Annotated in this window: 51 protein-coding genes and 1 riboswitch (2 of these 52 only partly in view); of the genes, 23 read left to right on the forward strand and 28 right to left on the reverse strand. The window is 66.9% G+C overall.

Annotated elements, in window-relative coordinates; genetic code table 11:
• The 4 genes from OVY01_RS20295 to OVY01_RS20310 all read right to left on the reverse strand — a co-directional run.
• On the reverse strand, positions 1-324 hold the 5' portion of the coding sequence (locus tag OVY01_RS20295) for a type II and III secretion system protein family protein (RefSeq protein WP_267849387.1). 1,224 nt of this gene lie to the left of the window's left edge; only the first 324 of its 1,548 coding nucleotides appear in the window; it begins with the start codon at positions 322-324; its stop codon lies beyond the left edge, outside the window.
• The gene (gene cpaB / locus OVY01_RS20300; protein WP_267849388.1) at positions 324-1,331 is read right to left on the reverse strand and encodes a Flp pilus assembly protein CpaB; all 1,008 of its coding nucleotides are present in this window, start codon (positions 1,329-1,331) and stop codon (positions 324-326) included. Before cpaB ends, OVY01_RS20295 begins: the two co-directional genes overlap by 1 nt.
• Before the next feature lie 13 nt (positions 1,332-1,344).
• A complete protein-coding gene (locus OVY01_RS20305) occupies positions 1,345-1,815 on the reverse strand; it encodes an A24 family peptidase (RefSeq protein WP_267849389.1) in 471 nt (156 codons plus the stop codon).
• A gap of 109 nt (positions 1,816-1,924) precedes the next feature.
• A complete protein-coding gene (locus tag OVY01_RS20310) occupies positions 1,925-2,122 on the reverse strand; it encodes a Flp family type IVb pilin (protein WP_267849390.1) in 198 nt (65 codons plus the stop codon).
• A 332-nt stretch (positions 2,123-2,454) separates the two neighbouring features.
• Here OVY01_RS20310 and OVY01_RS20315 point away from each other — a divergent pair, with 332 nt between their 5' ends.
• A complete protein-coding gene (locus OVY01_RS20315; protein WP_267849391.1) occupies positions 2,455-2,898 on the forward strand; it encodes a CHRD domain-containing protein in 444 nt (147 codons plus the stop codon).
• Between the two features lie 70 nt (positions 2,899-2,968).
• Here OVY01_RS20315 and OVY01_RS20320 read toward each other — a convergent pair whose 3' ends face one another.
• The 8 genes from OVY01_RS20320 to OVY01_RS20355 form a co-directional block, all read right to left on the reverse strand.
• The gene (locus OVY01_RS20320; RefSeq protein ID WP_267849392.1) at positions 2,969-3,718 is read right to left on the reverse strand and encodes an urea carboxylase-associated family protein; all 750 of its coding nucleotides are present in this window, start codon (positions 3,716-3,718) and stop codon (positions 2,969-2,971) included.
• Positions 3,715-4,530 (reverse strand): amino acid ABC transporter ATP-binding protein, encoded by an 816-nt coding sequence (locus tag OVY01_RS20325; RefSeq protein ID WP_267849549.1) that lies wholly within the window; start codon positions 4,528-4,530, stop codon positions 3,715-3,717. The genes OVY01_RS20320 and OVY01_RS20325 overlap by 4 nt, the downstream gene beginning before the upstream one ends.
• A 67-nt stretch (positions 4,531-4,597) precedes the next feature.
• Positions 4,598-5,278 carry an amino acid ABC transporter permease gene (locus OVY01_RS20330; protein WP_267849393.1) on the reverse strand — a complete coding sequence of 227 codons (681 nt, stop codon included), beginning with the start codon at positions 5,276-5,278 and terminating at the stop codon, positions 4,598-4,600.
• Positions 5,278-5,961 (reverse strand): amino acid ABC transporter permease, encoded by a 684-nt coding sequence (locus OVY01_RS20335; RefSeq protein ID WP_267849394.1) that lies wholly within the window; start codon positions 5,959-5,961, stop codon positions 5,278-5,280. Before OVY01_RS20335 ends, OVY01_RS20330 begins: the two co-directional genes overlap by 1 nt.
• Positions 5,962-5,967: 6 nt before the next feature.
• Positions 5,968-6,603 carry an urea carboxylase-associated family protein gene (locus OVY01_RS20340; protein WP_267849395.1) on the reverse strand — a complete coding sequence of 212 codons (636 nt, stop codon included), beginning with the start codon at positions 6,601-6,603 and terminating at the stop codon, positions 5,968-5,970.
• A 12-nt stretch (positions 6,604-6,615) separates the two neighbouring features.
• Positions 6,616-7,233 (reverse strand): urea carboxylase-associated family protein, encoded by a 618-nt coding sequence (locus OVY01_RS20345; RefSeq protein WP_267849396.1) that lies wholly within the window; start codon positions 7,231-7,233, stop codon positions 6,616-6,618.
• Between the two features lie 29 nt (positions 7,234-7,262).
• On the reverse strand, positions 7,263-8,123 hold the full coding sequence (locus OVY01_RS20350) for a transporter substrate-binding domain-containing protein (protein WP_267849397.1): 861 nt from the start codon (positions 8,121-8,123) through the stop codon (positions 7,263-7,265).
• A 205-nt stretch (positions 8,124-8,328) separates the two neighbouring features.
• The gene (locus OVY01_RS20355) at positions 8,329-8,487 is read right to left on the reverse strand and encodes a hypothetical protein (RefSeq protein WP_267849398.1); all 159 of its coding nucleotides are present in this window, start codon (positions 8,485-8,487) and stop codon (positions 8,329-8,331) included.
• 31 nt (positions 8,488-8,518) lie between these two features.
• Between OVY01_RS20355 and OVY01_RS20360 the strand changes: the two genes are divergently transcribed.
• Positions 8,519-9,337: a MurR/RpiR family transcriptional regulator gene (locus OVY01_RS20360; protein ID WP_267849399.1), complete on the forward strand. Its 819-nt coding sequence runs from the start codon at positions 8,519-8,521 to the stop codon at positions 9,335-9,337.
• A gap of 52 nt (positions 9,338-9,389) precedes the next feature.
• On the opposite strand, the gene OVY01_RS20365 is transcribed toward OVY01_RS20360, so the two are convergent.
• From OVY01_RS20365 to OVY01_RS20380, 4 genes are all read right to left on the reverse strand, one after another.
• Complete coding sequence (locus tag OVY01_RS20365) at positions 9,390-11,231, reverse strand: ABC transporter ATP-binding protein (protein ID WP_267849400.1); 1,842 nt, start codon at positions 11,229-11,231, stop codon at positions 9,390-9,392.
• Positions 11,221-12,963 (reverse strand): ABC transporter ATP-binding protein, encoded by a 1,743-nt coding sequence (locus OVY01_RS20370; RefSeq protein WP_267849401.1) that lies wholly within the window; start codon positions 12,961-12,963, stop codon positions 11,221-11,223. Before OVY01_RS20370 ends, OVY01_RS20365 begins: the two co-directional genes overlap by 11 nt.
• A gap of 174 nt (positions 12,964-13,137) precedes the next feature.
• A complete protein-coding gene (locus OVY01_RS20375; RefSeq protein ID WP_267849402.1) occupies positions 13,138-15,129 on the reverse strand; it encodes a bifunctional diguanylate cyclase/phosphodiesterase in 1,992 nt (663 codons plus the stop codon).
• A 208-nt stretch (positions 15,130-15,337) separates the two neighbouring features.
• Complete coding sequence (locus tag OVY01_RS20380; RefSeq protein WP_267849403.1) at positions 15,338-15,832, reverse strand: lysozyme inhibitor LprI family protein; 495 nt, start codon at positions 15,830-15,832, stop codon at positions 15,338-15,340.
• Between the two features lie 282 nt (positions 15,833-16,114).
• Here OVY01_RS20380 and ugpB point away from each other — a divergent pair, with 282 nt between their 5' ends.
• The 6 genes from ugpB to OVY01_RS20410 all read left to right on the forward strand — a co-directional run bounded on the left by ugpB (position 16,115) and on the right by OVY01_RS20410 (position 22,180).
• Positions 16,115-17,434 (forward strand): sn-glycerol-3-phosphate ABC transporter substrate-binding protein UgpB, encoded by a 1,320-nt coding sequence (ugpB, locus tag OVY01_RS20385; RefSeq protein WP_267849404.1) that lies wholly within the window; start codon positions 16,115-16,117, stop codon positions 17,432-17,434.
• Positions 17,434-18,327, forward strand: coding sequence for a sn-glycerol-3-phosphate ABC transporter permease UgpA (ugpA, locus tag OVY01_RS20390; RefSeq protein WP_267849405.1), 894 nt, complete (start codon positions 17,434-17,436; stop codon positions 18,325-18,327). The genes ugpB and ugpA overlap by 1 nt, the downstream gene beginning before the upstream one ends.
• On the forward strand, positions 18,324-19,169 hold the full coding sequence (gene ugpE, locus OVY01_RS20395; protein WP_267849406.1) for a sn-glycerol-3-phosphate ABC transporter permease UgpE: 846 nt from the start codon (positions 18,324-18,326) through the stop codon (positions 19,167-19,169). Before ugpA ends, ugpE begins: the two co-directional genes overlap by 4 nt.
• Positions 19,170-19,179: 10 nt before the next feature.
• Positions 19,180-20,364, forward strand: a complete 1,185-nt coding sequence (locus tag OVY01_RS20400) for a sn-glycerol-3-phosphate import ATP-binding protein UgpC (RefSeq protein WP_267849407.1) — start codon at positions 19,180-19,182, stop codon at positions 20,362-20,364.
• A gap of 43 nt (positions 20,365-20,407) precedes the next feature.
• Positions 20,408-21,190, forward strand: a complete 783-nt coding sequence (gene ugpQ, locus OVY01_RS20405; RefSeq protein ID WP_432422284.1) for a glycerophosphodiester phosphodiesterase — start codon at positions 20,408-20,410, stop codon at positions 21,188-21,190.
• 66 nt (positions 21,191-21,256) lie between these two features.
• Entirely contained in the window at positions 21,257-22,180 is a 924-nt protein-coding gene (locus OVY01_RS20410; RefSeq protein WP_267849408.1) for a 2-deoxy-5-keto-D-gluconate 6-phosphate aldolase domain-containing protein, read from the forward strand.
• A gap of 69 nt (positions 22,181-22,249) precedes the next feature.
• On the opposite strand, the gene OVY01_RS20415 is transcribed toward OVY01_RS20410, so the two are convergent.
• The 3 genes from OVY01_RS20415 to OVY01_RS20425 form a co-directional block, all read right to left on the reverse strand.
• Positions 22,250-24,478, reverse strand: a complete 2,229-nt coding sequence (locus OVY01_RS20415; protein WP_267849409.1) for a prolyl oligopeptidase family serine peptidase — start codon at positions 24,476-24,478, stop codon at positions 22,250-22,252.
• 224 nt (positions 24,479-24,702) lie between these two features.
• Positions 24,703-26,478, reverse strand: a complete 1,776-nt coding sequence (locus OVY01_RS20420; protein WP_267849410.1) for a histidine kinase dimerization/phosphoacceptor domain -containing protein — start codon at positions 26,476-26,478, stop codon at positions 24,703-24,705.
• 146 nt (positions 26,479-26,624) lie between these two features.
• Positions 26,625-27,791: a sugar transporter gene (locus OVY01_RS20425; protein WP_267849411.1), complete on the reverse strand. Its 1,167-nt coding sequence runs from the start codon at positions 27,789-27,791 to the stop codon at positions 26,625-26,627.
• A gap of 351 nt (positions 27,792-28,142) precedes the next feature.
• Positions 28,143-28,221: riboswitch (Fluoride riboswitch) on the forward strand.
• A 119-nt stretch (positions 28,222-28,340) separates the two neighbouring features.
• Between OVY01_RS20425 and OVY01_RS20430 the strand changes: the two genes are divergently transcribed.
• From OVY01_RS20430 to pcaF, 5 genes are all read left to right on the forward strand, one after another.
• On the forward strand, positions 28,341-29,621 hold the full coding sequence (locus tag OVY01_RS20430) for a voltage-gated chloride channel family protein (RefSeq protein WP_267849412.1): 1,281 nt from the start codon (positions 28,341-28,343) through the stop codon (positions 29,619-29,621).
• A gap of 87 nt (positions 29,622-29,708) precedes the next feature.
• Complete coding sequence (locus OVY01_RS20435; protein ID WP_267849413.1) at positions 29,709-30,788, forward strand: sulfite oxidase; 1,080 nt, start codon at positions 29,709-29,711, stop codon at positions 30,786-30,788.
• 141 nt (positions 30,789-30,929) lie between these two features.
• Complete coding sequence (locus OVY01_RS20440) at positions 30,930-31,673, forward strand: 3-oxoacid CoA-transferase subunit A (protein ID WP_267849414.1); 744 nt, start codon at positions 30,930-30,932, stop codon at positions 31,671-31,673.
• The gene (locus OVY01_RS20445) at positions 31,661-32,332 is read left to right on the forward strand and encodes a 3-oxoacid CoA-transferase subunit B (RefSeq protein WP_267849415.1); all 672 of its coding nucleotides are present in this window, start codon (positions 31,661-31,663) and stop codon (positions 32,330-32,332) included. The genes OVY01_RS20440 and OVY01_RS20445 overlap by 13 nt, the downstream gene beginning before the upstream one ends.
• A complete protein-coding gene (gene pcaF / locus OVY01_RS20450; RefSeq protein ID WP_267849416.1) occupies positions 32,332-33,534 on the forward strand; it encodes a 3-oxoadipyl-CoA thiolase in 1,203 nt (400 codons plus the stop codon). The genes OVY01_RS20445 and pcaF overlap by 1 nt, the downstream gene beginning before the upstream one ends.
• A gap of 95 nt (positions 33,535-33,629) precedes the next feature.
• Here pcaF and OVY01_RS20455 read toward each other — a convergent pair whose 3' ends face one another.
• A complete protein-coding gene (locus tag OVY01_RS20455; RefSeq protein WP_267849417.1) occupies positions 33,630-33,983 on the reverse strand; it encodes a hypothetical protein in 354 nt (117 codons plus the stop codon).
• Positions 33,984-34,469: 486 nt separating this feature from the next.
• On the opposite strand from OVY01_RS20455, the gene OVY01_RS20460 reads away from it, so the two are divergent.
• Positions 34,470-34,808, forward strand: coding sequence for a hypothetical protein (locus OVY01_RS20460; protein ID WP_267849418.1), 339 nt, complete (start codon positions 34,470-34,472; stop codon positions 34,806-34,808).
• Between the two features lie 15 nt (positions 34,809-34,823).
• On the opposite strand, the gene OVY01_RS20465 is transcribed toward OVY01_RS20460, so the two are convergent.
• On the reverse strand, positions 34,824-35,990 hold the full coding sequence (locus OVY01_RS20465; RefSeq protein ID WP_267849419.1) for a metallophosphoesterase: 1,167 nt from the start codon (positions 35,988-35,990) through the stop codon (positions 34,824-34,826).
• A gap of 171 nt (positions 35,991-36,161) precedes the next feature.
• On the opposite strand from OVY01_RS20465, the gene OVY01_RS20470 reads away from it, so the two are divergent.
• From OVY01_RS20470 to OVY01_RS20510, 9 genes are all read left to right on the forward strand, one after another.
• Positions 36,162-36,389: an RNA-binding S4 domain-containing protein gene (locus OVY01_RS20470; protein ID WP_267849420.1), complete on the forward strand. Its 228-nt coding sequence runs from the start codon at positions 36,162-36,164 to the stop codon at positions 36,387-36,389.
• Between the two features lie 317 nt (positions 36,390-36,706).
• Positions 36,707-37,873 carry a porin gene (locus tag OVY01_RS20475; protein WP_267849421.1) on the forward strand — a complete coding sequence of 389 codons (1,167 nt, stop codon included), beginning with the start codon at positions 36,707-36,709 and terminating at the stop codon, positions 37,871-37,873.
• A 27-nt stretch (positions 37,874-37,900) separates the two neighbouring features.
• Entirely contained in the window at positions 37,901-42,202 is a 4,302-nt protein-coding gene (locus OVY01_RS20480) for a hypothetical protein (protein ID WP_267849422.1), read from the forward strand.
• A gap of 176 nt (positions 42,203-42,378) precedes the next feature.
• Positions 42,379-43,017: a cupin domain-containing protein gene (locus tag OVY01_RS20485; RefSeq protein ID WP_267849423.1), complete on the forward strand. Its 639-nt coding sequence runs from the start codon at positions 42,379-42,381 to the stop codon at positions 43,015-43,017.
• Positions 43,018-43,031: 14 nt separating this feature from the next.
• Complete coding sequence (locus OVY01_RS20490; protein ID WP_267849424.1) at positions 43,032-44,273, forward strand: aspartate aminotransferase family protein; 1,242 nt, start codon at positions 43,032-43,034, stop codon at positions 44,271-44,273.
• A gap of 285 nt (positions 44,274-44,558) precedes the next feature.
• Positions 44,559-45,596: an ABC transporter substrate-binding protein gene (locus OVY01_RS20495; protein WP_267849425.1), complete on the forward strand. Its 1,038-nt coding sequence runs from the start codon at positions 44,559-44,561 to the stop codon at positions 45,594-45,596.
• A 130-nt stretch (positions 45,597-45,726) separates the two neighbouring features.
• Complete coding sequence (locus OVY01_RS20500; protein WP_267849426.1) at positions 45,727-46,791, forward strand: ABC transporter ATP-binding protein; 1,065 nt, start codon at positions 45,727-45,729, stop codon at positions 46,789-46,791.
• Entirely contained in the window at positions 46,788-47,987 is a 1,200-nt protein-coding gene (locus OVY01_RS20505; protein ID WP_267849427.1) for an ABC transporter permease, read from the forward strand. Before OVY01_RS20500 ends, OVY01_RS20505 begins: the two co-directional genes overlap by 4 nt.
• A 5-nt stretch (positions 47,988-47,992) precedes the next feature.
• Positions 47,993-48,793, forward strand: coding sequence for an ABC transporter permease (locus OVY01_RS20510; protein WP_267849428.1), 801 nt, complete (start codon positions 47,993-47,995; stop codon positions 48,791-48,793).
• Between the two features lie 39 nt (positions 48,794-48,832).
• On the opposite strand, the gene OVY01_RS20515 is transcribed toward OVY01_RS20510, so the two are convergent.
• The 7 genes from OVY01_RS20515 to OVY01_RS20545 all read right to left on the reverse strand — a co-directional run.
• Positions 48,833-50,110 (reverse strand): DUF445 domain-containing protein, encoded by a 1,278-nt coding sequence (locus OVY01_RS20515; protein WP_267849429.1) that lies wholly within the window; start codon positions 50,108-50,110, stop codon positions 48,833-48,835.
• Between the two features lie 90 nt (positions 50,111-50,200).
• Positions 50,201-51,406, reverse strand: a complete 1,206-nt coding sequence (locus OVY01_RS20520; RefSeq protein ID WP_267849551.1) for a LacI family DNA-binding transcriptional regulator — start codon at positions 51,404-51,406, stop codon at positions 50,201-50,203.
• 5 nt (positions 51,407-51,411) lie between these two features.
• Positions 51,412-52,443, reverse strand: a complete 1,032-nt coding sequence (locus tag OVY01_RS20525; protein ID WP_267849430.1) for a 2-hydroxyacid dehydrogenase — start codon at positions 52,441-52,443, stop codon at positions 51,412-51,414.
• 62 nt (positions 52,444-52,505) lie between these two features.
• Positions 52,506-53,759, reverse strand: coding sequence for an MFS transporter (locus OVY01_RS20530; protein WP_267849552.1), 1,254 nt, complete (start codon positions 53,757-53,759; stop codon positions 52,506-52,508).
• A gap of 142 nt (positions 53,760-53,901) precedes the next feature.
• Positions 53,902-54,951: a sugar kinase gene (locus OVY01_RS20535; RefSeq protein WP_267849431.1), complete on the reverse strand. Its 1,050-nt coding sequence runs from the start codon at positions 54,949-54,951 to the stop codon at positions 53,902-53,904.
• A 191-nt stretch (positions 54,952-55,142) separates the two neighbouring features.
• Entirely contained in the window at positions 55,143-56,591 is a 1,449-nt protein-coding gene (locus OVY01_RS20540; protein WP_267849432.1) for a carboxylesterase/lipase family protein, read from the reverse strand.
• A 103-nt stretch (positions 56,592-56,694) separates the two neighbouring features.
• On the reverse strand, positions 56,695-57,031 hold the 3' end of the coding sequence (locus OVY01_RS20545) for an amidohydrolase family protein (protein WP_267849433.1). Its footprint extends 734 nt past the window's final position; only the last 337 of its 1,071 coding nucleotides appear in the window; its start codon lies off the right edge, out of view — the gene reads right to left on this strand; it ends in the stop codon at positions 56,695-56,697.

Here is a 57,031-nt window from a genome sequence, read left to right on the forward strand (position 1 = left end):
GGGATCGACGACGAAGACCGAGGCGGCGTCCTCGTTCAGCCTCAGCAGCGTGCCCTTGCCGGCGTCGAGCAGCAACCGGTCATTGCGATGCGCTTGTTCGTCGAGCGTTGCTGGCGGCGTCGCCGGGACCGTCACCGCGCGGTGCGCGTGCGAGCCGGCGGCGTACGCGAATCCCGGAAGCGCGAGACCGGCGCAGCTGGCGGCGGCGCAAAAAGCCCGGAACGCGCGCGTGGGTAGAAAAGACAGACTGTTCATGACGTCCTGTTTTGGCAGGTGACGGTGGTGAAAGCCGAGCGCGGCGGCGAGGGGGATGATGTATCGCATCAGCGGGCCATCGCCACGGCGGGGGGCAGGGGCGGGACGCCACCGGTGATGCTGCCGCTGCCGCTGCCGCTGCCGTTGCCGCTGCCGTTGCCGCTCTGGCTGCCGCTGCCGGCCGTCGTATCGCTTTTTTCGGAGCCGCGGTAAATGGTTACCGTGCGCGGCGCGGGCGGCGCGACGGCGGCCGTGATGTGCACGGCGCGCGGTGCCGGCATGTCGTTCAGGGCTCGGGAAATATCCTTCGACCAAACCGGCGGCGGCAAGGTCGCCGATGCGGCGTTGCCGCTCGCGGCGCCAGCGAGCGCGTACGGATCGCGGGACGCGGTGGCGAAACTGCGCAGCGCGAGCGACAGGCTGCCGAGACGGGCCGCCACCGCGATGACCTCGCTCATGCGCGGGGTGACTTCCAGCGTCACCGTGCGGGCACGCTGACGCGTGTCGCTCGCGTCCCCGGTCTTCGGACGCAGTATCTCGGAACCGGACGCCAGTACGCGCACGTGCTCGACGACGGTTTCGCTCGCGACCGAGTGGCCGGATGTGTCGTTCTGGTGCTCGAGCATCTGCGTGAGCAGCAGGTCCACGTAGTCGCCCGGTTCGATCAAACCGGCATTGCCCGATACGTCGTCGACGGCGACCGAGACCGCCCGCATGTCCGGCTTGAGCGTGGCGGCGAGAAAGCCCGGCGCGCTGGGCAGAATGACGTCGTCCGCCAGAAAGACCGTGCCCGCGGTCACCGGGTGACGCAGCAGCGCGCCTTTGATCTCGACCGCGTTCGGCGTGTTGGCGACGATCGCGCCGGCCGGCACCTTGCCGGTCGGCACCGCTTGCCAACGGAGGTCGTCGTCGCGCAGCAGCAGGCCCTGCGGCAGATCGGCCGCGCTGATGCGCACCTTGACGGTGTCGACGGGGCGCGCGGTCGACTCGGTCGTTTTCGAGACGACGGTGCGAACGATCAACGCGAGCAGGATTGCGCCGACGATCAGAAAAGCGAATTTGATGATGTTGGACATGGAAAGCGTCGACCTATCGCGTCAGGAGCGGAAGCAAGGCGGGGAGAACGATCGTGGTGCCGCCGCCGAGGGCAAGCGCCACGCCGTAGGGCACTCCACGTCGGCTGGAGAACAGTGCCAGGACGCGGCGCGTCGCGGAACGCTGTGTCGCATCCAGACGACGCGTGGCCAGACTGACGCAGGACACCAGCGTGCCGATCACGGAGATCAGGCAGAGCGTGGGCAGGGACAAGGCCGGTCCGGTCCACAAAAATATGATGGCGGCGAGTTTCGCGTCGCCGCCGCCCAGCATGCGCGCGGCGAACAGCAGCGCGCAGATGGCGAAAACGCCGCAGGCCAGCAGGGTATGCGCCAACAGGCTGGCACCGGGCATTCGCACGATCGCGGCGTCGACGAGAAACAGCGCGCCGATGGCGAGCACGATGCGCGTCGGCAGGCGCCGCTCGCGCACGTCGATGACCGCGAGCCAAAGCAGGGCGCACAAGACGAGGAGACGAAGGGCGAGGGATGACCAGTGCACGGCGACGACACCTGGAAAAAGGGAAAGGAGTTCGGCGTGACGCCACCGAACCCGGGATACGGCGGTTGCTGACTTATTTACCCGCGGTGGAGGCGGTGCCTTGTGCGGTCGTGACGTTGGTGAACATCGTGCTGAACATGGTTTTCACGCTGGTACTGAACGTGGCGCCCGCGGCCGCCAGAGCGACCACCACGATTCCGGCGAGAACCGCGTATTCCATGGCGCTGACACCGCGCTCGTCGCGAATGAAGGCTTTCAAGAGCTTCGACATATGTTTTCCGTTGAGGGTAGTAAACCGATTGCAGTTTCGAAAGTGAACTGGCAATGCAGATAGCGGCCGGTGGAGAAATTACTTTAATAAAACGTCTGATTCGTTTTCGCCGAGATGTGAGTGGATTGATTCCAGACGCGAAATCGGGCCGGCAAGGCCGATAGCGGCCGAGTCATGGGAATCTTTAATAAGGCGTTCGCTTCAATCGGATGTTCCGACAGTGTTGCGCGGGGTGGATTGGGTTAGGATGGTTTGGGAGAGGCGCGGAAAATACGTCGTCCGGACGGTTGTCCTCTTGCCATTCCGCATCCATCCACCCCGGAGAACCCCGCATGTCACCAAAAATCCTAGCGTCGATCCTCGCCGTCAGCGCCAGCCTCGCTGTCGTCCCCCTGGCCGCCTCCGCCAAGACCGTCCATTTCGGTTCGACCCTGAACACCGCCCAGGAAGTCCCGCCGCACGGCACCGAGGGCACCGGCACGCTGAAGGCGACCTACAACACGGTGTCGAAGGCGCTCGATTACAAAGTCAGTTACGACAAGCTGACCGGCCCGGCGACGGCCGCGCACTTCCACGGCCCCGCCGCGCCGGGCGAGAACGCCAAGCCGGTGGTGCCGGTGCCGGCCGACGCGCTGGCGAGCCCGATCAGGGGACACGCGGTGCTGACGGCCGAGCAGGCGAGCGATTTGATGGCGGGGAAGTGGTACTTCAACGTGCACACGGCCGCGAATCCGGGTGGCGAGATCCGCGGTCAGGTCGAACAGACGAAGAAGTAAACGCCGCGGAGGGGCGGGCGGCGGGAGGGCACGCGGAGGAGGCGCCGGTCTGGCGGCCGGCGCGGGCGTGCTACGCCCGAGACGGTACCCATGAGCAGGTGCCCGGCAAGTCCGGGAAACCGTCGTCGAGCACCGCCAGCGCCACCGGCTTCGGCGTGTTGTCGCCCTGTCCCTGAATCTTGACGATGTCCTGCGGACACGCGGAAAACGCGACGAAACAGTCCATATCGGCGCGCAGCGTGATGGCATCGCCCGCGCGCGTGACGGTGGGCAGCGTATGCAGCGTGATGCCGTCGGGCTGCACGCGGATATTCATGAAAATATTGAACGACGCCAGATTGGCGCGCGGCGGAGTCACGCCCAGCGCGAACATGCCTTCGAACATATTGTCGCAGCAGTTCCGGTGATAGCCGCGCACGCCCAGCAGTTCGTAGCGCTTGCGGTCGCAGGCGGCCATGAAGGTGTCGTGGACGCCGGGCGTGGTGTCCTCGACGACGGTCAGTATCGGATGCCGCGCGTTGGTGACGAAGCTGTCGCCCACGACCGGGTTGAGCCGCTGGTTCCAGACCCGGGTGGTTTCCATGCACATGTATTCGTGAAGATCGTAGGCGTTCCACGCCCAGCAATCCACCACCTGCGTGCCATGGGTGTTGATGACGCGCACGGCCTGACCGGCCCGCAGCCGCAGGGCCTTGCCGTGGCCGGCGGGGACGATGTGAAGATTGCCGATGTGAAGGTTGCCGCCATCGGCGTGCGGGGCGTCGGGAGCCGTGCCGGCGTCGGCGAGGGGGGAAGGCGAGGCGCGATCGGTGGGGGTCATGGGTGAGCCGGTTGGGAGTTGAATCGATGCAGGAACTGGCCTAGCCGTTCCGATGCGGGATGGTCCAGGACGTTCCGCGGCGCGCCCTGTTCGACGATGCGTCCGCCGTCCATGAAGATCACGCGGTCGCCGACGTCGCGCGCGAAACCGATTTCGTGGGTCACGACGATCATGGTGGTCGAGGTTGCCGCGAGCCCGCGCATCACGGTCAGTACTTCACCGACCAGTTCCGGATCGAGCGCGCTGGTGGGTTCGTCGAACAGGATGATCTCGGGCGCCATGGCCAGCGTGCGGGCGATGCCGACGCGTTGCTGCTGTCCGCCCGACAGGCTCGCCGGATAGGCGCCGTGCTTGTGGCCGAGTCCCACCTGTCGCAGGGCCTCCACGGCGCGGGCACCGGCGTCCAGGCGCGAGCGCCGCTGCACGGACAGCAGACCTTCCATGACGTTTTGCAGCACGGTGAGATGCGGCCAGAGATTGAAGCTCTGAAACACCATGCCGATGCGGCTGCGCTGGCGCCGGATGTCCTTCTCCGGTCGCGGCGCGGCGCGGCCGTCCGGAAGGTCGCGCATGCCGATGCGTTCGCCCCCGATGCGGACGATGCCGGCATCCGGCGGTGAAAGCCAGTTCAGACAACGCAGCAGCGTCGACTTGCCGGACCCGGACGGCCCGAGCACGCAGACCACTTCGCCGCGCTGCACCGTGAAGCTGACGTCGTCGAGGATCCGCTGCGCACCGAAGGATTTGACGAGGTTCGTCACCTGCAGGGCGGGGAGCAGGGGCGAGGCATCGGTGCCCGGCGGTGTCGTCATGGCGTTCTCGGACATGAGGGTCTGCGTCGAATCCGCGGCATTGACGGGATGCATGGGGCGCGTTCCTTCAACGGGACAGGGCGGGAAGCGGCGCCGCGGTGCGGCCCAGCCGTTTTTCCCAATGGCGGCTTGCCGCATGGAGGGTCGCGGTCGCGGCCCAATAGACGAGCGCCACCACCAGATAGACTTCGAGCGGCGCGTAGGTTTCGGATACGGCCTCCTTCGCGGCGAACATGAATTCGTGAACCGAAATGATCGACAGCAGGGCCGAATCCTTGAGGAGGCCGATCGCCAGACCGGTCAGGGTGGGCAGCAGCAGGGGCAGGGCTTGCGGCGTGACGATGCGCCAGCCGATCGCCCAGGGCGACATGCCGATCGCGGTACCGGCCTCGACGGTGCCGGCCGGTACCGCCGCCACCGCGGCCCGAATCACTTCGGCGATATACGGTGCGTAGTACACGGCGAGCGTCAGCGTGCCGACCAGCCGGGCGGGCAGCAATACGCCGAATGCCGGCAGCACGAAAAACGCGACATACAGCACGACCAGGAGCGGCAGCGCCAGCGTGATGTCGGTGTACAGGCGCAGCAGGCGGGCGAGGAATGTTCCGCCGCGGCGCTGTCCGGCCAGCAGGACGATGCCGAGCACGCCGGCCATCGTGCCGCCGAGAAGACAGAGCCACAGCGTGTCGACGAAGCCGCGTGCGAGGCCGCCCCACTGGCCGTCCAGGGCATGAATGTCGAAATGCATCATGCGGCTCCGCCGGTGGTGCGTTGCGCCCGCAGGGCGCGTTCGGCGCGCCGGGCGAGATGGATGACGGGCAGGGCGAGCGCCAGGTAACCGACGCCGACCAACAGCATCACCTGCGTCGAAAGATAGGTGCGGGCGATGATCATCTGTCCGGCGTAGGTCAGTTCGGTGACGGCGACGACCGAGGCCAGGGGCGTGGTTTTGAGCAGGATCGTGAATTCGTTGATCAGCGCGGGCAGGCTCGCGGTGAGCATCTGCGGCAGGGCGATCCGCCACCAGATGCGCCAGGGCGCCATGCCGAGTGCGACACCTGCCTCGAACTGGCCCGCGCCGACGACGCGCAGGTTGCCGCGCAGGATCTCCGCGGTGTAGGCGCCGCTGTTGAGCGCCAGCGCCAGCGCGGCCGCCAGCACCGGCCGCCCGCCCAGTCCGACGAGCGGCAGCGCGAAAAAGAGCACGAACAATTGCACGAGGGCGGGCGTGCCCCGCATGAAGCTGATATGGAGGCGCGCGAGCCCGCGCAGTGCCGGATAGGGGCCGAGTTGCAGGGCGAGCGCGAGATGCCCGAAAAGCAGGCTGCCGAGCGCGCCCAGCACGCTCAGTTCGACGGTCAGCAGCCAGCCGTCGAGCAAGGCGGGCAGGCTGTGCAGGATGCGTGGATCGAATCCCGGAGCGGCGTGCATGGGGAGCTAGAACGCGTCCAGGTCTTCGGCCGCGGACAGCGCGAGCGCGCCGGGCCGATCGTTGCCGGCGATGCCGGTACAGCAGGCGGAGACGACGAAGACCATGTCGCTTACCACGCGGCACGCGATGAAATCGCCCGCGCGCGTCACGTTCGGCAACGGTTCGATCCGGCCGTCCTGGTGCAGCGCGACGTTCATGAACAGATTGATGGGGTCGGGCAGCTTGGGCGGGGTGAGACCGCACCCGGCCACGATTTGCCGCACGGATTCCACGCAGCCGGTCTGATCCGCGTACCCTTTCGCGGCGAGAAACGCGGTGGTGGAGGCAGGCAGCAGCAGATCATGCCGGCCGCTGCTGTCCTTGCCCAGCACCATGAGCGCGCGCCGCCGGTTGCTGACCATGCGCATACCCGCCTGGAGCAGGTAGGAGTTGCTGAACACGCGGGTGTGATGCACCGAGAGGAAAACGTCGGGCTGGGCGCGGCTGAAGCCGAACAGCGCGGCGACCGCGCCTGCCTCCCGTGCCGCGATGCGCAGGATCTGTCCGCGACGGACCTCGATCGCGCGGCTTTCTCCCGCGGGCACGTGCACGTTCGAGCGCGCCAGCGGCGCGTGGACCGGGGGATCTTTCAGCAGCAGCATGGCAGGCTCGGCTCAGGCGGAAACAAGGGAAATGGCGATGTCGGTCACTTTCAGGCCATTGCCGGGGATGATGTCCTGCGGGCAGGACGACACCGCGCAGACGAGGTCCTCCAGGACCTCGAACGTGATGTGGTCGCCCGGCCGGCTGGTGGGGTCGGTGACGCGCATCCGGCCATCCGCCGTCACCGGACCGTTCTGGAAAAGATTGAACGGCTCGGGCACGTCGGCGGGCGAAATGCCGTACAGCGCGAGCCCCGCGTGCAGGTTGTCGAGACAGTTGCGGTGGCCTTCGACATTGAAATCGACGGTGAAGCGGGTGTCGTCGCAAGCCGGTACATTGGCGTCGTGCACGCCGACCGTGTCTTCGAGCACGCGCAGCAAAGGCCGGCCCAGCGATGAATAAAGACAGTCGCCGATCTCGAAAAACAGGCTGCCGAGCTGCCTGCGGGTATGCGTGGGAGACAGCTGTTCGGTCGGGTCGGCGTGGACGACGGCGACGAAATCCGCCGCCTGCTGGCCCGCCACATCGATGATCGACAGACGCTGTCCGCGTTTCGCTTCGAACGTGCGGCCGTGACCGGCCGGCACCAGCAGCGGCTCGGCGGCGTCGTGGGCCGCGGGGTTCGCCATGCAGGGTACTTCTCTGCGCATTGCCGTCCTCATTTCGTCGGGACGAAGTCGGCGGTCGGCGTGTCGAAGGTCACCCCCAGATGCGCCGCTTGCAGCTTCGCCAGTTCCCCGGACTTCTTCATGGCCAGGATCTGCTCGCTGATGGCCCGGTTCAGCCGCGCGTCGTCCTTGCGGGTCGCCCAGGCGATCCATTGCGACGGCCCCAGTTCGCCGCCGGTCCGTACCTTGCCCGCATTCTGCTTGACGACGCCCGCCAGCACCGTCATGTCGTCGAAGACGAAGTCGGCCCGGCGGGTCATCAGGGCGGACACCGTCTGGTCGACGCTGTCGACGCTCAGGATGGTGATGGGGGGCAGACCGCGTGCCGACAGCGTCTCGTTGAACTGCTTGAGGATCTGCTCCGGCGCGCTCGCGGCCTTGACCGCGCCGGTCAGGCCGGAGAGGGATTCGACGGTGGCGTGCGCGGGGACTTTCCGGAAATCGCTGCGCAGCAGCACGCCATTGACGGTCTTGCTGGTGGGCACGGTGAAGTCGAGGCGCTTCGCGCGCTCCGCCGTGACGTTCAGTGCGGAGCCTTCCATATCGAACGAGTGCGCGAGCAGACCCGGAATGATGCCGCTGAATGCCATGCGCTGATATTCGATCTTCACGCCCAGGTGTCGGGCGATCGCTTCGAGAATGGCCGGATCGTACCCGACGATGTGGTCGTTGTCGTCGGTGTACTCATACGGCGCGAAGGTCGGATCGATCGCCACCACGATCTTGCCCCGGCTTTTGATGTCGTCCAGGGTATCGGCGGCCGCGAGCGTCGCGTGGCCCACCGCCACGGCCGCCAGCAGCGCGGTCAGGGAGAAGGCAAGGGCGGATGAAACAGAACGGCGCGTGAGCATCGGTGCGGACTCCGGATGGATGGACGGTGTGCATGGCAATTGCAGGATCCATACCAAGGGCCCCGGCGGAAACGTCGATTTCGCATCTGTTTTTCAGAAACGTCTGTTTCTTATGAATTTAATTTGAAACGGAAGTTTCTCGAACGCCCGCGCCGGCAGGGCGTCGCGCCGGCGTTCGGCACCGTCCCGGTGCAGCCCTATCGCCTCATGTGGCAGGGCCGCCCGAAAGCGGTGCCTGCGCGGTTTCGCCGCCGTGCTCGGGTACGATGTCGTCCACCCCCGAACGGAATGTTTTTCCCATGCGAACCCGCCCCATGAAAAACCCGGCGAAGCCATCCACGAAAATCCCGACGAAAAACGTCAAGCGCGCGGCGCCGTCGATCGAAAGCCGGATCATGGAATGCTACGACGCTCTCCCGGCCATCCATCAACGTCTGGCCGACGTCATCCTGAGCGCGCCGGGTCAGCTGGCGATGCAGACCGCCACCGAACTCGCCGCAGGCGCACAGGTGTCGAAAGCCACCGCGACGCGCTTCTTCCAGAAATTGGGATATGCGTCCTACGAGGATGCCAAGAAGATCGCGCGTGCCGCGCAACTGGGTGGCTCGCCGCTGTATCTGCAGGAACGCGGCAGACGGAACAGCCGGCTCGACGACATCGTGCGCTCGCACCTCGAACACGAGATGGCGAATCTCTCGAACACGTATCGTTCCCTGGACGCGGCGGTTCTCGACGCGGTGGTCGAACGCCTGGCGTGGGCGCGGCGCGTGGTGATCCTGGGCTACCGGCACAGCCATACCATCGCGGCGATGTTCCGCCGCGAGCTGGTCCAGGTGCGCGGCGACGTGCTGGTATTGCCGGTGCCGGGCGACACGCTGGCCGAATACCTGGCCGAGTTGGGGGAGGGGGACATGGCCGTCGTGATCGGCCTGCGGCGCCGGGTTCCCGCGACCGGATTGGCCGCCGCGGCGCTGGCCGAAGCGGGCGTGCCGATGCTGTATCTATCCGACGTCATCGCGGGCAGACCCGCGCGTCTTGCGAATTGGGTGCTGCGCTGTCATACCGACGGTTTCATGCTGTTCGACAGCACGGTCGCCGTGGCCGCCCTGGTGAACCTGCTGTGCTCGCTGGTCGCGGAACGGCTGGCCGGCGACGGCAACCGGCATCTGCAGCGCGTCGAGGTCCTGCACGACCGGCTGCGGGAACTCGAATAGATCAAAAACCGCAGGCTGCGGACACGTTCCGCAGCGTGAGCACGGCGCGGCATCACCCCTGCAACTGCTGCAACAAATACAGCCGCTGATAGATCCCCCCCGCGATCAGCATCAGTTCGTCGTGCGAGCCCGTTTCGGCGATCCGTCCGTGATTGAGCACGACGATCCGGTCCGCCGAACGGATCGTCGAGAGCCGGTGCGCGATCGAGATCAGCGTGATCTTGCCGTGCAGCGCTTCCAGCGCGCGCTGCACGATCTGCTCGGTCTCGCTGTCGATATGCGAGGTGGCCTCGTCGAGCAGCAGGATGCGCGGCTGGCCGGCGAGTGCGCGGGCGATGGCGATCAGCTGTTTCTGGCCGCTCGAGAGGCGCGTGCCGTTTTCGCCCATGTCGGTGTCGTAACCCTGCTCCAGCGAGCGCAACAGGTCGTGAACGCTCGCGGCCCGCGCGGCGGTTTCGATCTGCGCCTGCGTCAGCCCCCGGCCCATGTCGATATTCTCGCGCGCGCTGGCGGCCAGTAGGAAAGGGTCCTGCGGCACCACGCCGACGCCGGCATGAAAGGCGGCGTCGCCCAGGCGCGCGAGGTCGATACCGTCGACGGTGATCGTGCCGTGCTGTGGCGCGTAGTACCGCAGCAGCAGCGACAGCAGGGTCGATTTGCCGCTGCCGGTATGCCCGACGATGCCGACGAAGCTGCCGGCGGGAATGTCGAGCGTCAGGTCCGCGAGCACCGGACGCGCCGGGTCGTAACCAAACCGCACCGCGTCGAAACGGACCGCGCCGGCGCGGATCGTCTCCCCGCTCGCCCCCGCCGTCACCGGGCTGAGGGGTTCGGCGAGCAGCGCGTTGACGCGCGAGGCGGCCACCACCGCCTGCTGCAACTGGCTGAACTGCATGGTGATCTGGATCAGCGGTTCGACCACATGCGCGATGTAGCTGACGAAGGCGTACAGTACGCCGATCTCCAGCCCGGCGAAGCGCTGCATGCCGAAACCATAGATCACCACCGCGAGGATCACGACATTGAGCAGGTCGAGCGCGGGCCGCAGCAACCAGGCGTTCGCGGCCAGTTCGGCGCGGCGGGCGTGGTAGTGGCGCTGGTTGGTGTCGGCAAAGCGTTGCGTGAAACGCGTCGCGGCGTTGCTGGCCTGCAGCACGCTCATGCCGGCGATCGATTCCGAGACCTGTGCGTTGATGTCGCTGCGCAATTGCCGCGCGCGCGCGACCGACGGCGCACTCCAGCGCTGGTATGCCCAGACGATCAGTATCATTGCCGGGAACAGCATCAGCACGATCAGCATCAGCCGCCAGTCGAGCCAGGCCATCGCCAGCAGCGCGCCGACCACGACGATGCAGCTGTCGAGCATGACGAACAGCACCTGGACGTACAGCGCCTTGACCGATTCGGTGTCGTTGGTCACACGGCTGACCAGCTGGCCGGTGATCGCGGTGTCGAAAAACGCCATCGGCAGGCGGATCACATGGCCGTAGACCTGTTCGCGCAGACGCCGTACCGAGCGCATCGCGACACCCGCGAGGCGCGTGAGTTGCAGGTAGCGCACGACGCCCGCCAAAGCGCCCACGAACAGGGCCCCGGCCAGCAGCGCGACGATCGGCGCCCATGCGAGCCGGTGGGGCAGCAGGTAATTATCGATATACGTTTTGCCCAGCAGCGGCGCGAGTGCCTCGAACAGCGCGGCCACCACCAGCCAGCCGGCGCCGGTGATGACGTGCCGCTTTTCCGGGGCGGCGGCGGCGCGCAACAGCGCGACCGCGGCGCGGCGTTCGTCGCGGGCGGTCGCGTTCGCGGCGGTGCCGGCAGACCGTGCGCGGGACTGGCGACGTTTGCCGGGCTCGCCGGGCTTGTGTTCGAGAGGCAGCGGGTCAGAGCGCATCGAGACTGGCCTCCAGTTGCTGGTAGCGCCATTGCCGCGCATACCAGCCGTCGTGTTCGAGCAGCGCGTCGTGCGTGCCGCGTTCGGTGATGCGGCCGTCGCGCAGCACCGCGATCTGGTCCGCGTCGGCGACCGCCGACAGCCGGTGACTGACAATGATGACCGTGCGCCCGCGCCGTGCCTCGCGCAGGTGCGCGAGAATCTGCGCCTCGGTGCCGGTATCGACGGCCGAAAGCGCGTCGTCGAGGAGCAGCAGCGGCGCGTCGGCGAGCAGCGCGCGGGCGATCGCGAGGCGCTGCCGCTGACCGCCGGAGAGGGCGACGCCTTTTTCGCCGACGGGCGTGTCATAGCCCAGCGGCAGGCGCCGGATGTCGTCGTCGACCGCGGCCAGCCGCGCTACCCGCGCGATGTCGGCCCGGCTCGCGTCGGGTCGCACCAGCGCAATGTTCTCCGCGACCGACGCCGAGAACAGAAACGGTTCCTGCGCCACCCAGCCGACGATGCCGCGCAAGGCGTCCAGCTGGTATTCCTCGATCGGAACGTCGTTCCAGGTGATCCGTCCTTCCTGCAGCGGGTACTGGCGCAGCAGCAGGCGCAGCAGCGTCGATTTGCCCGCGCCGGTGGGTCCCACCAGGCCGATCGTCTGGCCGGCCAGCAGTTCCAGCGACACATCGTCGAGCGCGGGCGTCTGCTGCTGCGGATAGACGAAGCGCAGGTTTTCGAAGGCGAGCGTGTCGGGCGCGATGCGCGTGAGCGTGCCGTCGTCGGGCACCGAGGGGCGTTGCGCGAGAAGGGGGCCGAGCCGCGTCCAGGCGGCCTTGCCGCGTTCGAGCAGCGACAGCACCCAGCCGGCCGCGTACATCGGCCATACCAACTGGCCGAGATACATGCTGAAGCTGGTGAGCTGGCCGATCGTCAAGCGCTGATGCCAGACCAGATAGCCGCCCAGGCCCAGCGTGACGACGGTCGACACGGTCAGGGCGATGCCGACCAGGGGAGAGAACGCCGCCTCCCAGCGCTGCGCTTCCATGCTGCTGTCGGCGGCGCCCGCGGCGCGGCGGGCGAATTCCTGGCCGTTGCGCGCCTGCAGACCCAGTGCCCGCACCGTGCGGATGCCGCTCAGCGTCTCCTGCACATGGTCGTTCAGACTGCCGAAACGTTCGAGCGAATCGCGCGACGCATGATGGATGCGTTCCGAGATGCGCCAGAAACCGAAGGCCATGAAGGGAAAGGGCAGCAGCGCCGCGAGGCCGAGCCGCCAGTCGATGCCGATCGTCATCATGGCAACCACCAGCACGAGCGTCGTACTGCCGTCGAAGCCGGCGAGCAGGGCTTCGCCGGCGGCCATTTCGACCGCGTCGATGTCGTTGGTGGCGCGCGCCATCAGGTCGCCGGTGCGCCGGCCGTGAAAGAACCCCGGACCCTGCGCGGCGAGCGCGCGGTAAAGTCGGGTGCGCAGCGTCGCGCCGAGCTGATAGGCGGCGGCGTAGAGCTGCAGCCGCCAGCCGACGCGCAGGAAATAGATCGCCCCGCCCATCGCGAGCAGGATCGCGAGTTGGCGCAGCAGGCCGCGCGTGTCGAGGCGGTGCGCGAGCAGCGCGTCGATGATGCGGCCGACCGTGCGGGGAATCAGCACGCTGAGGATCGCGACACCGAGCAGCATCGTCGCAGCCAGCAGGTACGACCGCCAATGCGCGCGGACGAAACCGGTCAGCAGGCGAAACAGGCTCATGGGGGGCTCGGCTTTTGGCAAGGGAAACGGCGTCGGGCAGGCGCGGCCTTGCCGCCCCAGGGGCGGTCCGGCGCGCGCCGTTCGTCATGATAAAGCAGAGTGGGAAGTCGCACGGGGCGCCTGGCCGGGCCGGCGCCCTACCGCGCGCGGTGAAATCCGGCGTCGAGGTCCTGGTCAGTGCATCGCATGGCTATCGGGTAACGGTATCGCGTGGGTGTCGATCGCGTGATAGGTGTTCTTGCCCTGGGCCTTCGCCACGTACATCGCGCGGTCGGCGATGGCGAGCAGCCCGTTCGCGCTCGGTGCGCTGGCGTGCCATTGCGCGTGATACGACGCGATGCCGATACTGATGCCCAGCTTGAAGTGCAGCGCCCCCGAAATGGCGATCGGCAGCCCGAACGCGGCGACGATGTCCCCGGCAAGCCGTTCCGCGTCGCCGGGCATGCAATGCGATCCGCGCAGCACCACGACGAATTCGTCGCCCGCCAGACGCGCCACCATATCCTGGTCGTCCACCGCCATGCGCAGGCGGTGCGCGACTTCCTTCAATACGCTGTCGCCGACTTCATGCCCCGCATGATCGTTGATCTGCTTGAACTCGTCGAGGTCGAGGAACAGCACCGCCAGCGCGGCTTCCTGCGTCAGGGCTTGCGTCAATTGCAGCCCCAGCGCGCGCCGGTTCGGCAGGCCGGTCAGGGCATCCTGCAGCGCCTGTTCCCGCAGCGACGTCTCCAGCCGCTTGCGCTCGGTGACGTCGTGGCTGACCACATAGAAACCGTCGACGCGTCCTGCGGTGAAGTGCGGGATATAGGTGGCGCTCCAGATGCGCTGCGACGTGGCGTCGTAGACGACATCGTCGTTGGTGACGCGCTCGCCCGCCAGCGCGCGCCGGAACCACGGCAGCAGCGCGGCCATGGTTCCGGGAGTGAGTACGTCGGATACGTGCCTGCCCGTCCGGCTCTCGGCGTGGTCACCGAATACGTGTCCATAGGTCGCATTGGTGAACCGGTAACGCAGATCCGCATCGATATAAGCGATCAGGACCGGCAGGTTGTCGGTAATGGTCTGCAGCGTTTCCCGGCTGGCGCGCAGCGCCGCTTCCGCGCGGTCACGTTCGGCGATCGTGCGGTCGCGCTCTTCCAGCGCGTTGGCCAGACGCAGGTTGACGCCGCGCAGTTCCGCGGTGCGTAGCAGCACCCGCGCTTCCAGTTCGTGTTGCAGTTCCGCCAGATTCGCATCGGCCGCCTTGCGGGCGCTGATGTCCTCGGCCACGGCGACGTAGTGCAGGGGTTGGCCCTCGGCCGTGCGGGCGAGCGCCACCGTGACGTTGGCCCACACCGGCTGGCCGTCGCGCCGACGATACTGGCGCTCGGACGAGTAGAAAGCAAGCTCGCCATTCAGCATTCGCGTGGCATCGCGCTGGACGCCGATGCAATCCTCGGAAAACAACAGATCCTGGTAGGGAAGCTGCGACAGCGCCGATTTTTCATAGTCGAGCAGGGCGGCAAAGCGCGAGTTGACCTGCACGCAGCGGCCCTGCAGGTCGATGATCACGAAGCCGATCGCCGCCTCCTGGAACGCGGCCTGGAAGACCGCCTTGCTTTCTTCCAGCGCGCGCAGGTCGGCGCGGTGCACACGGCGTTGCCGCGCCGCGATTTCTCGTTGCGATATCTCGTTCTGCGCCATCGCGCAGAGGTCTTCGAACGCGGCGATTTGCGCTGCGTCAAGCGTGCGCACGCGGGTATCGGTCACGCACAGCGTGCCCAGGGCCCAGCCTTTCAGCGAGCGCAGCGGCAGGCCCGCGTAGAAGCGCAGAAAAGGGGCATCGACGACCGCGGGATGATTCTGGAAACGCGGGTCGGCCCGCAGATCGGACACGACCGTGAGCGCATCGTCGCGCAGCGTATCGTTGCAGAAGGACAAATGGCGCGGCATTTCCTGGACCGTGACGCCGACGCGCGACTTGAGCCACTGGCGTTCTCCGTCGAACACCGAGATCACCGCGATCGGCACGTCGAGCAGGCGCGCGGCCAGACGCGTGATCCGGTCGAAGCTTTCTTCGGCCGGCGCATCGAGCATTCCGAGCCGCCGCAATAGCGCGGCCGGGCTCCGGGTAACGCCCGAGGCGACGTCGTGGCCGGGTACGGAAGCAGATCGCCTGTCCATGAAAAAGAGAATGGAAAAAAGGGAGGGAAAGGCGATGAACGGGGGAGGCCATGCCGCATCTTTCCCGAGACTATACGCCCGTGTCGGCGTCGGGGCAGGAATCTCGCCCCGCGCGTTCGCGCCACGCGTGCCCGCGTGCCACGTGTTCTCGGCAACGCGTTCGTGCGTGAATGCCGCCGCGCCCGCCCGGCGGCGACCGCCCGAAGCGCTATTTCGCGGCCGTTTCCAGACCGCCGGTCTTCATCGAGCGGACCGCGGCTTCGGCGTCCGGCGCGAGATTCTGGTGGTCCAGATCGAGTTCGAACGCGACGCGCTGCGATTTCTTGCCGGACGCGTAGTCGGCGTCCAGCTCGCTGAGGCGGCGCTCGTACCAGTTCTGCACGCACGCCTCGTCGTGGCAGTTCTTCTGGCGCCACTGCCACTGATGATCGCGTGCGGCGGCAAGCGACTGCTTGTCGGGCGCAACGTCCTGCGCATGCCTGTAGGCGAGCGCGAGCTGATCGTCGAGCTTGGACAGATACGGGTTGTGACACACCTGCAGTTCCGAGTACGACGCGTTCTTGCCGCATTGAAAACTGGCGGCGTGGGCGCTCAGGCCCAGGCCCCCTGCGGCGCTCAGCAGCAGCGCCGCGGCGGCGCGGCCGAGCCACCGGGCGTGCGCGGAGGGCCGGTCCTGGCGATATGGGGTAGTAGAAAGATGCACTTCGAGTCCTTTTACGAATAATTATTGCACTCGACAGGGTCGCTCACACCTGCCGTCCCGGGGTTCACATGGAGCCGCAGGGAAATGATGGCGGCAAGTCGAAGCTGACGAAACGTCGAATACGGACCGGGGCGGCCAATTCCTTACGAAATCTTTCTTCTCGGTAAGACGGTTTCCTCAGGGAAACCGCCATTGCGGCGCGGTGCCGTTCGCGCATAACATCGCCCTGTCACAAATCGTCCCCACAATCGCGCCACAATGTTGACCGACGGAGATTCCTGCATGACGCGATTCGCATTTCCCGGCGTGATTTGCGCCATCCTTCTTGCCCTGGGTTGCGCGCCGGCCCGCGCCGCGACGGAGATTCCGCTCTGGCATGCGATGGAAGCGGCGCTGGGCGAGCGGCTGAACGATATCGCGAAAGATTTCAACGCCTCGCAGGCCGATTACAGGATCGTGCCGGTTTTCAAGGGAACGTACGACGAAACGCTCGCGGCCGGTGTCGCCGCATATCGCAGCGGCACCGCGCCCGCGATCCTGCAGGTCTACGAAGTGGGCACCGCCACGATGATCGCCGCCCGGAAGGCGGTGATCCCGGTGTCCGAGGTTTTCCGTCAGGCGGGCCTGCCGCTGGACGAGAAAGCCTTCGTTCCCGGCATCGCGAGCTATTACAGCGATGCGAAGACCGGCCATCTGGTGGCGATGCCGTTCAACAGCTCGACCCCGGTCCTGTATTACAACAAGGATGCCTTCAAGAAGGCGGGTCTCGATCCCGAGCAACCGCCGCGCACCTGGGCCGACGTCGAACGGGACGCGCTGCGGCTGAAGGCGGCGGGGATGTCCTGCGGCTATTCTTCCGGGTGGCAAAGCTGGATCCAGCTGGAAAACTACAGCGCCTGGCAGGCGGTGCCCTTCGCGTCGCGCAACAATGGCTTCGACGGCAACGATGCCGTCCTGGAATTCAACCGGCCCTTGCAGGTCGCGCATATCGCCTTCCTGCAAAAGATGCTGAAGGAAGGCGGTTTTTCGTACGTGGGGCGCAAGGACGAACCGGTGTCGAAGTTCTACAGCGGCGATTGCGGGATCATCACGAATTCGTCGGGCTCGCTCGCAACCATCCGCAAATACGCGAAGTTCGCTATCGGCACCGGCATGATGCCGTACGATGCGAACGTCAAGGGCGCGCCGCAGAACGCCATCATCGGGGGCGCGAGTCTTTGGGTGCTGGCCGGGAAGGACCCCGCCGTCTACAAGGGCGTCGCGCGTTTCTTTGCCTATCTCGCCTCTCCCGCGGTCGCCGCGAAATGGCATCAGGACACCGGCTATCTGCCGGTCACGCAGGCCGCCTACGATCTGACGCGGCAATCGGGTTTCTATGCCCGCAACCCCGGTAGCGAGACGGCGATCCGGCAGATGCTGAACCGGCCCCCCTTGCCGTTCACCAAGGGGCTGCGCCTGGGCAACATGCCGCAGATCCGTACCGTCATCGATGAGGAACTCGAACAGGTCTGGTCCGGCAAGAAGACGCCGCAGGAGGCGCTGGACGCGGCGGTCGCGCGTGGCAACGACCTGTTGCGGCGTTTCGAAAAAGCGGGGGGGTGATGGACACGCGGTCGCGCAATTCGGTGTTTCGCGCGGGATTCCTGCCCTATCTTCTGGTGACGCCGCAGTTGGCGATCACCGCGGTGTTCTTCCTGTGGCCCGCGGCCGAGGCACTGTGGCAGGCGCTGCAAACGCAGGACGCGTTCGGCACCAGCAGCGAATTCGTCGGTCTGGCGAATTTCGCACGGTTGTTCCGTGACCCCCTCTATCTGGCCTCGTTCAATACGACGCTGATCTTCTGCACGCTGGTCAGCGTCGCGGCGCTGGCGATCGGGCTTCTGCTCGCGGCCTGTGCCGAACGGGTCAGCCGCGGCGTGCGCGCCTACCGCACGCTGCTGATCTGGCCCTACGCGGTGGCGCCGGCCATCGCCGCGGTGCTCTGGATGTTCCTGTTCAATCCGAGCATCGGGCTGGTCACCTACGCGCTGGCGCGTTACGGCATCGCGTGGAACCACGCGTTGAACGGCCATCAGGCGATGTTCCTGGTGGTGCTCGCCTCGGTCTGGAAGCAGGTCAGCTACAACTTCCTGTTCTTCTATGCCGGCCTGCAGGCGATTCCCCGTTCGCTGATCGAGGCCGCGGCGCTCGACGGCGCGGGGCCGGTGCGGCGCTTTTTCGGTATTGCGCTGCCGCTGCTGTCGCCCACGAGTTTCTTTCTGCTCACCGTCAACCTCGTCTATGCGTTTTTCGATACGTTCCCGGTCATCGACGCCGCCACCGGCGGCGGCCCCGCGCAGTCGACCAAGACCCTGATCTACAAGATCTACATCGAGGGATTCCAGGGCCTGGACATCGGCACGTCCGGCGCGCAGTCGGTGGTGCTGATGGTGATCGTCGTCGCGCTGACCGTCGTGCAGTTCCGTTGGGTCGAACGCCGGGTGCAGTACGGATGATAGAAAACCGCCGGGGTTTCGATCTTTTCTGTCATGCGGTGCTGTTGATCGGCGTGGGCCTCGTCATCTTTCCCGTGTACGTCGCATTTTGCGCGGCGACCATGGACGAGCACCAGGTCTTCACGGTGCCGCTGTCGCTGCTGCCCGGGCGTCATCTGCTGGACAATATCGCCACGGTCTGGACGCATGGCAGCGGCGGCGCCGCGAGTCCCTTCGGACGGATGCTGCTCAACAGTCTGGTGATGGCGCTCGTCATCGCCTTCGGCAAGATCGCCGTGTCGATCCTCTCCGCCTATGCCATCGTGTTCTTCCGCTTCCGCTTCCGCATGACGGCGTTCTGGCTGATCTTCATCACGCTGATGCTGCCTGTCGAAGTACGGATCTTCCCCACGGTGCAGGTCGTGTCGTCGCTGCACCTCGCGAACACCTACGCGGGGTTGACCCTGCCGCTGCTGGCATCGGCCACCGCGACGTTCCTGTTCCGGCAGTTTTTCATGACGCTGCCCGACGAATTGATCGAGGCCGCGCGGATCGACGGCGCGGGCGCCTGGCGCTTTTTCTGGGATATTTTGCTGCCGCTCACGCGTACGCCGATCGCCGCGCTCTTCGTCATCACCTTCATCTACGGCTGGAACCAGTATCTCTGGCCGATCCTGATCACGAACCAGCCTTCGCTGCAGACGGCGGTAGTGGGCATCAAGAGCATGATCGCCTCGGGCGACACGGCGACCGAATGGCATCTGGTCATGACGGCCACGCTGCTGGCGATGCTGCCGCCGCTCGCCGTGGTGTTGCTGATGCAGCGCTGGTTCGTCCGGGGTCTGGTCGACACCGAAAAATAACGAGGCATGCATGGCGGCACTGACCCTGAAGGGCATCAAGAAATCGTACGACGGGGGCCGGCAGTTCGTGCTGCATGGCATCGACCTCGACGTGGCCGACGGTGAATTTGTGGTGATGGTCGGCCCCTCGGGGTGCGGTAAATCCACGCTGCTACGCATGGTGGCAGGCCTGGAAACCGTCACGGACGGCACGATCGAAATCGGCACGCGCGTGGTCAACACGCTGGAGCCCAAGGCCCGCGACATCGCCATGGTGTTTCAGAATTACGCTTTGTATCCGCATATGAGCGTCGCGCAGAACATGGCTTATGCGCTGAAGATCGCCGGCGTCGCGCGTGCCGAGATCGACGAGCGGGTGGCGAACGCCGCCCGCATACTCGAACTCGAACCGCTGTTGCAGCGCAAGCCCCGCGAATTGTCCGGCGGCCAGCGGCAACGCGTGGCGATGGGGCGCGCCATCGTGCGGGAGCCGGCGGTGTTTCTCTTCGACGAACCGCTTTCGAATCTGGACGCGAAGCTGCGCGTGCAGATGCGTCTGGAGATCCAGCGCCTGCATGCGCGGCTTGGCACCACCAGCCTCTACGTGACGCACGATCAGATCGAAGCAATGACGCTGGCGCAGCGCGTCGTCGTCATGAATCGCGGGCGTGCCGAGCAGATCGGCAAGCCGACCGAGGTATATGAAAAACCGGCAAGCGTGTTCGTCGCGGGTTTCATGGGGTCGCCGGCGATGAACCTGTTCGAAGGGCGCGTATCGGATGGCGGCGACGCATTCATGGTGGCGGGAAACGGTCCGACGCTCCCGCTGGCAGCGGAATTTACCGCGCTGTGTCGGGAGCGGCCTGCCGCCGGCATTGCCGCGCACCAGCGGATCGCCGGCCGCGAATGCATCCTCGGGATTCGTCCCGAGCATTTGTCGCCCGCGGCCGGGGCCGACGGTGACGGTGGCGACGGCAGCGCCGGTGGTTTCGCCGCGACGCGTGCCGGCGCCTGTCCGACGGCGACGCTGGTCGTGGATTCCTGCGAGTTGCTGGGCGCCGACACGATCGCGCATGGTCGTTGGGGCCGGCATGACGTTGCCTGCCGCCTGCCGCACGAACATCGGCCGGCGCCCGGCGAGCGCTTGCGCGTGGCGTTGCCGCCGGCGCGGCTGCACCTGTTCGACGCCGCCACCGGTGTCCGTTTGAACGGATGATTTTTCACACGGTATGATGGCGCACCCCTTCCAGGAGATGCCGATGCAGGACTGGCCCTACCCACGCATCGTCGCGCATCGCGGCGGCGGATCGCTCGCGCCCGAGAACACGCTCGAAGCGATCGACGCCGGACGTGCGCTCGGCCTGCGCATGATCGAATTCGACGCCAAGCTCGCGGCGGACGACACCGTCTTCCTGCTGCATGACGACCGCGTCGACCGCACGTCCGACGGTCGGGGCGAGGCCGGGGCGATGTCCTACGCGCAGTTGCGCGCGCTCGACGCCGGGCACTGGTTCGACGCGCGTTTCGCCGGCGCGCGCATGCCCACGCTCGCGGAGGTCGCGCAACGCTGCGCGAGCGGACGCATCGCGGCGAATATCGAAATCAAGCCCTCGGCGGGGCGCGATGCCGACACCGGCACGCGGGTAGCGCGCACCGCCGCGCGGGAGTGGGCGGCATGCCGGGGCGACGCGGCGTTGACGCCGCTGCTGTCGTCCTTCTCGTTCGTCGCACTGGAGGCGGCCGCGCATGCCGCCCCCGACCTGCCCCGTGGACTGCTGTACCGCGAGGTGCCGGACGACTGGCGGGTGCAGGCCGCCGCCTTGTCCTGCAAATCGCTGCATGCCCGTCACACCGCACTGACCGAAAGGCGCGTCGCCGATATCAAGGCAGCGGGATTGTGGATCCTCGCCTATACGGTCAATGACCCGGAAGTGGCCCGCAGGCTCGGTGCCTGGGGCGTCGACGCGATCTGTACCGATCGCATCGACCTGATCGGCGCCGATTTCTTCGCGGCGGCCGGTGCTGCAGGACCCGAATCATAGGGTCATAATGGGTCATCGACAGCGCGCCGGATGGTGCGCGCACGACCCCGTTCAGGAGATCCCGACATGACCCCGGGTTACACCAAGCCTCTCTATATTCTGCCGTTCGATCATCGCGCTTCCTATGTGAAAGGCATGTTCGATCTGAAGGCCCCGCTGAGCGCGGCCGACCACGCGCGCGTGTCCGACAGCAAGCGTCTCATCTATGAAGGCTTCCAGGCGGCGCTCGCCGACCCCGACGACGCGGTGTCGCGCGACGCGGCCGGTATTCTCGTGGACGAGGAATTCGGTGCCGATATCCTCGCGGAGGCGAACGCGAAAGGCTATCTGACCGCCGTATCGACCGAGAAAAGCGGTTCCGACGAATTCGATTTCGAGTATGGCGACGCGTTCGGTCAGCACCTCGACGACGTGCGGCCGACCTTCGCGAAAGCCCTGGTGCGCTACAACCCGGCAGGCGATGCGGCGTTGAACGCCCGCCAGACCGCGCGCCTGAAGCGCCTGTCCGATTTTTGCCTGGAAAGAAAGTTGCCCTTCATGTTCGAGCTGCTGGTGCCGGCCACCGAGGCGCAGCTTCAGCAGGCGGGCGGCGACAAGGATGCCTATGACCGCACGCAGCGCGCCGAATTGATGCGCGCGGCAATCCTCGCCTTGCAGGATGCGGGCGTCGAACCGGCGATCTGGAAAATCGAGGGCCTGGACACGCGCGAGGATGCCGCACGAATCGTCGCGGCCGCGCGGCGCGATGGCCGCGACGAAGTGGGCTGCATCATTCTGGGACGGGGTGCCGACGACGCCAAGGTGGGCGACTGGCTGCGTATCGCCGCCAGCGTCCCGGGCTTCATCGGTTTCGCCGTGGGGCGGACGAGTTTCTGGGACCCGGTCGCGGCGTTCGAAGCGAAGAAAATCGGACGCAACGAGGCGGCGCGGCAGATCGGCGCGCGCTACCGGCAATGGGCCGACACCTTCGAGGCCGCGCGCGTGGCCTGAGGCCGACCTGCGCGGGCGGCAGACGGCTGGACGCGATGCCCCGGGCCGGGGGCGGGTCCTGGCCTGGGTCTACTGCGCTGGCGCGGCCAGGGCTTTCCGGTGAACGGTGTCAGCCTTCGGCAACTTGCCCATGAGGCCCATCTGCCACAGCGCGAAGGCCCATTCGTCGGCCTGCTTGCCGACGTACTGCGACAGGCTCGACCCCATGCCGTGTCCCGCGTCGTAGTCAATGCGAAGCAGCACGGGCCGGCCACTGCTCGTCGCCGCCTGCACCCGCGCGGCCATTTTCAGCATGTGCCATGACGAGACGCGCGGATCGTTCGCACCGGTCGTGAACATCACCGCGGGGTAGGGCGTACCGTCGTGCACGTGCGCGTAGGCGCTCATCGCGTACAGGCCATGGAAGCCTTCTTCCGTCGAGGTCGAACCGAATTCCGGCACGTTCGGCGGGCCGTTCGGCTCGGTTTCGGAGCGCAGCGTATCGGAGATGCCCACGTCGTCGAGGATCACGCGGAAGAGCGCCGGATCGACTGTAAGGGCACCGCCCATCACGATGCCGCCCGCGCTCGCGCTGTTCGCCGCGAGGAATTTCGACTGCGTGTAGCGCTGGTCGATCATGTACTGCGCCGACGCCAGAAAATCCATGATCGTATTGATCTTCTTCAGCTTCTGGCCCGCGCGATGCCAGGCATCGCCATACTCGCCGCCGCCGCGCATGTGCGATACCGCGATGATGCCGCCGTGATCGACCCATGCCTGCCAGGCGGGACGATAGACCGGATCCATCGATATCCCGTAACTGGCGTAACCGAAAACGATCGTCGGATGCGAGCCATCCTGCTTCACGCCCCTGCGCGCGATGATCGAGACGGGGATACGTGTGCCGTCGTAGCTCGTCGCGAATTCGTCGCGCACTTCCATGTCGTCCGATTCGCTGGTCGCGGGCGGCACCAGACCGGTATCCTTCGCCGCGCCGGTTTGCGGATCGTAGACCAGCTCGCGCGGCGCCTTGATCCAGCTTTGGAGCGCGAACATCACGCCCGGCGAACGCGGGTCCGTGCTCAGGTCCCGCACCGAGCCCGAGAAGGGCAGCGCGATCGTCTGACCGTCCTTGCCGTCGAGCGACACCCGGCGCAATGCGAAGCTCGCGCCGGCGCGTTCGCTGAGATAAATCGCGTCCTGCGCGAACCGGAAGCTGTCCAGCACGTTCGGGCCTTCCGGCACGACCACGTCGGCATGCGCGACGTCCGGTTGCGCGAACGGCGTGGACAGCAGCTGGAAGCGCGATGCGCCCTTCTCGGAGAGGAAGTAGAGACGGTCGCCGTGCAGGCGCACCTCGGTCACGCCGTCTTCCGGGGTCGCGATCTTGCGCCATGGCGTGTTCGCGCCATGGATCTGATCGAGCGGCGCGACATAGAAGGTATTGGGCGTCTCGTCCATATTGCGGTTCGCGACCGCCACCGCGTACGGGGAATCCGGCGACAGCAGCACGTAGCTGCCCTGGCCTTCCGGTACGTCGACATGGGCCGACACCCCGCGCCCGAACACCGCCTCGTCGCCTTCGCCGTCGGTGTGCTGCCCGAGCGTGTGCAGGAAGGTCACGGCGTTGTATTCGCTTTGCGACGGCGGCGTATCCGGTCCCGCTTTCGGATAGCGTAGATAGAAGAAGGACTGGTTGTCGTTGCGCCAGGACACCACGCAGTCGCTCGTACGGTCGATGGTCTCCGCGAGGTCGCGGCCGCTCGTCAGGTCGAAGATGTGCAGGACGCTTTTCTCGGAACCCCCTTCGGAGATGCCGTAGGCCACGTAGCGGCCATCCCAGGAAGGCGAGAACCAGTCGAGCGCGACATGGTGCGCGCTGTCCTTGGCGAGCTTGGCCGGGTCGACGAGGATATGCTCCTCGCCCTGGACGCCGTCCCGGTAGGCGAGCTTGGGCAGATTGGCGCCCGGCTCCATGACCTGATAGAACAGCCGGTTGCCGCGCCGCGTGAAGTGGTCGCGCCGCAGGTCCTTGCCCATCAGGCCCTGGATCTGTTTGGCCAGCGCATCACGGCCGGGAATGCGGTCGACGACCTGGCGCGTGTAGTCCGCCTGCGCCTTCATCCAGCGCTGGACTTCCGGATCCTTCAGGTTTTCCATGTAGCGGTAGTTGTCGACCACGGCCGTACCGAAGTAGGTATCGGTGACCGGGCGTATCGGCGCGACGGGTGGCGCCTCGATGGCGGCCCAGGCGGCTTGCGTGCCAGCGAACAAGGCGGCCGCGAGGGCCGTGGCGATAAGCGATTTTTCTGTTTTCAATTGGCGTCCCGACCGTGATGAATGCCGCGAGAGGATGGCATTTAAAAATTGGACGCGCAAGTTTTTGAAAGATCCCGGCATGGGGCGGTCGCGGCTCGCCGAGCTTGTACCGGGCGGTACGCCTTGCCGTCCAGCCTGCCGGTTGCCCCACCCGTGACTCGCCGCTCGCCGCCACTTCCCGGTTCGACGGAAGCGATGAAGTGGTAGTGTTTTTCGACGTCGTGCTAGAGCCGCCGCAGCGTGCCAACATCGACATTGCCTTCGCGGCTGCTGAACATCACCGAGCCGCCGTTTTGCTGCGCGACGCCCTGGATATGGTGGTCGCCGCTGTCGTAGGTCTCCACCTTGCCCCCGCGCTCGATCAGCAGTCGGCGACTTTGCGGGAAAAAGGCATAGCGCAGATCGTTTTGACCGCCGCTCGTCGCCGGTGCGCCCAGGTCGTGCGGCCACCAGGCCTCGCCGCCCGACATCGGCTTCATGGGTTCCATCGGTTTCATGGGTTCCATCGGCTGCATGGGTTCCATCGGCTGCATGGGTTCCATCGGCTGCATGGGTTCCATCGGTTTCATCGGTTCCATCGGTTTCATCGGTTCCATGGGTTTCATTGGTTTCATCGGTGCCATCGGCCGCACCGGTGCAGCCTTCGCGGCAGTGTCGTCCGTCTCCTGCGCCTCGGCCTGCCGTGCCTGCCCCTGTGACAGTGGCTGCTCGGCGGGCACCGGCGGCGCGTCGCGCTTCTCGTCGTGCTTCTCGTCGCGCTTCTCGTCGCGCTTCTCGTCGCGCTTCTCGTCGCCCTCCACTCCGGGGCAAGAAACGATCCACGCCGTGCCTTTTCCGTCCGACGTCTCGCGCACGAGACTGCCGCCGATGCTGGCGATCAGCCTGTGCGCGCTATGCAGACCGATGTTCTCCGTGGAAGAATCGACGAAGCCGCGCCCGTCGTCCGCGATCCGGACCGTGTAGCGGTGCCCGGTCTGCCGCAGCGAAACGGTGATCGCGCCGCCGGATTCGTCGAACGCATGCTCGACGGCATTGGCGATCAATTCGTTGACGACCGTTCCCACCTTCATGCAGACATCGATGCCGACCATCACGCCGAACTCCCGATCGCATTGCAGGCGGATGTGCTGGCCGCTCAGATCGAAGAAGCTGTGCAACTCGTCGCACAGCGAGCTCAGATAGCGGCTCAGATCGATCTCCTCGCTCTGCTCGCCCACGCCCAGCAGATGATCGTAGATCGACGCCATCGCGAACACCCGGCGCTCGATATCCTTGAAACTGCCACGCGTTTCCGGGTCTTTGAGCCGCATTCCATAGCGCTGGACCAGCGTCACGATCTGCTGGAAATTATTGCGGATGCGGTGTTGCTGCTCGCGCAGCAGGACGACGGTTTCGTCGCGCTGCGCGGCCAGCGAGGCGCGCTCCTGCAGATGCTCGACGTTCGCGGCGATCACGCTGGCGATGGCCGCGAGAAACGACAAGTCGAGCGCGCTGACCTCGCGGGGCTCCCGGTAATCGATCTCCAGGATGCCATAGGGCCCTTCGCGGCCGATCAACGGAACGTTGACCGAGGCCACCACGTGGAATTTCTTGAACAAGTCGGGAATGGGGCCGGGCGGATAGGCGCGCACGTCGGGCACGACCACCGGCTGCATGGCGAGCAGCGATTCGCCGGGTGGATTGCCCTGTTCGACCTTGCCGACTTCGGTGCCCAATACGTCGTCGCGCATCCCGCAATGCGCCTTCAATATCAGGACGCCATCGCGGCGACGTACTTCGAGCACCTTGGCCATCGGCGCATCGCAGCCTTGCGCGGCGCAGCGCGCGGCGTGCGCGAGGAATTCTTCCAACGGCCGGGGTTGCTGGGCCTGCGCGGCCAGATCGGTCATCGCACTGCGCTGCTTGAGAACATCGGTCAGTCGAACCGGCGCTTCCATATCGGCGCCTTGCTGCAGATGATCGATCGTGGCGGCCCACGTGGCGCTGCGCGCAAAATTCATTGATTCGTCTCGAAATATCGAAAGGTGGACGCGCGCATCGGTCGTCGTGCGTGCGTTTTTCCAATTCTAGCCTGCGCGGCGAATCAAGGTTTTCGACGGATCCGTTCCTGCTGGCGCCGGCGGAGATGGCGCCGCCCGTCGTGCCGCTAGCCGAATCGCCGGTTCATGTGCCGGCAGAGCAGGAGGCCCAGGACCGCCAGCACGCCGCCGATGAAGCCGACGTAGTGCAGGCCGCCATGCACGCCGATCACGCTGCCCAGCAACGCGCCGCCGCCGATGCCCACATTGTAGATGCCGGAAAACAGCGCCATCGCCACGTCCGTGGCATCGGTCGCCAGGTGCAGTACCCGGGCCTGCAGGATCAGGCCGAAGCACATGATGGCGATGCCCCAGAACACGCTCAGGAGAGCCAGGAGATAGGGGTTCGCGGCGAACGGGAGCAGCAGCAGAAGGCAGGCGGCGATACCGGCGATCGTGGCAAACAGAAAACCGTTCGGGAAGCGGTCGCTATAGCGGCTGAACAAGAGCGAGCCGATCACGCCGGAGCCGCCGAACAGCAGCAGCAACGCGGTGACCATCGTGCCGCTCATGCCCGCCACCTCACGCGCGAACGGTTCGATGTAGCTGTACCCAGTGAAATGGGCGGTGACCACGAGCGCGGTGAGCAGATAGACGCATAGCAGCGCCGGGCGCTTGAACAATAGCGGCAGGCTGCGCAACGAACCGGCGTTCTCGCTGGGCAACGGCGGCAGGATGCGCGTCAGCTGGTAGACAGTGGCGGCCGCGATGCCGGCGATCGCCAGGAAGGTCCAGCGCCATCCCAGCACCTCGCCGACCACCCGGCCCAGCGGGATGCCGAGCACCATGGCCAGGCAGGTGCCGGTGGCCAGCAGCCCCAGCGCCTGGGTCCGCTTGCCGGGCGGGGCGATACGCACGGCGAGCGATGCGGTGATCGACCAGAACACCGCGTGGGAGAAGGCGATGCCGATGCGGCTGGCTTCCAGCACGGCGAAACTCCAGGCCACGCCGGACAGCACGTGGCTGGCGATGAAGACGATGAAGACGCCCACCAGCAGCTTGCGCCGCTCGATGGTGCGGGTGAGCAGCATCATCGGCAACGACATCAACGCCACCACCCACGCATAGACGGTGAGGATCAGGCCGACTTCGGACGGCCGCATATCGAAACTGCGGCCGATGTCGCTGAGCAGCGCGATGGGGGCGAATTCAGTGGTGTTGAAGATGAAGGCGGCCAGAGCCAGCGCGATGACGCCGCGCCAGCTGGCGGCGGGGGCGGGTGCGTCCGTTACCATGGAAATTCGGGTGCTCGAAGAAGAATGGAAAAACCCCCGTCTCCTGCCGGCCGTTCGGACAACGGCGCACGCGCGCGCATGACGCTGCTTCCCGCGGGTTGAAATGGCGGTGGAAGCAGACGCGCTGGAAGCGGCGGGAAGCAGCGAAGGGCGGCAGGAAGGCGGGCTGCGGAAAAGTGTACGCCGGTGCTTCCGTCCTCCACAAGTCAATCGCGCGGGCTACTAGGGTTAACCATGCGTTCTACTGCCGTCAAGTGGTTGAAGCGGAAGGGTATTCAGGCAGGGGAAGCACGCGAAATTTATTTTGGGGTGTGACAACGCGCCACTGCGCTACCGCAGGCTCGTGCTATATTGCTCAGCGGAGATGGCATGCCTCCCGCCGCCTGACAGCGAACCACCGGCCTTGCCGGTTGATGATGCCTACGAATTCCTAGGTCGAGGGAAGTCGTGGGCGTTCGCACGCAGCATCGTCGCGGTGCCTTCGTGATGCCTTCGCGGCTTCTGCGGCTTCTCGCTACCCAGGTTTGAAATGCATGAATCTGGTGTCTTATGAAAGCTCCCTTTTTGCCCGAACAGTTCGCCATGGTGCCCCGTCTGGGCCGCTGGCTGGCGTTCTCCGCCCTGGTTGGCGGGCTCTCCGGCAGCGCGTCCGCGCTGCTGCTGTGGAGCCTGGATCTCGTGACGAACACGCGCGTCGTCCACGGCTGGTTGATTTGCCTGCTGCCCTTCGGCGGGTTCGCGGTCGGCTGGGTGTACTACCGCTTCGGGAGCAGCGTCGAGGCGGGCAATAACCTCCTGATCGACGAAATCCACGATCCCAAAAAACTGGTTCCCAGGCGCATGGCTTTCCTGGTGCTCGGCGCGACGGTCGCGACGCACCTGTTCGGCGGGTCGGCCGGACGGGAAGGGACCGCGGTGCAGATGGGCGGCGCGCTCGCCGACCGGGTGGCGCAGGTTTTCCGGCTGGACCGCGAGGACCGGCGCCTGTTGCTGATGGCGGGCATCGCCGCCGGATTCGCCTCGGTGTTCGGCACGCCGCTGGCCGGCGCGGTCTTCGGTCTCGAAGTGCTGGCGATCGGGCAACTGCGTTACGACGCGCTGCCGGCATGCTTTCTCTCCGCCATTCTGGCCGATCAGGTCACTCGCGCCTGGGGGATCGAACACACGCGCTATACGATCCCCTTCGTGCCGCACATCGGCCTCGCCGGCCTCGCATCGGCCATCGTCGCGGGGATGATCTTCGGCATCGCGGGCATGCTGTTCGCCAACACCACGCATGCATTGGGCGGCTGGGTCAAGCGCCGGATCGCCTATCCCCCGCTACGGCCGCTGGTCGGCGGCGCCGTCGTCGCGCTGGCGTCGTTTCTGCCCGGTACGCACCGTTACCTCGGCCTGGGCATTCCGACGATCGTCGCTGCCTTCCGCCAGCCGCTCCCGATCCACGACTTCGCGGGTAAATTCGCGTTCACGGTGGTGACGCTGGCGTCCGGTTTCAAGGGCGGAGAAGTCACGCCGCTGTTCTATATCGGCGCCACGCTCGGCAATGCGTTGTCCCATGTGCTGGCGCTGCCCTTCCCGGTGCTGGCGGGCCTGGGTTTCGTGGCCGTGTTCGCGGGCGCGGCCAATACCCCGATCGCGTCGACCCTCATGGCGGTCGAGCTATTCGGCATCGATATTGGTGTGTATGCCGGCCTGGCGTGTGTCGTCGCCTATCTTTTCTCCGGCCATGCCGGTATCTACCGGGCGCAGCGAATCGCACAGAGCAAGCATCGGTCGTTCCCCGGAGACGGGGAAGCCACCGGGGCGACCGGTCCGGCAGCGGGCGAATAAACGGACAGGTAAGCTGGCAGATGAGCTGGCAGATGAGCTGGCGGCACGGCCCTTGCTCGAACGCGCTACCTTCTCCGGAGACATCGCATGCCCCAACTCGAACCCCGGATCGTCCATTCGGCGAATCCGTATAACGCGGAGCCCAGGCTGGGGTTCCTGCGCACGTGGAAACTTACGCCCGCCGATGTCTTCTACGTGCGCAGTCATGGCGATATCCCGCGGCCCGAGATCGCATCGTTCCGCGTGAGCGTCGGCGGCCGTGTGCGGGCGCCCCTGACTTTCTCGCTGGCGCAGTTGCGCGGCGATTTCACGCGGCATACGGTCGAGGCGGTACTGCAATGCGCGGGCAACCGCCGCAGCGACCTGCAGGCCGTGAAGCCCGTGGCGGGCGACCCGTGGGCGGGTGGCGCGATCGGCAACGCGACCTGGAGCGGCGTCATGCTGGCGGACGTGCTGCGCGCCGCGGGTGCCGAATGCGATCCCGCCTTGCATGTCGCGTTCGATTCGCTGGACGATTGCCATGTCGAAGGGCATGCATTTCGCTACGGCGTGTCGATTCCGATGAGCAAGGCGAATTCGGCCGAGGTCCTGCTGGCCTACGACATGAACGGCGCGCCGCTCACCGCCGAGCACGGCGCGCCGCTGCGGGCCATCGTTCCGGGTTACGCGGGCGTGCGCAGCGCCAAGTGGCTCACCGCCATCACCGTGCAGGAGAGCCCGTCCACCTGCTATATCCAGTCGCAGGACTACAAGCTGTTTCCGCCCGACGCGACACCCGACACCGCCAACCCGGCGCAGGGCATGACGATCAACGACATGCCGCTGAACAGCGTGATCTGCGAGCCGGCGGATCGCGCCGTACTGGCGGCCGGCAAGACCACGCTGCGCGGTTGGGCGATCGCCACCGCGCGCGGCGTGGCGCGGGTGGATGTCTCGATCAATGGCGGACGCGACTGGTCGCAGGCACGGCTGGAACACGATGCGGGTTCCCCGTGGAGCTGGACACTGTGGGAACACGAGGTCGAGATACCCGCGGGCAACCACCGGCTGGCGGTACGCGCATGGGATTCCGCCGGACAGACGCAACCTGCCGACGCCGACGACACCTGGAACTATAAAGGCTATCTGTGCGCATCGTGGCATCGCATCGATATCGGGGCGACCTGAAGCGCGGTGCATCCGTCAACCGCGTCATCCCGTATTTGACCCGTCTACTAGCAAGGCACTATCATCGGCGGAATCGCTGCATACGAAAAAAAGTTCGCCATGGAGACGTGCGCGGCATGGCGTTTCATCAAGGAGCGGTCGATGATCAACAAGGTTTTCGAGACGGCGGCACGGGCGCTCGCCGACGTTCAGGACGGCGCAACGATCATGATCGGCGGTTTCGGCAATGCCGGCATGCCGGCGGAACTGATCGACGCGCTGATCGAGCAGGGCGCGCGCGGCCTGACCATCGTCAACAACAATGCCGGCAACGGCGAGACGGGACTGGCGGCCCTGCTCAAGGCAGGGCGGGTTGCGAAGATCATCTGTTCTTTTCCGAGACAGGCGGATTCGCACGTGTTCGACGCGCTCTATCGCGCTGGCGAGATCGCGCTGGAACTGGTGCCGCAAGGCAATCTCGCGGAGAGAATCCGCGCGGCGGGGGCGGGCATCGGCGGATTCTTCACGCCGACCGGCTTCGGCACCTTGCTGGCCGAAGGCAAGGAGGTGCGGGAGATCGACGGACGTCACTATGTTCTCGAACGGCCGCTGCACGCGGATTTCGCATTGATCAAGGCCGAGCGCGCCGACCGCTGGGGCAATCTGGTCTACCGCAAGACCGCGCGCAATTTCGGTCCGATCATGGCGACGGCCGCGAAGATCGCGGTGGTGCAGGTGGCGGAGGTGGTCGAACTGGGCATGCTGGATCCGGAAACGGTGGTGACCCCCGGGATCTTCGTGCAGCGCGTGGTGCAGCTGCGGCCGGCGGACCCCCGGCCGACAGGACGAGCGGAAACAGCGGTGGCCGAAACGACGGTGGCGGAGACACGACGATGCAGCGTTTGAGCCGGGACGACATGGCGGGCCGCGTCGCGCGCGACATTCCCGAAGGGGCCTATGTGAACCTGGGCATCGGCGTGCCGACCCTGGTTGCGAATCATCTGGCGCCGGACAAGGAGATCTTCCTCCATAGCGAGAACGGCGTACTGGGCATGGGGCCGGCACCGGCACCCGGCGATGAGGACGACGACCTGATCAACGCCGGCAAGCAGCATGTCACCCTGCTCGCTGGCGGCGCGTTCTTCCATCATGCGGACTCCTTCGGCATGATGCGCGGCGGCCATCTGGATTTTTGCGTGCTGGGCGCGTTCCAGGTCTCGGTGAAAGGCGACCTCGCGAACTGGCACACCGGCGCGCCCGATGCGATTCCGGCGGTGGGCGGTGCGATGGATCTCGCGCTGGGCGCCAAGCAGGTCTATGTGATGATGGAACATTTCACGAAGCAGGGTGCAAGCAAGATCGTCGCGGAGTGCGGTTATCCGGTGACCGCCGTGCGTTGCGTCAGCCGGATCTATACCGATCTCGCCGTGATCGACGTGACCCGCGACGGTTTGCTGGTTCGCGAAATCTTCACCGATATGCCGTTCGACGAACTGGTCAGCCGCAGCGGCGTGCCGATGCGCCTGGCGCCGCACGTCGACCAACCGATACCCGGAGCCGGATGATGGATGAAGTTTTCCTGTGCGACGCGATCCGCACGCCGATCGGCCGTTACGGCGGCGCGCTGGCGGGCGTGCGCGCCGACGATCTGGCGGCGGTGCCGCTGCGGGCGTTGATCGAACGCCATGCGAACGTGGACTGGTCGCGCGTGGACGATGTGGTCTACGGCTGCGCGAACCAGGCCGGCGAGGACAATCGCGATGTCGCGCGCATGGCGCTGCTGCTCGCGGGTCTGCCGCATGACGTACCGGGCGTGACGTTGAATCGCCTCTGCGGCTCGGGCCTGGACGCGATCGGTACCGCGGCGCGTGCGATCCGCGCGGGAGAGGCCGGCCTGATGATTGCGGGCGGCGTGGAGAGCATGAGCCGCGCTCCCTTCGTGATGGGCAAGGCGCAGAACGCTTTCTCGCGCAGCGCGGCGCTCGAGGACACGACGCTGGGATGGCGCTTCGTCAACCCCTTGATGAAGCGTCAATACGGCGTGGACACGATGCCCGAGACCGCCGAGAACGTCGCCGACGCGTACCATGTGCGCCGCGAGGACCAGGATGCGTTCGCGTTCCGGAGCCAGCGCAAGACAGCCCGTGCGCAGGCGCAGGGGGCCTACGAGGCCGAGATCGTCGGTGTGCCGGTAGCGCAGAAGAAGGGCGATCCCTTCTGGGTCATGCGCGACGAACATCCGCGCGAGACCAGCATGGAGGCGCTCGCACGGCTCAAGCCGATCGTGCGCGTCGACGGCACGGTGACGGCAGGCAATGCGTCCGGCGTCAATGACGGCGCCGCGGCGCTGATCCTCGCCAGCGAGAGCGCTGCGCGCGCTCAGGGGCTGACGCCCCGGGCACGGATCCTGGGCATGGCGACTGCCGGCGTCGCGCCGCGGGTGATGGGCATCGGCCCGGTACCGGCCACGCAAAAACTGCTGGCACGTCTTGGCATGATGCAACAGCAATTCGACGTGATCGAATTGAACGAGGCGTTCGCCAGCCAGAGCCTGGCGGTGTTGCGTTTGCTCGGTATCGCCGATGACGACCCGCGGGTCAATCCGCTGGGCGGCGGTATCGCGCTGGGCCATCCGCTGGGCATGAGCGGCGCGCGGCTGGTGACCACCGCGCTGCATCAACTGGAGGCCAGCAGTGGCCGTTACGCGCTGTGCACGATGTGCATTGGCGTCGGCCAGGGCATCGCGCTGGCGATCGAGCGCGTCTAGCCACGTAAAAAGGCCCGTCACGCTTGCGCATGACGGGCCTTCTCGCGCGTCGCGGTCGCCGGGCCGTGTCGGGCACGGGTCCCGGTGCCGTCGACTTATTCCTTGTTGACCGGCAGTGCCTGCAGCGGGGCAGCAGGCGCGTCACCGGACATCGCCGACTTCTCCTGCGAGGTGGCATCTTTCTTCAACTGCTTCCGGTCGCTCTTCGCGGCTTTCACGCGCTCCTTGTACTCGGTAGCCGCGGCTTTCTTGTTTTCCTTGTACTGCTTGTTCGCGAGCGCGTTGTCGTTGCGCTTCTGGACCAGCGGGTCCGTGGTCGGCGTCACGATCCGGACTTCGGGAGCGGGCGTCTGGGCACCGGCGTCCGCCGTGCCCGGCGTTTGCGCGAAGGCGACATTGACGGAGAAAGCGGCGGCGGTGACAAGCAGGATCGACTGGATGCGATTCATGGGTAAATCTCCTTCTACTGACTTTGTTGTGACATACCTTATCGCGGCGCGTCGGTTACAAGTGTGCTGATTTGTAAGAACGCAGACCTTTTCGTACAGGCGCGCCGCTAACGGCGCGATAGGCGACGGCTATGGGAATAGCAAAACTCGAGCCAGGAAGGCGGCAGCGCGGGAAATTTTGAGATTAGACCATGTTGCATCATGGACATTGGCGCATGATCGTCTCAGGGCGCGTAGCATGGAAGGCGGCACGGTGCGCCGGTCATGGCGGGTGGGTTCGATGCAGGGTCGTCGCACCGGTTCGTGCGTCCGCTGCACGAATGGCCTTGCAGGGTTCGTCGTCGCGCGATGGCCGTTTGCCGGGACCTGAATGACGCGACGGCGCCGGGCCTTGTAGAAATTACCGGTCTTTACCAGCGGTGGGATGCCCCGAGACCGTCGTGCGTGTTTCGGGGCGCGATATCGCGAGAATCAGGAGAACCTCATATGACCATGCGAGACCGATCGAACCCGGCCAGGGCGCGTCGCCTGGCCCGCGTCGCGAAGGGGATCGTCATCGCGCTGGCGATCGGCGCGGTCCCGCCGCTGAGCGCGCTGGCAGGTAGCATCTCGGTGCCGATCCTGCGCGATACGGCCACCGGCGCCGTCTCGAAAATCACCTCGCCGGTCACCGATCAGACCAACAAGATCATCGCGCCGGCGGCAGATCTCACGCCTCGGATCGGGGATACGACCGCGGCAGTCAACGATACCGCGATGTTCCGCGCCGACAGCGCGCTGCAGAATCAGATCGCCAGCGACAGTTCCGGCTGGATCAGCAAATGAGCATGGCCCGGCCCGTCAGCGTGCCGGGCCGGGAACCAGCCGCAGGTGGGTGATCTCCGATGGCGCGGCGAAGCGAATCGGCGGCCCCCAATAGCCGGTGCCGCGGCTGATGTAGAGCCACAGCGCGCCGCTGCGCACGAGCCCGGCGGTGAAGGGCTGTTGTACACGCACCGCGAAATTCCAAGGAAAGAATTGACCGCCGTGCGTGTGCCCCGACAACTGCAATGTGAAGCCCGCGGCCTCGGCGGCCGCCGCGGAGCGCGGCTGGTGCGCGAGCAATAGCCGGATGCGGGCGGCGGCCGGCGCGCCGGCGATCGCGCGCGCCGGGTCGCTGCGATGCGCCTCGTTGAAGTGCCCGCCGCTGTAGTCGGTCACCCCGCCCAGCAGCAGCGGCGTTCCGCCATGTTCCAACATGACGTGCTCGTTCATCAGTACCCGGATGCCCAGCCGCCGAAACTCGGCGATCCAGGCGTCCGCCCCCGCGTAGTATTCGTGGTTGCCGGTGCACAGGAAGACGCCGTGCCGGCCTTTCAGGCGCGAGAGCGGCTGGGTATGTTCGCGCAAGGCCGACACGCTGCCGTCGACCACGTCGCCGGTGATCGCGACCATGTCGGCATCCAGCCGGTTGACCGCGTCGACGATGGGGTCGAGGTAGCGCTTGCGAATCGTCGGTCCGACATGGATGTCGCTGATCTGGGCGATCGTGAACCCGTGCAGCGCGGGCGGCAGATCGTCGATGGGAATGTCCACGCGCACCACCGGCGCGCGCCGGCGCGCGTTGTAGACACCGACCGCCGTCATCAGGAACGCGGCCAGCAGCACAACCTCGGCCGATTCCGTGCGCCACGTGTCGAAGGGCAGGGCCGCGGCGGCGCCGGCCCAGACGCGGGTCGCGATCGCCCACAGGACGAGCGTGACGTCGCGCAGCACGGTGAGCGTCAGCAGGAAGGAGAAGAACCCCATTTCGAGCAGTCCCGCCCAGGCCCGCACCGCGCGCCATCCGTTCGCGCCCGCATCGCGGCGCTGCATGCCCTGCGGCACGATCACGCACGATGCGATCAGCCACAGCACCATGACCGCGTCCCAGACGCGCCCGACCGGAAGCGCGGGGATCAGGCGGATGCCGACATAGCAATGAAACAGGATGCCAAACAGGATCAGACGGGAAAAGAAACTGCGCATAGGAGCGGGAGCGGAATGCCATGAAAGAGAAGGAAGCGCGGAGGCCCGCCGGTTCATTCTAACGGGCTTCGGCGCGGACCGCCGGTCGCCGACACCCGGCGCCGACGGCGTAGAATGGGCGGCCCGGCCCGGTCGGCGAGACCAGGGGGCCATTCTCCTCTATCAAAATTCATGGAAAAAATCGCGTTCGCGCTCACGGGCGAGTGGATTGCCCTCAACGACCTGCTGAAAGTGACGGGCCTTGTGTCAAGCGGCGGTCTGGCCAAGGCGATGATCGCCGACGAGCAGGTGAAGGTGGACGGACGCACGGAGACGCGCAAGACGTGCAAGATCCGCGTGGGGCAGGTGGTGACGCTGGAAGGGGCGATGGTGGTCGTGACGCCGCCTGTCGCCGGCTGACCGCCGGGATTGCGGGAACGGCGTGCCGTGTCGTCGCTTCTCTTGCCGCGATGAAAAACAGTGCGACGGGAAGCTGCTTCACCTGGCCGCCGTGAGGCGATGACGACAGCCGCCAACGGCGTCACTACCGGTCGATCATTACGTAGTGCGTATGACGCCGCTGGCGTTGTCCGCGTGTCCTGCCGCTTCGCTGACGGCACGGCCAGCGCAAGCGCTGCGGCGGTCATTAGCTTACGTGAATTCGGTATTAATGAGCACCGATCCCCATAGTAGGATGCGACCTATCGTCCTCCGGCTATCAGGTAGAAGGTGCATACATGAACAAGTTGAAATGGGCGCCCGCGCTTCTCGCGACGCTGGCCGCCGGCAATACGCAGGCGCAATCGAGCGTCACGCTGTATGGGGTCATCGATGCGGGCATCGGCTATGTGCACAACGCCCAGGGCAGCGACGGCAAAAACGCCAGCACGTTGGTCAGGTTCAGCAGCGGCAACACTTTCGGCAGCCGCTGGGGGCTGAAAGGCACCGAGGATCTGGGCGGCGGACTGGCGGCGGTGTTCCAGCTGGAAAACGGCTTCAACGACGGCACGGGTACGCTCGGGCAAGGGTCGAGGGAGTTCGGTCGTAAATCGGTGGTGGGTCTGGCGAGCAAGCAACTGGGAACGATCACGCTGGGGCGGCAATACGATCCGGTCGTGGATCTGGTCCAGGCCTATACTGAGGATGCCTATTTTGGCGGGAGTTTCGCTTCGCCAGGGGACCTGGACAACTATGACAACAGCGTACGCGTCAGCAACTCGGTGAAGTACGTCAGCCCGGTGTTGGACGGTTTCCAGTTCGAGGCGCTGTACGGATTGGGCGGCGTGGCGGGGAGTGCGGGCGCGGGGCAAACCTACGGCTTCGGAGGCAGCTATGCCGGCGGTCCGCTGGGTGCCGCGGTCGCATTCTTCCACGCGAACGGCGGCAACACGACGACCAACGACGTGCGTACCTGGACCAGCAGTTCTGACACGCTTTTCAATACGGTGATCAACCAGGGTTTCGCGTCGGCGAAGTCGATTCAGATCGTGCGCGCCGGCACCCAGTATGTATTGGGATCCTTCACCGTGGGCGCGGCGTACAGCAACACGCAATACACCCGGGATGGATTTTCCGTTTTCTCGAAAACAGCGAAATTCAACAACGGTTCGGCGTTCGTCAATGACCAGCTGACGCCCGCGTGGCGTGTGGGCGGCGGCTACAACTACACGCGGCTGACCGGTCCCGCCTCGGCCAAATACCATCAGTTCAACCTGGGCACGGACTACGCGTTGTCGAAACGCACGACCCTGTATGCGCTGGCGGCCTACCAGAAGGCCAGCGGTACGACGCTCAACGCCAGCGGGGCGACCGTTCAGGCGGAAGCGTCGATTGGATCGTATGGCGTCAATTCCGGCACCAACTCGCAAGGGTTGATCGTGCTGGGGATGCGTCACAAGTTCTGATGCAGGCCAATGTCGCGGACCACCCCGATGCGTGTGAAATCGATCGACATGCCGCTGGCGCATGCGCCCGATGCGCCCCGCGACGAGACCGGTGCGGCCCGGGTGGTCCCGAAACGCCTCGGCCCCGTCGCGCTCGCGACGCTGGAGCGGGTACGGGCATCGCGGCGCCCGCCCGCCGATATGCCCTCTCCGCCGTCCCTCTCGTCTCTGAAAGCTCGCCTCGCCGGCGTGATCACGCGTCGTCCCGTCACGGTCACCACCGGTGTCCCCGGCACGGGGCGGACGATCAGTCGGCCCGTGCGATCGGGCGTGCCCGGCCAGTCGCATGCGGGCACCGTGGGTCCGCCGGGGCCGTTGGGTGAACCGCTCGTTCGCGAAGCGGCCAGCGGCCGCTCCGTCGACGACGCGGGCTCGCTGCTCGCCATCGCGCAGGCGATGGAGGCCAGCTGCCGTGCGCCCGATGTCGCCGTGTTCGCTCGGCCCGGGGAGACGACGCCACGATGGCCGGCCAACCGGTTCTCGCGTGCGTTGCGTCCGGTGCCATTGCGGGATATCGCGCGTCTCGGCGTCGCGTCCGCCAGCGCACAGGCGACGCCGGCGTCGCGCGATGCGTCCGCGTCGCCCGGTCGCGCCGACGCCGAAACGGCGGCGCATGCACTGCGCGAAGACATCGCGCGCTGCCGGAAAACGTTGGACGATGCGTTGGCCGAAGCCGAGGCGGCGCGCGCTTCGCTCGCGCCTGTCGGTCGGACGCACGCTGCAAGCGTGAGCGCGGAGCAAGCGCGCGGGTCGCGTCGAAGCCCATACGATGACGACGTGCAGGAACGGCCCATCGCGCATGCGCGTCTGCAGGCGGCCGAGGCCGCGGTCGCCGCCGCGAGCGACGCGTTGCGCCGGGTCATACAGGGGACGGACCCGATGCAGATCATGGGCCTGCGCCACACGATCGATCAGGCCGACGACCGGCAGCGTTTCGCATTGCAACGGTTGGGCGCACTCAAGCGTGAGGTCTATCAGACGCGAACGACGGCCGCCGCGGCGCGCGCCGCCGCTGAAGACCGGCTTCGGGAAACCGCCCGCGCCGCCGCCCGCCTGATGCGGGCGGGGCCGGACGTGCCCGCCGACGGACGTGGCGGCACACCCGATGACGCAGGGGATGGCGCGCCCGGCGATGCAATCGCGACGGCCTTGCGCGCGCAGTTCGCCAATATCGACGCCGATCTACGCGCCCGCGCGTCCGCCGACCGGGACTGGCATCGGGCGGATCGCGCCATTCCGCCGCTACTGAAGGCGTCGCTCGCGCTCGCGGACCGCCAGGCGCGGGCCGACGGGCGGGGGAAGGACGCGTCGCACGCCGCGCCCGATGCCGGCGCGGCAAACGCGAGGTCGCGCCGCGCGCACCGCGACGCGGACGCGCTCGACGCCACGCGTCGGCACCTGGTCGCGGAATCGCTCGCGGCCACGCATCTATTCGGCTCGCAAGCGACACCGGCCCTGGCGGACGCGCTCGCACCGCTCGCGCAGCGCTTGACCGCTTCCCGGCCGCCCCTACCGCTGCCGCCGCATGTGACACTGGAAATCGTCACACGTGCGCTAGCCGATGTCGGTGTCGGCGCCGAGCAGGCCGCGCGCCTGCTGAACGCGCTAGCGGAGCATACCGTCACCCACTGGATCGACACGGCGGCCGCGACGCGGGAAGGACGCGTCGCGACGCGGACCTCGGATACCGGCGACGACATCGCGCGTATCCTGGCGTTGTGCGGGAAGATCGCGTCCTTGCCGCGCGGCGCCGACATCCTGCACGCGTTGTCACGCGATGGCGCGGAGACGCCGGATGCCGGGCGGGCGCGCGCCGTTCGGGTGTTCTGGCACGCCCACGTCGCACGGCAGGACGCCGCGACGCAGGAGGCCGGCGTGGCGCGCTGGTTGCGGCAGGCGCAGGCGGTCGCGCGCGCCAAGCTGATCGCGCCAGGCCCGGCTCCCGCCGATGACGGTTTCGACGACGTGGACCACGCCGCGTACAACGCCGTCGGCAACGGCTATGTCAGCAATGCGCCCGGGTCGCCGTACGATCAGCATCGTGCGCGTCTGGAAAAAGCCATCGGCGAGTGGGTCGTCCGGGCGGCGGTGTCGGGCGGCGAGACCCGTGCTTCCACCGCCGATACGCCAGCCGCGGGGGCGGCCAGCGAGGCGACTTCCCGCACGACGCCATCCGCCATCGCGAAGCCGGGTTTCTGGCGCCGTGCGATGCCGCATCTGAACAAGTCGCCGTATCGCCAGCGGGTGATCGAGCGCGCCTATGCGACCGGCGAAAGCATGGGCATGCAATCGCCACGCCTCCTGGTGGACACCGCGCTCGCGCGGCGGCTGGAGGCGCTGGCGCGCACGGCCGCCCACTGCCGCGCGTTTGGCGCGACGCCCGAAGCCGTCGCGGCGAGCGTCGCGGCGCAGGCGGTGGTGGATCATCTGAAGGACCTGCGCACCGCGGGGCGGCACCTGGCGGACATCACGCTGACGCCGAAGGACGCGCAGGCCGTCGGCCGGCGAATCGGCAGTGAGGCACTGCGCTCACGCCGCGCGCGGCAACCCCTCATGGCCTCCGACCCGGCCGCCACTCCGGCCGCCACTCCGGCCGCCACTCCGGCCGCCAAGCCGGCGAGCGGGCGCCCGCCCAACGTCTTGCTCAAGGCCGCGCCCGTGACGTTGTCGCCGTTTTTCACGCAGGTGTGCGGGAGCGGGCTCACCGCGTATGAAGCGCTCGACCGGATCGACGCGCATCTCAAGGCCGTTTTGCCCGCCGACGCGCCTGCGAGCAAGGCGAATGACGCAAGCGACAGCCACCTGGCCGGTCGACCCGACGCGGATCTCGACGCCGCCATCCAACTGCTGAAGGCCCGCCATCCGGGAAAGAAAGAAGATGTCGCGACGTTCTTCAAGCCCTTCATCCTGAATGGCCGCCTGCGTGACCGCGTGCGTATCGGTGGCGGCGGCGCGATCGGCGCCACCTTGCCCGGCCTGCCTTATGGGTCGGCGTCGCCGATCGCCTCGCCGATCCTGACGGCGGAGAAATCGGTGAGCGACGAAGCCTTCGTCCAGCTGTTCATGCCCATTCTCGGCATGGAGTTGTCGTTCGGCGCCGCGCGCACGTTGGCGCAGGAGGCGACGGTGGGCGTCGCGGCGGGGCCGCAACTGGCGCCTGGCGTTGCCATGCAGGCGGCCTTCACCGCGCGCGCGGCCCATCAGAAAACCCGCACGCGCAGCACGGTCCTGCGTTTTTTCCGACGCCGTCACGAGGACGAGGCCATGCGCGCGAACATGTTCAACGCGCTGGACAGCATGGTCCGCTGGGATACGCTCACGCCCACACGGGGCCGTGCCTACGCAGATCCGTTGGAGGCCATCTTCGCGCGCAATCCCGACGTCGTCGTCAGTCAGGCCGATGTCGTCACCGATATCAGGACGATCACGGCGCGGGTGTCGGCGCGGCTGCCTTCGGTACGGTTCAACGATGCGCATGGCGTGGCGCAAACGCTCGGGCTCGACGTATCGGCCTACGCTGAAGCCGAACGCATGCGCGATGCACGCCACGAAACGGGCGGCCGGGTGCGCGTCGTGCAGGCGCAAAGCGACACGGCACAGCAGCATGCGGGCGTGGCCGCCAGTCTGAACGTCTCACCGCTCACCAACCAAACCGTGGCGACGGGCGCGGCAGGGCAGGGCGGTGCCGTGCAGCGTACCTCCTTGCCGCTGCAGTTCGGCGTGTCCCGCGATCTGGCGTGGGCGAAACAGCAGCATGAGTTCTCGCCTTTTCTGATCGACGACAAACAGGATGGCGACCTGGATCGTCATTACGCCACCCCGGTGGCGATGCTCGCGGAAATTGCCGGCAACCGCGAGCAATGGCTGATGCGTTGCGTCGAGACCCTGCCGCCCGATGCCGGCGGGAACAAGGACACCCCGCCGAATCGCGCGCGCGCGGCGCGCCTGCTCGCCGATTTCGAGAACGACATCAAGACGCTCGGCGAGACGAGCCGGTATTGCCACTACAACGTCAATTATTCGATGCGGGGCGAAGCCGGCGCGTGGATCGATGGGTATCGGGCGTTGGCCGGGCTGGCGGCGCAACGCGGCGACCACGACGGGGTGCGCGAGGCGCAGGCATGCATCGATGAGATCCTGCTGATGCCGTCGACCTGGCGCCCCCTGATGTTGATCGTGCGGGAGCGGGCGCGCGACGCGACCGCGCTCGGCTGGCGTTATGTCCTGCGTTGGCAAACGATCGCGAACGTCGACGTGCAACGCACCGCCGCGCAATTTCCGCCGCCGTGAACCGCGTCGCGCCCGTCCGGGGGCGGCGTTCGGCGGGGTCGCGGAAGGCATGCCGCCGCCGGAAAAGCGCCGTCGCGCAATAATTTTCGGAGAAAAATGGCTGTTAAAATGTCCACTTCGGATCATGGAAGCGGACACGGTGGCGCCGCCGTCCTCGGCCGCCACGGAGCAAGCCCATGCCAGGTCATGTCATTGTCAGGCAGCGCAGGACCCCCGCCCCGGGCGCCGCCGGCCCGCAACCGGCATTGACCGATGCCGCGCCGCGTCAACTGAACATCGGGCAGCGCGTGAAGGAACTGCGATTGGCGGGAAAGCTCAGCATTCGCGGTCTGGCGGATGCCGCCGGCCTCACGCACAGCACCATCGCGCAGATCGAGGCGAACAAGGTCAGTCCGTCGATCGGCTCGATGAAACGCATCCTCGACGTCCTGAACATGCCGCTCAGCGCGTTTTTCGCGCAGGCGGAGGGCAAAAGCGAGGAGCAGGTGTTCTTCGCCGCGGCCGATCTGGTGGAACTGGCCGACGGGCAGCGGCTCTCCTACCGACAGGTCGGCCCTAGCCTGAAGGGCAAGGCGATCATGATGCTGCACGAGCATTACGCGCCCGGCGCCGACACGGGCGAGGCATACGCGCACGAGTCGGAAGAGTGCGGCGTGGTCGTCAGCGGCCGGCTGATGGTCGTCGTCGGCACCGAGGAGCAATGCCTGGGACGGGGCGAGGCCTACTACTTCGACAGCCGCCTGCCGCACAGGATGTACAACCCGTTCGACGAGGTCTGCGAGGTGGTCAGCGCGGCCTCGCCGCCTACTTTCTGAGAAAAGGGGTACGCGTGGGCCATCTCGTAGGCGACGTATCCAGTTCCGCAAGGGGCTTTCCGACCGACGCGGGCCGGCCTTTGGGCATCGTGCGTAGCCAGGGCGCGCATATGTGGGACGGCGACGGGCGGCGGTTCATCGATACGGTGCTCGGCTTCGGCGCGACGATGCTGGGGCATGCGCCGTCGGCGGTCATCGCGCCGGTGTCCACGGCATTGGCGACGAATCCGATGCCTTCCGTCAATCACCCGGGGGAGGCGGCGGCCGCCACGGCGCTCGCCCGATACACCGGCCCGCTCGAGAAGATCGTTTTCACGAACTCCGGGAGCGAGGCGGTACATCTGGCGGTGCGCATCGCGCGCGCCGCCACCGGCCGGCGGCGCATCGTCAAGATGGCGGCGGGATTCGACGGCTGGCTCGACGGCGTCGTGTTCGGCAACGTCGGCTCGCCGGAGGCGCATTTCGCGCAGGAACGGCGGCCGGCGACCGAGCACGTCGTGCTGACCCGATTCAATGACGCGCGCGATATCGATACGGTGTTCGCCGAATACGACGATATCGCCGCCGTGCTGGTCGAACCGATGCTCGCCAACGCCGGTTGCCTCGTGCCCCGCGATGGCTATCTGGCGCATCTGCAGGCGGTTGCGCGGCGGCATGGCGCGCTCTTGATCTGCGACGAGGTGTTGATGGGCTTCCGACTGCACGCGGGCTTGAGCGCGCATTGGTATGGCCTGGATCCGGATCTCGCGAGCCTTGGCAAGGCGATCGGCAGCGGAATCGCCGTGGCCGCCGTCGCGGGCAAGGCCGAGGTGATGCGCGTGTTGGAGCAGGGCGGCGCGTTGCGCGGCGGCACTTATAGCGGCAACCCCGTCGCGTGCGCCGCCGTGCAGGCGACGCTGCCGCTCCTCGCGCAAGGCGATTACGCGGCGCTGCGCGCGCGGGGAGACAGGCTGCGCGCCGCGATCGTCGGCTGTTTCGCCCGCCACGGGATCGCTGTGGCGACCAGCGGCTACGGCAATGTGTTCGGAATCTGGTTCGGCGCGCAGGCCCCATCGACCTACGACGAGGCCTGCCTGATCGCCGATCCGGCGATGTCTCTCGCGCTGCATTGGCAACTGCGCCAGGCCGGCGTGTTGCTCATGCCCTCGCCCCATGGCCGGCTGTACCTGTCCTTCGCCCATGACGACGCCGTCGTCGACCAGTTGGTGAGCGCTTTCGAGAAGGCGATCCCCCGCATGCCGGGCGTACGGGGCTGAGCCGCCGTCCCGCGGCACCGGGCCGCCCGACTCTTTCCGCGTATTTCGAGATATGTGGCCGCGCTCCCTCGCCGGGCCGGGCATCGACGCGCCAATCGCCTGGATCTTTTTCCGTCCATTTGTACAAAAAACTTGACTTGGCCGTTTTGGCGACAAATATTTACTTTCCAGCCAGGCGCCATCGAGCATGGCGGCCATATCCCGAAAAACACCACGGGCAACGGATAGGAGTGCGAAGGTCCGCTTGGCAAAACCGTTCATCCATCATTCATCGCGGAGTCCGAATTGAAACGTCTCGTAAGTCTTTTTCTGGCAGGGTCGACGCTGGGGGCGCTTTCCGCGGCGCACGCGCGGGATCTCACGGTGGTGTCGTGGGGCGGTAATTTTCAGGATGCGCAGCGGGAGATCGACTTCAAGCCGTTCGAGAAGCAGCTGGGCAAGCCGGTGCTGGATCAAAGCTGGGACGGCGGGATCGGCGTCATCCAGGCCAAGCTGAAGGCCGGCGTGCCGAACTGGGACGTTGTCGAGGTCGAGTCCGAGGATCTGGGGCAGGGCTGCGAGGATGGCCTTTTCGAGAAACTCGACTGGTCGCAGCTGGGTGGCAGGGCGAACTTCATTCCCACCGCGGCCAGCGAGTGCGGCGTGGGCACGATGGTCTGGTCGACCGGGTTGTCCTACGACGCCAATGTGCTCAAGAACGGCCCGAAAAGCTGGGCCGATTTTTGGGACGTCAAGACCTTCCCGGGCAAGCGGGCTTTGCGCAAGGGTCCGAAATATACGCTGGAGTTCGCGTTGATGGCCGACGGCGTCGCGCCGAAGGACGTCTACAAGACGCTCGGCACGCCCGCGGGTGTCGATCGTGCGTTCAAGAAGCTGGATGCGCTCAAGTCGAACATCATCTGGTGGGACGCGGGCGCGACGCCGCTGCAACTGCTGGCTTCCGGGCAGGTCGTGATGACCGCCGCGTACAACGGCCGGATCACGGGTATCGACCGCAGCGACAACCGCAACTTCAAGTTCGTTTTCCCGGGCAGCATCTACGCGGTGGATTCCTGGGTGATCCTGAAGGGCTCCCCGAACAAGGACGATGCGATGAAGTTCATCTCGTACGCCAGCCGCCCGGAAGTGCAGGCGAAACTGCCGCAATACATCGCCTACGGCATGACGAACGTGAAGGCACAGGCGCTGGTACCGGCGAAGTACGCCGCGGACCTGCCGACGGCGCCGGAAAACAAAAAAATGGCGATCCCGCTGAATGCGGATTTCTGGATCGACAATATCGGCCCGTTGACGCAGCGCTTCAACGCCTGGCTCGCGCAGTAAGGCAAACCGGACGACGGCCTCGCACGGCCGTCAGTGGAATCGATGTCACCGGGAAGTGGGCAACCCGGCGGGCGACCCAGGCGGGCGACCCACATTCGATCGGCATCCAACGGGATAAGGAACATTCAGCATGAGCGCTTTCATTACCTTCGATGCGGTCTCCAAGCGCTACGGCGACGTCGACGTCATCGACGGTTTGAACCTCGACATCGCGCGTGGCGAGTTCGTCAGCCTGCTGGGGCCTTCCGGTTCCGGGAAGACGACGATCCTGATGATGCTCGCCGGCTTCGAGGCCCCCAGCGCGGGCCGGATCCTGGTGGACGGCAAGCGTGTCGATCATCTGCCGGCCCATGCGCGCAACATGGGCGTGGTGTTTCAGAACTACGCCCTGTTTCCGCACATGAGCGTGGCGGACAATGTCGGCTTCCCGTTGAAGATGCGGCATCTGCCCCGCGCGGACATCAAGGTGCGGGTGGCGCGCGCGCTCGACATGGTCAGGTTGTCGTCGGCCGGCGCCCGCAGGCCCGCGCAATTGTCCGGGGGGCAGCAGCAGCGCATCGCGCTGGCGCGCGCGCTGGTGTTCGAACCCGAAGTGGTCTTGATGGACGAGCCGCTCGGGGCACTGGACAAGCAGTTGCGGGAGCATATGCAGCTGGAATTGCGGGAACTGCACAAGTCCCTGGGGTTGACGGTGGTGTTCGTCACGCACGATCAGAACGAAGCGATCACGATGTCGGATCGGATCGCCGTGTTCAATGCCGGGAAAATCGAGCAGATCGATGCGCCCGAACGCATCTACGCGCGGCCGATGACGCGCTTCGTCGCGCAATTCATCGGCGAGACGAATCTGATGGAAGGCACCGTCGCCGCGACCGACGATACCGGCACGACGATCGCGCTGGGGGACGGCACGCGGTTGCGCGGCACGGCCGACCGCGCGTTTCGGCAGGGCGCGGCGGTCGTGCTGTCGGTACGTCCCGAATCGATCGTGATCGGCGGCGGGGAGCAAGCGGGCAATCTGCTGGACGCGGTCGTCGAGGACATCGTGTTCCAGGGCGACCACACGCGCGTGCACCTGCGCCGCGGGGAGGGCCGGCTGGCGGCCCGTTTGACGGGCGACGCGGCGGCGCTGCGGGTGGGGCAGACGATCCACCTCGGTTTCGCGCCGCAGGCGTGCGCGCTGGTGCCGCGATGATGCGCACGACCGGCACGTCGTTCGCATCGAAAGCGGCACCGCTGCGTGCCCTCGCGCTGGTGCTGCCACTGACGATTTTCCTGTTCCTGTTCTTTGCGCTGCCGCTCTACAGCGTCCTGAAAACGGCGGTCTACAACGATGCGGTGAAGGTGGGTCTGCCGCGCACCAGCGTGGCCATCGCCGCCTGGGACGGCAAGTCGGCGGTGCCCGACACGGTGCGTCGCGCGTTGTTGCAGGACGCGGCCTGGGGCGTGGACAACCGGGAGCGTTTCGGCGGCGCCGTCCGCCAGTTGAACGCGGATCGCCCGGGTTTTCGCAGCCTGATGTCGAAGACGCAGCGCGCCGCGGCCGACGGCGGAACGCCCGCGTGGGACGATATCGACGAACGGTGGGCGGACCCCGCTTACTGGCGCACGATCCAGCGGGATGCGCACGTGCTGACCGACGGCAACCTGCTGGCCGCGCTCGACCTGCACCGCGATGCCGACGGGCACGTCGTCTCGATGCCGGAAGGCACGTCGGCGAATCGCGCGATCATCGGCCGCACCTTTCTGGTGTCGTTCGCCGTCACGCTGATCTGCGTCGTGCTGGGCGTGCCGTATGCGATCATCGCCGCGACCGCGTCGGACGGTTTGCGGCGGCTGATGCTGGCCATGGTGCTGATTCCCTTGTGGACGTCGCTGCTCGTGCGTTCCGCCGCCTGGGTCGTGATCCTCCAGCAACACGGCGTGGTGAACGATTTCCTGATCGCCATCGGCGCGGTCGCGCGGCCCCTGCAGCTGATCTACAACCGCACCGGCGTCCTGCTGGCGATGTCGCAGGTGCTGTTGCCGTTCATGGTGCTGCCGGTTTTCGGCGCGGTGCGCGCGGTGCCGCCGAATCTGATGCGCGCGGCGTCGTCGCTGGGTGCCCGCCCCGCGAGCGCCTACGCGCGGATTTTGTTGCCGCTGATCGCCTCCGGCATCGTGTCGGGCGCGTTGCTGGTACTGATGTCCGCGATCGGCTACTACATCACGCCGACCCTGGTGGGCGGCGCCGGCGACCAGATGATCAGTTCGGTGATCGCGTTCTACGCGACCGGCACCGCGGACTGGGGCCGGGCCGCCGCGCTGGGCGTGATCCTGCTGGCGGTGACGCTGGTGTTCTACGCCGGCTACGTCAGGGTTTCGAAGACCAACGCATTGGTGGGGGAGTGAGCGCGGTGAAGAAAGTCTGCACGACGGCGTATGCCATGGTGGTGATGTTGTTCCTGATCGGTCCGCTGCTGGCCATCCTGCCCCTCGCGTTCACGTCGAACACGTTTCTGACCTATCCGATTCACGCGTTCTCGCTGCGTTGGTTCCAGTCGCTGTTCGACAGCGACGCCTGGGCGCGGTCGATCGTCAACAGTCTGGCGGTGGGAGCCGGCGCGACGCTGCTGGCCACGGTGCTGGGCACGCTCGCCGCGCTGGGGCTGCGCGGCAAGCGCTTGCCGCTCGCGGGACTGGCGAAGACGATGTTCCTGCTGCCCATGGTCGTGCCGGCGGTGGTGCTGGGCGTGGGCATGCAGATCGTGTTCGGCAGGATGGGCATCGCCAGCACCTATACGGGCGTCGTGGTCGCGCATACGGTACTGGCGCTGCCCTTCGTGCTGGTCAACGTGCTGGGGGCCCTCGCCACGATCGACCGCTCGATGGAACGGGCGGCGGGCAGCCTGGGCGCCGGCCGCGTGGAGACGTTTCGGTACGTGTTGCTGCCGCTGGCGATGCCGGGCATCGCGTCCGGCGCGGTGTTCGCCTTCGCGACGTCGCTGGACGAAGTCGTGGTGACCTTGTTCGTTGCAGGGCCGAATCAATGGACGCTGGCGTTGCAGATGTTCTCCAGTCTGCGCGAAAACGTCACGCCCATCATTACCGCGGCGGCCTTCCTGTTGATCGTCGGCACGCTGTTGCTGATCGGCGCGATGAGCGTCGTGAAAGCCCGCTCGCAACGCGCGGAGAAAGCACGGGCGCTCGCGCTCTGACGCACGATCGGCCCGTCCGTCCGGGCCATCGGCGCTTTCTCAAAATACCAGCAGCACCGCGTGGATCGTCAGGCCAACCAGACCGCCGACCACGGTGCCGTTGAGGCGGATGAACTGCAGGTCGCTGCCGACGCTGGACTCGACCTCGCGCGCGATGGCCTCGTCGTCCCATTCGCGCACGGTCTCGGCGATATGCCGGGCGATGGTGTCGCGCAGCGTCGGCGCCATCGAGCGGATCGCCGTGCCGAAGTGCGCATTGATCGATTCGCAAAACGACGGCGATGCCGCCAGCCGTGTGCCGAACGCGGCGAAACCCTCCGCCATCATCGCGCGCAACGTCGAGTCCGGCCGCGCGAGATCGCTTTCCAGACGCGCGCGCAGACTGTCCCACAGACCGCCGACATACGACCGCGTCGCCGGATGCGACAGCAGGTCGGTCTTGGCCTTCTCGACCCGTTCACGAAAGGCCGTATCGGTCTTCAGGCGCTCGATGAAGCTCTGCACGGTATCGTCGAAGGCCCGGCGGCGTTCGTGTTCCGGATCGTCGCCGATGTCGTGCAGCCAGCGGTTGAAGCCTTTGACCAGCGCGACGGCCAGTTTCAGGCCGAGTTCCTCCGGGTTGATGCCGATGAAGCCCAGCGCGCCGATCATCTTCGGGTATTCGGCCCCCGCCACGGCGACGATGCGGTCGGCGAAAAGCTTCTGGACCTCGGCATTGTCCAGCCACCCCGACAGGCGGCGAATGCCTTCGTTGAGCAGCAACTGGTGCCGTTTATCCTCGGTGAGGATGTCGAGCAAGCGGCTGATGACGCCGCTGAGATCGAGCTTCGTCACGCGCTGCTCCAGCATCTGGAACACCGCGGCCTTGACGCGCGCGTCGTCGACGAGCCGCAACATCTCGCCGCTCATGTCGGCGACGCGATCGCTCATCAAGCGGGCATTCGCGGGCACCGCGAGCCACTGGGCCAGGCGTTTGGCCGGATCGATCGCCGGCAACCTGGCGAGCAGGGCATCGGTGCCCAGGAACTTGTCGCGTACGAACTCGGCCAGCGCGTCGGCGACGCGCGCCTTGTTGCGCGGCAGGATCGCGGTATGCGGAATCGGCAGGCCCAGCGGTCGGCGAAACAGCGCGACCACCGCGAACCAGTCGGCCAGCGCCCCCACCATCGCGGCTTCCGCGAACGCCGAGACCCACGCCCACGCGCCCAGATCATGCCGGCTCTTGGCAAGGATCAGCAGGCCGGTGACCGCGATCAGCAGGCCCGTGGCCAGGGCCTTCATTTTCTTCAACTTGTCTTGCTGTGTCGTTCGATTCATGTACGCATGGAAAAACGAGAGCTTCGGGCACCGCCACGTCTGCGTGGACGCCCGGCGGTGGTCCGCGGAATGACTTTCTGCGTAGAAAGTTCAGCTGCTGGAGGACGGGACGAGGGACGCGTCTGGATTATCCGGCAGGACGCCCGTTAATGCACGCGCCGGCTTGGCGAGCGTCGACTTCCGGACAATCAGCTCCGCGTCGAAGGTCCGGCGTCGCGCGGGCGCATCGAGGCCGTCGATACGGGCATTGAGCAGCTGCACCGCGTTCACACCGATGTCGAACGTGGGTTGCCGCAGCGATGTGATGCCGGATTCGGCCAACCGGAGCCATTCCGGATCGTCGAAGGTCGCCAGGCCGAGACCGGGCAGCGGGCGCATTCCCAGGGCGATGGCGATCGGCAACATGGTCTGGCCGTTCGCCGCGAGCAGCGCGACGCGAGGCCATGCAGGGGCACGCGCCGCCGGTGCAGGGGCACGCGCCGCCGGGTTGGCGCGTGCGGCCGCGGCCCGCTTGCCCGCTCGGGTGGGGACCGTCGCGGCGCCCACGGTTTCGAGCACCGCGGCGATGCTGGCGGGGTCGGCGAGATCGATCACCAGGGTATGGGGCGTGGCCCCGCGCAACTGCGCCTGCGCGACGAACGCCGCCTCGCGTTCGCGGCGCGAACTGACCGACGCGAAGGACTCGCTGACGAAAAACAGTGTCTCGAAGCCGTTGTCGACCAGATGATCGGCCATTTGCCGCGCGGCCCGTTCATTGTCGAGCCCGACGCTGTCGCAGTCCACGCCGTCGACGGTGCGGTCGAGCAGCACCAGCGGCATGCCGCCCGCGCCGATCTGGAGCAGGGCGGAATCGGGCAGTCCCACCGGGTTGACGATCAGACCCTCCGCCCGGTACGTGCGCAGCAGGTCCAGGTAGCGGCTTTGCAGATCGATCTCGTTGGCCGTGTTGCAGAGCATCGGCATCAGGCCCGCCTGACGGCAGGCCGCTTCGATGCCCTGCGTCACGGCAACGGAATAGGGGTTCTGCAGATCGGCGAGAAGAATGCCGATCAACCGGGTGCGGCCCCGCTTCAGGCCGCGCGCCATCTGGTTGGGGCGGTAGGACAGCGCGGCGATCGCCGCCTCGATACGGCCTTTCAAGGCAGGAGACAGGGCGTCCGTCTCGCCGTTCAGATAGCGCGATACGCTGGTCTTGCCGACGCCGGCGACACGCGCCACGTCGTTGATGGTGGGTACGCCGGTGTGGGTGCTGGTGGCGGTGTCCGTGCCGGTATCGGCGATGATGTCGGTGCGCATCGTCGTCACCGCGCGCGCGTCACGGGCCGGCGGCGCGCGAGCACGGCGGGGTTCGCGACGTTTTGCGGGCGTGCGCCGTCAAGCGCCGCCAGCAGATTGTCGGCGGCGTTCCTGGCCATCGCGTGCCGCGTGTCGAGAGTCGCCGAGCCGATATGCGGCAACGCCACCACATTGGGCAGGCGCGCGAGCGGCGCATCGCCCGGTAGCGGCTCGGTCTCGAAGACGTCGAGCCCGGCGCCCCGGATACGGCCCTCGCGCAGCGCGGCGACCAGCGCCGTTTCGTCGACCAGCGCACCACGGCCGGCATTGATCAGGATGGCTTCCGGCTTCATGCGGGCCAGTTCGGCCGCGCCGATCATATGCCGGGTCGCCGGGGTCAGCGGCGCCTGCAGGCAGACGAAATCCGCCCGTGCGAGCAGGGCGTCGAGTTCGACGCGGACCGCGCCATAAGCGCTTTCCGCCTGCGGTACCGGGCGGGGGCCGGTATAGAGCACCTGCATGCCGAAACCCAGCGCGGCACGGCGCGCGACCGCCTGGCCGATCCGGCCGAAGCCGACGATGCCGATCGTCTTGTGATGCACGTCCACGCCGTATTGCGCGGGGCCGATGCTGGCCTGCCAGCGCCCTTGCCGGATCAGTTCCGCCATTTCCACCACGCGCCGCGCGCTTGCCAGCATCAGCGCGAAGACGGCGTCGGCGGTGGTCTCGGTCAGGACATCGGGGGTGTGGGTGAGGACGATGCCGCGTCGCGTCAGATCGTCGAGATCGAATTTGTCGACGCCGACCGAGACCGTGGACAGGACCGCGAGCCGCGTGGCGCGAGCGAGCAGCGCGGCATCGATCGTCACGCTGGAACCGATCGCGCCGTCGGCGTCCGCGAGCGCGTCGGCCAGCGCCGCGCGGGCCGCGTCGGCCGTGCGCGCGTCGGACGAATGCAGGGCATCGGCGGCCACCGGCACCAGCTCGGCATGTTCGGCGAGCCGGGCTTCGACATCGGCGGGCAGGGCTTTGTAGACAACGATGCGCAAAGGTTTCATGGTGGATACGTAGCGGGTAGACGGCATGATCGCATGATCGGGGCAGCAGGACCGCGGGCCGGTCAGCGCGCGACGGGCAGGTTGCCCGCGCGTGGCGTGTCGGGCTGCACGCCCGCCGCGGGGCGGCGGACGGTCCAGGTCAACAGCACGGCGACGAGCAGGGCGCCCGCCATGAAGGCGTACGACGCTGCCGGCGATCCTGTCGCGCTGTTCAGGTAACCCACCAGAAAGGACCCCACGAAAGAGCCGAGCGCGCCCATGCCGTTGATCAGCGCCATCGCGCCGCCCGCGACATTCTTCGGCAGCAGCTCGGGCACGATCGCGAAGAACGGGCCGTAGGGCGCGTACATCGCGCCGCCGGCGATCACGAGCAGGGCGTACGACATCCAGAAATGCCGCGCGCCCAGCAGATACGAGCCGCCGAAGGCCAGCGCGCCGACCAGCAGGAAGGGCCAGACGAAGCGTAGCCGCGATTGCGTGCGGTCCGAACCCCACGAGGCGGCGACCATCGCCAGCGTCGCCGCCAGATACGGCAGCGCGGTGAGCCAGCCAGTAGCCACCATGCCCATCGCCGAGGCGTTTTTCAGGATCGAGGGCAACCACAGCACGAAGCCGTAGACGCCGATGCTCCAGCAGAAATATTGCAGCGCGAGCTTGATGACCACCGCCGAGCGCAAGGCCTGCGCATAGCCGGGCACCGGCGGGATGGCTTCCTGCTCGCGGGCCAGCGTGGTTTCGATCGCGGTCTTGGCGGCGGCGTCGAGCCAGCGTACCTGCCGCGGCCGGTCGCGCACCAGATACCACCAGCACACCGCCCAGAGAACGGCCGGAAACCCCTCGGCGATGAACATCCGGCGCCAGCCCAGGCTTTCCACCAGATAGCCGGACAGTACCGACATCCACAGGATCGTGACCGGGTTGCCGAGGATCAGAAACGTGTTCGCACGGGAGCGCTCCTGGCGCGTGAACCAGTTGCTGATGAAGACCAGCATCGCCGGCATCACCGCCGCCTCCACGACACCGAGCAGGAAGCGGATTGCGAGCAGCACGCGAATGTCATCCACCATCCCGGTCGCGGCGGCGAGCAGGCCCCAGGCGATCAGGCTGGCGAACACCAGTTTGCGCACGCTGCGCCGTTCGGCATAAATGGCACCCGGCACCTGGAAAAAGAAATAGCCCAGAAAGAACAGCGCGCCGAGCAGGGACGACACATGCGACGAGATGCCCAGATCGCGGTTGATGCCGGCGGCCGACGCAAAACCGTAGTTCGCCCGATCGAGATAGGCGAGACTGTAGGTGATGAAGACGATCGGCATGACGATCCACCAGCGCTTTTTCGCGAGCGGCGCGATGGGCGCTGCCGGGGCGGCGGGGCTGGGCGGAGCGGCCGTCGCGGGCGGCGCGGGCGGCGCGGGCGGCGCGGGCGGCGATGTGGAAGCCACGTCCCGGAGCGCCGTTTCAGGGCGCGACATGGGGGTCTCCGATGGCAGCGCGTACCGCGAGGCCGGATGCCGCGGACGCTTCGAGCCGTGCCAGTTGCGCACGGCTGGGCAGGCCTTCGCTATCGCCGATCACCTGCACGGCGAGGGCGCCGATCAAGGCGCCGCGCGCGCTGGCCCGCGCGAGCGAGAAACCTTCGTGCAGGGCGCTGACGACGCCCACCGCGAAGCCGTCGCCCGCGCCCACCGTATCGATCACCTCGGCGACGGGCACGGCAGCGACATAGCCGCGCTCGCCGTCCGCGCTCGCGTAATAGGCGCCCTCCACGCCGAGCTTGACCACGACGCCGCGCACGCCGCGCGCGAGATAGAACGCCGCGATGCCTTCCGGGTCCGAGGCGCCGGTCAGGATCCGGCCCTCGGCCAGCCCCGGCAGCACCCAGGTCGCCAGCGCCGCGAGCGCGTTCACCTTGTCCACCATGACCTCGGTGGACGGCCAGAGCGCCGGGCGCAGGTTCGGGTCGAACGATACCGTCTTGCCCGCCGCCAGAAAGTGCGCGGCCAGGCGATGCGCCAGTTCCAGCGACGACGCCGAAATCGCGGGCGCGACGCCGGTGAGATGCAGATGCGTGGCCTCGTCCGCATACGCGGCGTCGAAATCCGCGACCGACAAATGGCTGGCGGCGGAACCGCGGCGGAAAGACTCGACCGAAGGGTCGGCGCCGCCCGTCGCACGCGCCTTGAGCTGAAAGCCGGTGGGCCAACGGTCGTCGATGCTGACGTGCCGGGTATCGATGCCCTCGGCGGCGAGCGCGTCGACGATCATCCGGCCAAAGGCGTCGCCGCCGACGCGGCTGAGGTATCCGACGCGAAAGCCCAGGCGCGCGAGCCCGGTCGCGACGTTGAGATCCGCGCCGGCGACGCGCCGCGTGAAGCGTTCGACGCGCGCCAGATCGCCGGGAGTATCGGCAACGAACAGCGCCATTGCCTCGCCGTACGTGAGAAAGGTGATCGGCTCCGCGGTGGCGGCAGGGGACGCAGACGGGGCTGCGGGGTTCGAGAGGGTCATGTCGGGATCCAGTGGTTCCGGCGGCGCGCCGCGACACGCGGCAAACCAGCGATGGAACCGGTTCCGAGAGATTCTCCGAACTGTGTGGCGTTCCTGCTATAGGGGAAAGCCCTAGCGGGCGGCATCGCTGCTGGTGGACGACACGCAGGTCGTCCGCCGGAGGGTCGGACCGCGCTTTTTCGGCGCGCCGGTCAGGGGCGTGGCGGAAGCTGCATCCCGTCGAGGGTGTCGAGCAGTCCGGCGGCGGGGTTCGGGCCGACCTTTTCGGTGTCCGGTCCGATCAATAGCAGCGACTCGCGCGATCCCGCCTCGAAGCGGGGCCAGTCGACGGGGTTGGTTGTCGGCACGCCCGTTCTGGCGAAGGCGACCCACCGATCGGCGAGCGTGCTCGACAGCGCATGCGACCGGTCTTCCGCGCCGGGTCTGCGCGGCACGTGGCCGAAGACGTAGGGGATTTCCGCCGTATGGATCGCGCCGCGCGCCGCGGCCCGCTGCTCCGGCGGCACCCAGGCGAAGCGATAGGCATACACGGGCGCCGCCGCGGATGCTCCCCGCGCGAACGCCCGCGTATTGACGCCCGCGAACAACTCGGACGCGACTTGTTCCGCGGCGGCGTCCTCGCTTGTCGCGCCGTAGCCAAAGCAGTGGTGCCGCAGGGCACCCCACGCGTCCTCGCCGACCTGGCGCGGCAGGGACTGCCAGTAGGCCGGGCCGAAGAAACCCGCTTCGGCATCGTTGTATCCCACCAGCAGCGGCACGTGCTGGATGCGTCCGGCCGCGAAGGCCGCACGCCCCTTCTCGCGAACGATGGCGCCGTCGATGAACGGCATCGTGTCGGCGGCATCGGTGGCGGCGTCGCGGATCGCCTCGGCGGGCAACGCGCGAAGCGCTTCCGCCGTCGTCGCGCCAAGCGCGTCCGACGTCTTCAGTGCGATCGCTTCCGCCTCCGCCCGGGCGTATTCCGGAAGGCTCAGGCCCCCGGATTGGATGATCGCACGCTGGAACAGGCCCTGTGCGAGCGGTGACGCCATCAGATAGCCCACCGACACGCCACCGGCCGATTCTCCGAACAGCGTGACCGCCCGGGGATCGCCGCCGAACGCCGCGATGTTGTCCCGCACCCAACGCAGCGCCGCGATTGCATCGAGGAGGCCATAGTTGCCGCCCGGTTCGCCTTTCTCGCGCAGCGCCGGGTGGGCGAAGGTGCCGAACAGGCCGAGTCGATAGTTGATGGTGACGATGACCGCTCCGCGTTTGGCCAGCTCGCCGCCGTCGTGGACGGGCAGGCTGCCCGCGCCGAAGCGGAAGCTGCCGCCATGGAGCCATACCATCACCGGCAACGGTTCGGTGGCGCCGGCATTCGCCGGCGCCCAGACGTTGAGCGTGAGGCAATCCTCGCCTTGCGTGCCCTCCGCGGGGTTGTCCGCCTGCGTCCGGCGCGGGGATTTTTGCAGACACGACGGCCCGAATGCCGTCGCGGCACGCACCCCGTTCCAGCTGGACGGGGGCACGGGGGCGCGCCAGCGCAACGCGTCGACGGGCGGCGCGGCATAGGGAATGCCGCGAAATACCGTCAGCGCACCGTCGCGCTCGCCCTGCAGTTGCCCATTCTGGGTTGAAACGATCGGCATGGAATTCATGGCTGTTCCTGGAGTCCGGGCGGGACCGGCGTCGATGCCGGCCAGCGCGGTCATTACGAATACGACAGTCCGCGGCGCGGGGCGCCGGCGAGGGCGGGCCGGTTCATACCGTCAAGCGCAACAGCGCCGCGGCATTGCCATGTGCCACCGCCTGTCGTTCGGCGTCCGTCAGCTTCGCGCCCTCGATCCAATCGCACGCCGTCTTCGTGTCCTCGAACGGATAGTCGACGGAAAACATCACGTTTCGCGGCCCGATTTCGTCGAGCGCGCACCGTAGCGCCGCATCCGAGCATACGCCCGAGGTCGTGATGAATACGTTGGAACGCAGATAGTCGGAGGGCAGCTTCTCGATCCGGTAGCGATGGTTGCTGATCGGATAACGGCTGTCCAGCCGCCAGCGCTGGATCGGCAGCGTTTCGCCCATGTGGCCGAGGATCAAC

Source organism: Robbsia betulipollinis (assembly GCF_026624755.1).
Taxonomy (GTDB): Bacteria; Pseudomonadota; Gammaproteobacteria; order Burkholderiales; family Burkholderiaceae; genus Robbsia; species Robbsia betulipollinis.

What these genes read in the sequence shown, in the direction of transcription:
- OVY01_RS20475 (WP_267849421.1), top strand. Translation starts at nt 36,707, where the DNA reads ATGAACAAGTTGAAATGGGCGCCCGCGCTTCTCGCGACGCTGGCCGCC.
- OVY01_RS20455 (WP_267849417.1), bottom strand. Translation starts at nt 33,983, where the DNA reads ATGAATCGCATCCAGTCGATCCTGCTTGTCACCGCCGCCGCTTTCTCC.
- OVY01_RS20365 (WP_267849400.1), bottom strand. Translation starts at nt 11,231, where the DNA reads ATGCGCTCTGACCCGCTGCCTCTCGAACACAAGCCCGGCGAGCCCGGC.
- OVY01_RS20425 (WP_267849411.1), bottom strand. Translation starts at nt 27,791, where the DNA reads ATGGTAACGGACGCACCCGCCCCCGCCGCCAGCTGGCGCGGCGTCATC.
- OVY01_RS20420 (WP_267849410.1), bottom strand. Translation starts at nt 26,478, where the DNA reads ATGAATTTTGCGCGCAGCGCCACGTGGGCCGCCACGATCGATCATCTG.
- cpaB (WP_267849388.1), bottom strand. Translation starts at nt 1,331, where the DNA reads ATGTCCAACATCATCAAATTCGCTTTTCTGATCGTCGGCGCAATCCTG.
- OVY01_RS20480 (WP_267849422.1), top strand. Translation starts at nt 37,901, where the DNA reads ATGCGTGTGAAATCGATCGACATGCCGCTGGCGCATGCGCCCGATGCG.
- OVY01_RS20315 (WP_267849391.1), top strand. Translation starts at nt 2,455, where the DNA reads ATGTCACCAAAAATCCTAGCGTCGATCCTCGCCGTCAGCGCCAGCCTC.
- OVY01_RS20530 (WP_267849552.1), bottom strand. Translation starts at nt 53,759, where the DNA reads ATGCCGATCGTCTTCATCACCTACAGTCTCGCCTATCTCGATCGGGCG.
- OVY01_RS20410 (WP_267849408.1), top strand. Translation starts at nt 21,257, where the DNA reads ATGACCCCGGGTTACACCAAGCCTCTCTATATTCTGCCGTTCGATCAT.
- OVY01_RS20435 (WP_267849413.1), top strand. Translation starts at nt 29,709, where the DNA reads ATGCCCCAACTCGAACCCCGGATCGTCCATTCGGCGAATCCGTATAAC.
- OVY01_RS20445 (WP_267849415.1), top strand. Translation starts at nt 31,661, where the DNA reads ATGCAGCGTTTGAGCCGGGACGACATGGCGGGCCGCGTCGCGCGCGAC.
- OVY01_RS20485 (WP_267849423.1), top strand. Translation starts at nt 42,379, where the DNA reads ATGCCAGGTCATGTCATTGTCAGGCAGCGCAGGACCCCCGCCCCGGGC.
- ugpQ (WP_432422284.1), top strand. Translation starts at nt 20,408, where the DNA reads ATGCAGGACTGGCCCTACCCACGCATCGTCGCGCATCGCGGCGGCGGA.
- OVY01_RS20535 (WP_267849431.1), bottom strand. Translation starts at nt 54,951, where the DNA reads ATGACCCTCTCGAACCCCGCAGCCCCGTCTGCGTCCCCTGCCGCCACC.
- OVY01_RS20540 (WP_267849432.1), bottom strand. Translation starts at nt 56,591, where the DNA reads ATGAATTCCATGCCGATCGTTTCAACCCAGAATGGGCAACTGCAGGGC.
- OVY01_RS20470 (WP_267849420.1), top strand. Translation starts at nt 36,162, where the DNA reads ATGGAAAAAATCGCGTTCGCGCTCACGGGCGAGTGGATTGCCCTCAAC.
- OVY01_RS20465 (WP_267849419.1), bottom strand. Translation starts at nt 35,990, where the DNA reads ATGCGCAGTTTCTTTTCCCGTCTGATCCTGTTTGGCATCCTGTTTCAT.
- OVY01_RS20325 (WP_267849549.1), bottom strand. Translation starts at nt 4,530, where the DNA reads ATGACGACACCGCCGGGCACCGATGCCTCGCCCCTGCTCCCCGCCCTG.
- OVY01_RS20375 (WP_267849402.1), bottom strand. Translation starts at nt 15,129, where the DNA reads ATGGACAGGCGATCTGCTTCCGTACCCGGCCACGACGTCGCCTCGGGC.
- ugpA (WP_267849405.1), top strand. Translation starts at nt 17,434, where the DNA reads ATGGACACGCGGTCGCGCAATTCGGTGTTTCGCGCGGGATTCCTGCCC.
- OVY01_RS20440 (WP_267849414.1), top strand. Translation starts at nt 30,930, where the DNA reads ATGATCAACAAGGTTTTCGAGACGGCGGCACGGGCGCTCGCCGACGTT.
- OVY01_RS20515 (WP_267849429.1), bottom strand. Translation starts at nt 50,110, where the DNA reads ATGAATCGAACGACACAGCAAGACAAGTTGAAGAAAATGAAGGCCCTG.
- OVY01_RS20320 (WP_267849392.1), bottom strand. Translation starts at nt 3,718, where the DNA reads ATGACCCCCACCGATCGCGCCTCGCCTTCCCCCCTCGCCGACGCCGGC.
- OVY01_RS20310 (WP_267849390.1), bottom strand. Translation starts at nt 2,122, where the DNA reads ATGTCGAAGCTCTTGAAAGCCTTCATTCGCGACGAGCGCGGTGTCAGC.
- OVY01_RS20345 (WP_267849396.1), bottom strand. Translation starts at nt 7,233, where the DNA reads ATGGCGAACCCCGCGGCCCACGACGCCGCCGAGCCGCTGCTGGTGCCG.
- OVY01_RS20500 (WP_267849426.1), top strand. Translation starts at nt 45,727, where the DNA reads ATGAGCGCTTTCATTACCTTCGATGCGGTCTCCAAGCGCTACGGCGAC.
- OVY01_RS20340 (WP_267849395.1), bottom strand. Translation starts at nt 6,603, where the DNA reads ATGCTGCTGCTGAAAGATCCCCCGGTCCACGCGCCGCTGGCGCGCTCG.
- pcaF (WP_267849416.1), top strand. Translation starts at nt 32,332, where the DNA reads ATGGATGAAGTTTTCCTGTGCGACGCGATCCGCACGCCGATCGGCCGT.
- ugpE (WP_267849406.1), top strand. Translation starts at nt 18,324, where the DNA reads ATGATAGAAAACCGCCGGGGTTTCGATCTTTTCTGTCATGCGGTGCTG.
- OVY01_RS20525 (WP_267849430.1), bottom strand. Translation starts at nt 52,443, where the DNA reads ATGAAACCTTTGCGCATCGTTGTCTACAAAGCCCTGCCCGCCGATGTC.
- OVY01_RS20430 (WP_267849412.1), top strand. Translation starts at nt 28,341, where the DNA reads ATGAAAGCTCCCTTTTTGCCCGAACAGTTCGCCATGGTGCCCCGTCTG.
- OVY01_RS20360 (WP_267849399.1), top strand. Translation starts at nt 8,519, where the DNA reads ATGGAATGCTACGACGCTCTCCCGGCCATCCATCAACGTCTGGCCGAC.
- OVY01_RS20520 (WP_267849551.1), bottom strand. Translation starts at nt 51,406, where the DNA reads ATGCGCACCGACATCATCGCCGATACCGGCACGGACACCGCCACCAGC.
- OVY01_RS20350 (WP_267849397.1), bottom strand. Translation starts at nt 8,123, where the DNA reads ATGCTCACGCGCCGTTCTGTTTCATCCGCCCTTGCCTTCTCCCTGACC.
- ugpB (WP_267849404.1), top strand. Translation starts at nt 16,115, where the DNA reads ATGACGCGATTCGCATTTCCCGGCGTGATTTGCGCCATCCTTCTTGCC.
- OVY01_RS20330 (WP_267849393.1), bottom strand. Translation starts at nt 5,278, where the DNA reads ATGCATTTCGACATTCATGCCCTGGACGGCCAGTGGGGCGGCCTCGCA.
- OVY01_RS20460 (WP_267849418.1), top strand. Translation starts at nt 34,470, where the DNA reads ATGACCATGCGAGACCGATCGAACCCGGCCAGGGCGCGTCGCCTGGCC.
- OVY01_RS20335 (WP_267849394.1), bottom strand. Translation starts at nt 5,961, where the DNA reads ATGCACGCCGCTCCGGGATTCGATCCACGCATCCTGCACAGCCTGCCC.
- OVY01_RS20370 (WP_267849401.1), bottom strand. Translation starts at nt 12,963, where the DNA reads ATGAGCCTGTTTCGCCTGCTGACCGGTTTCGTCCGCGCGCATTGGCGG.
- OVY01_RS20505 (WP_267849427.1), top strand. Translation starts at nt 46,788, where the DNA reads ATGATGCGCACGACCGGCACGTCGTTCGCATCGAAAGCGGCACCGCTG.
- OVY01_RS20400 (WP_267849407.1), top strand. Translation starts at nt 19,180, where the DNA reads ATGGCGGCACTGACCCTGAAGGGCATCAAGAAATCGTACGACGGGGGC.